Source organism: Isoptericola sp. NPDC057391, assembly GCF_042668085.1.
Lineage (GTDB): Bacteria > Actinomycetota > Actinomycetes > Actinomycetales > Cellulomonadaceae > Isoptericola.
The window spans coordinates 1-54,073 of sequence record NZ_JBHVBO010000009.1 but is presented as its reverse complement, the minus strand read 5'-3'; the positions used below and the strand labels follow the sequence as shown (position 1 = coordinate 54,073).

Here is a 54,073-nt window from a genome sequence, read left to right as displayed (position 1 = left end):
CCTCCCGCCGTGCCGGCGGGAGGGACGCCGCGGCGGTCAGACGGCGGTGTAGCCGCCGTCGATCAGCCAGTAGGCGCCCGTGACGAACGACGCGTCGTCCGACAGCAGGAAGCGCACGACGCGCGCGACCTCCTCGGGCTCGCCGAGCCGGCCGAGCGGGTGCTTGGCGACGAGCGCCTCGCGCGCCTCGGGCGGCAGGCTCGACTCGACCAGCGGCGTCTTGATGTACGCGGGGCCGACCGCGTTGATGCGCAGCCCCTGCGGGCCGTACTCCGCGGCGGCGTTCTTCGTGATACCGACGACGCCGTGCTTGGCGGCCGTGTAGGCGCCGTTGCCGAGCGCCGCGACCGTGCCGTGGATGGACGCCATGTTGACGATCGCGCTCTCGCCGGCGCCCCGCTCGAGCATCGCGGGGATCTGCGCCCGCATGCCGTAGAGCACCCCGTTGAGGTTGATGTCGATGACGCGGTCCCAGTCGTCCAGGTCGGTCTCCCCGGCCGGCGCCTGCTTGCCGCCGACGCCCGCGTTGTTCACGGCGTAGTTGAGCCCGCCGAACGTGGCCTTCGCGAACTCGACCGCCTGGGCCGCGTCCTCCTTCGAGGCGGTGTCCTGCTCGAACGCCGCGGCCTCGCCCCCGGCAGCGGCGATCTCGTCGGCCACGCGCTGCGCGGCGTCCAGCCGGATGTCGGTGACGACGACCTTGGCGCCGTGCGCCGCGAGCTCCTTGCTCACCGCCTCGCCGATGCCCGACCCGCCGCCCGTCACGAGCGCCACCCGACCCGCGAGACCGTTGCCTGCCGCCATGTCCGTACTCCTTCGCACCACGTCCCGGGCGGGCGTGACGCACGGTTGCGGGTCGACGGCCCGGCGGGACGAACGACCGCCCCGTCGCCCTCGTGGGGGAAGGGGCGCTGACCCTTCGACCGTAAGCCCGCACGCCGGGCGCCGGGCCCCGGTCGGGCCAGAAAGTGACGCACTAGACGCCCGAGTCAGCACCCCTTGTCGCCCGGCGCGAGTCGTCCCCGACGACGGCGACGACGGCGGCCTCCTCGGCCGCGGTCAGGCCGGTCACGTGCGCGTCGGGCGTCGCGCGCAGCCACGCCAGCGTGTCGCGCGCCGTCTCCTCGACCGGTCGCGGGGCCAGGCCCGCCTCCCTCGCGGGTCCGGCGTCGTGCGCGGGCATGCCCGCGTACTCGGGCCGCGGCAGCCACAGCGGCAGCGACCGCTCCCCCGACCACGGTCGGACGTCGGCCGCCGCCAGCGCGGCGTCGTCCGCCCACACCCAGCGCGGCGCGGCGCCGACGCCGCGAGCCACCGCCGCGAGCAGCTCCCCGATCGGCGTGACCGGCCCGACGCCGTCGAACACCCCCGCCGCCCGCCGCTCGGCGAGGTCGACGACCCACGCCGCGAGGTCGCGCACGTCGATCACCTGCACCGGGTCCGCCGGGTCGCCGGGGGCCAGCACGTCGACGGCACCGTCGAGCGCGCGCCCCAGCCGCGCCGGCCAGTACGCGAACCTCCCGCTCGGGTCGCCCGGGCCCACGATCAGCCCGGGGCGCACGACCGCCGCCGTCACCGCCCCGTCGAGGACGACGTCCTCGCACGCGACCTTCATCGCACCGTAGGCGTCAGGGTTCTCCGCGCCGTCCACGTCGTCGGGCTCCGGGTCGCGCAGCCGACCGACCCCGGGCCCGCCCGGGTCGGCGTCGTCCGCGTACACGTTGATCGTCGACACGAACACCCAGTGCGCGCCTGGCAGCGCGGCCACCGCGCGCCGCACGTGCGACGGGGTGCGCGACACGTCCACGACGGCGTCGAAGCCCTCCGCGGCCAGGGCGTCCGGGAACGGGTCGGCACGGTCCAGCGGCACGTGCCGCACGCCGTCCGGCACCGGGCCCGACCGGCCACGGTTGGCGGCCACCACCTCGTGGCCTCGCGCCGCGGCGTCCGCCGCGACCGCCCTCGACAGGAACACCGATCCACCCAGCACCAGCAGCCTCATGACTCCACCCTGTCGCACCCCGGCCCGCACGTCCCGGACATACGCGTGGAGCAGAAGCACGGGAAGCCGGCGCCGACCTGCCGGCGCGCTCGCTGCCGGCATGGCGCCGACCTCGGTTGTCCACAGGTTTCCCGCAGCGGCTAGAACACGTGTTCGAACATCGCTAGGCTCGGGGTATGACGACGACGCTCCCCGACCCCGCGACCGGCACCGATGCCGGCACGCCCGGTGAAATGGGCGGTGACGTGGGCGATTGCGTGGGCGGTGGCGTGGGCGCTTCGGTGGGCCTGCGCGCGGAGGCGGACCGGCTCGCAGCGATGCCCCGGTCGTGGACGGCGTCGATCAGCGCACTGCTCGAGGAGGAGTCCCGGCGCCAGGACGATCGCCCGGCGACCGGCACCACGCCACCCGCACCGAGGCCGGCAGCCCGCCCGTCGCTGGCGGACCTGGACCGTGTGCTGGACGCGCTCGCCACCAACGACGCCCACCTGGCCACCCTGCACGCCGAGCGTGCGGTCCTGCTCGCGGACGCGATCCGCCTGGCCGAGACGTTGGAGGCGGATCTGCTCGACCCCGAGGACCCCACCGCCCGGCGCGCACCCTCCGCCCGCAGGCTCGAGCTCGCCCACCGCGCCGTCACCGCCGAGATCGCCACCACCCTCCACCTCGGCGAGCACGCCACCGGCACCCTGACCGACCACGCCCTCACCCTGACCGGCAAGGCTCCCGCGACCCTGGCCGCCCTGCGCGCCGGCCGCCTGACCTGGGCGCACGTCACCGCGATCACCACCCACCTGGCCGACCTGACACCCCAGGAAGCCGCCGCCGTCGAACGGTCCGTCCTGACCGCCGTGATCAGCCCTGACGGCCCTGATGCCACCACGGGCACGGTCACGTGCACCCCCACACAGGTCGCCCGGCGCGCACGCTGCGCCCGCGAGACCGCCCACCCGGTCCCCGCCGACGTCCGCCACACCGAAGCCACCCAGCACCGCGCCGTCTTCCTCGACGACGGCCGAGACGGCATGGCCTGGCTCGTCGCCCACCTGCCCGCACCCCTCGCCCACGCCGCCTACGACCGCCTCACCCGCACCGCCCGCCACCTCGTGGCGCACGACGGCAAGAGCGACGCAGGGCACCGGCGCACCCTCGCCCAGGCCCGCGCCGACACCCTCACCGCCCTCCTCCTCGACGACGGCACCCTCGACATCACGGCGGCGCCAGCCACCAACGGAACTCCCCAGGACGACGGCGCCGGACACGGCGCACAAGACGCGGCAGACGACCACCGTCCGGCGCCGGTACCGGTACCGGATCAGACGACACTCGCGATCCTCGCCCGCTCCATCCGCCCGCAGGTCACCGTCACCGTCCCCGTCCTGACCCTGCTCGGCATCACCGACGCCCCCGCCACGATGGACGGTCACGTCCCCATCGACCCGCACACCGCCCGCACGCTGACCGCCCTCGCCCCGTCGCTGCGGCGCATCCTCACCGATCCGGAATCGGGCACCGTCCTGTCCGTCGGACGCACCACCTACACCGTCCCCGCCGACCTCAAAGCCATCATCCGCGCACGCGACACCACCTGCCGCTTCCCCGGCTGCACCCACCCCGCCACCAGTGCCGACCTCGACCACACCCAGGCATGGGCAAACGGCGGCACCACCAGCGCCACCAACCTCGCCACACTCTGCCGGCACCATCACGTGATCAAGCACCAATCGACCTGGCACGTCAGACAGATCGACATCACCGGCAACGACAACCAGCCGGCCGGCTGGGGCGGCACCCTCGAATGGACCTCCCCCACCGGACGCCGATACATCACCCGAGCCGAACCCCTCGACACCACCCGGCACCGGGCAACGCCCCGCGGCCCCGAGATCCCCGACCACGGCCCGCCGTTCTGACCCGAGGGCCCGCGCCGTGCTGCCCGAGGGGCCCGCCGTTCTGACCCGCGCAGGACGCGCTCACCAACGCTGCGCGACGTCCTCCGCCCAGCCGTCGAGGCCCTCGACCTCGTGGCGCTCGCCGTCGTCGGTCGTGACCCAGCCCGACCACGTGCCGAAGCACTGGTGGGTGGACGAGGCGAGGACGCCGAGCTGCGTCCGGCTCACCCGGTCGTGCGCCGGCACGAACGTCAGGTCCAGCCGCGCGCCGCGCACCCGCCACGGCTCTGTGTACGCGCCGGGGTCGAAGGTCCAGTCGAGCTCGTCGTGGACCTTGTGCAGCCGCCCGTCCACGAGGACGCCGTTCTCCGTCGTCGGGCCCTGGCGCGTCCACGTGCCGCCGAGCTGCACCGCCACCTCGTGCCGCGTGCCGTCGGCGTCCACGCCATGGCCGAACCCCACGCCCCACTGCCAGGCGGCCCGGTAGGGCCACCGACCTCGCCCGTGGTCCAGCACGGCCCACGACCCCGCGGGCACCGGCACGTCGACGCCGTCGACCCGGAGCGCGCCGGTCACCGGCAGCCCGACGTCCTTCACCGTGTACTGGAACCGCCCCCGCGACCACGGCACCACCACCGCGAGCAGGTCGCGCCCGGCGGGCCGGGCGACCGTCACGTCCAGCTCCACCCGCGCCGTCCGCGCACGCAGGCGCGTGCCGTCGGGCCCCTCGTCGACGGCGACCGCCACCGCGCGCGTGCGCGACCGGACCGGCCCGCCACCGAGGCGTCCGGGCAGCGCCGCCGACCGGTTCAGCGGCGCGATCGCGACGGCGTCGACCTCCTCGCCGGACGCCCGGTCCCACGCCCACACCTGGTGCAGCGCGGCGTAGTCCAGCGCGGACGTCGTGAGCGCGACCACGTGGTCCGGCGTCACGACGGCCCAGTACTCCCACCGCTTGTTCCGGCCGAGCCCGCGCACGCCCCGGCCGATGCCGGACGTGTCGTGCAAGGGCTTGCGCGACCAGCCGACCGCGTCGGGGTTCAGGCGCCCGTCGGGGAGGCACAGGCCCACGTCGGCGGTGATCTCACGCTCGGTCTCGTGCTCGGTCACAGCGTGAGGCTAGCGGCGGCTGCTAGCGTCCGGGCGTGCCCGACTCCCCCGCCGTCACCTTCCGCCTCGCGACCCGCGACGACCTGCCGCGCGTCGTCGAGCTCATCGCCGACGACGCCGTCGCCGCGGCCCGTACCGGCGCGTTCGGCCCCGCGCACGTCGCGGGCTTCGAGGCGATCGAGGCGAGCCCGAACGACGAGCTGGTCGTCGCCGAGCTGGACGGTGCGGTGGTGGGCGTCATGCAGCTGACGTTCGTGCCCGGCATCTCGCGCAACGGCGCCACGCGCCTCCTCGTCGAGGCGGTGCGCGTCGACGCCGCCCTGCGCGGACGGGGGCTCGGCCGCGCCCTGATGGAGCACGCTCACGAGCGGGGCCGCGAGCGCGGCTGTGCGCTGGCCCAGCTCACGTCGGACAAGCAGCGCCCCGACGCGCACCGCTTCTACCGGTCGCTCGGGTACGCGCAGTCGCACGAGGGCTTCAAGCTGCCCCTGTGACCTCGGGGCCCGGCGCGCCCTCCGCGGGCACCGGACGACGCACGTCGCGGATGCCGACCATGCTCACGAGGCCGCCGAGGACGAGCAGCCCGGCGGTGACCAGCAACGCGCGGTGGAAGGACGCCACGTCGAGCACCCCTCCGAGGATGACGCCTGCGAACGCGACGGTCAGGAGACCGGCCACGCGGGAGACGGCGTTGTTCACCGCGGAGGCGATGCCGGCGTCCGCGGGCGGGGCCGCGCCGAGGATCGCGGCCGTCAGGGGCGCGACGGTGATGGACAGGCCCAGGCCGAACACGAGGAGCCCGGGCAGCACCTGCGTCACGTAGTGGGCGCTCTCGTCCATCGTGAGGAGCAGCAGGTAGCCGGCGCCCGCGACGACGGGCCCGACGGTCATGAACCAGCGCGCCCCGTGCCGGGCAGCGAGGGTGCCGAACCGCGTCGACAGCGCGAGCATCGCGAGGGTCGACGGCAGCTGCGCCACCCCGGCGGCCGTGGCCGAGTAGCCCGCGACCTGCTGCAGGAACAGGCCCAGCACGAACCCGCCGAGCGACAGGGCGCCGTAGACGGCGAACGTCGCGACGTTGCCCCACGCGAAGTTGCGCGCGGCGAAGAGCCGCGGCGGCATCATCGGGTCGCGCGCCCGCCGCTCGTACCAGACCAACGCGACCAGCAGCACCGCCCCGACGGCGACGGCGGCCCACGTCCGCTCGATGAGCCCGTACACGCCCGCTGCGAGGCCGGTCGCGGCGAGCAGGGCGCCCGGCACGTCGAGGCGGCGGCCGGCGGCCTGCCGCACCTCCGGCACGGGACGCAGCAGCACCAGCGTCACGACGACGACCGGCAGGTTGATCCAGAACACCCAGCGCCACGACAGCAGGTCGACCAGCCCGCCGCCGACGAACGGGCCGACGATCATCGCCGTCCCGGTCCACGCCGTCCAGCGCCCGATGGCGCGACCCTGCGCCTCGCCGTCGAACGTCGAGATGATGAGCGCCAGGGAGCTCGGCACGAGCAGCGCGCCGGCCACGCCCTGCAGCAGCCGGGCACCCACCAGCACCGGACCGGTCGGCGCGACCGCGCACAGCACCGACGCCGCGGCGAAACCCAGGAGCCCGGCGACCAGCACGCGACGCCGCCCGTACAGGTCGGACAGCGAACCCGCGAGCAGGATGAACGAGCCGAGCGTGACCAGGTAGCCGTCCACGACCCACTGCTGCAGGCTGAGCCGCGCCTCGCCCGTGCCGCCGAGCTCGTCGCCGATGGCGGGCAACGCCACGTTGACGACTGTGCCGTCGAGGAACGACACGAACGACGCCAGGATCGCGACCACCAGGACGCGGCTGCGCAGCCGGGCCTGCGTCGCGTCTGGCTCGGACGGTGTGCTCACCGGATCACGGTACGGCGCAATGGCGGTGACGCGCCGGGCGCAGGGCGCTAGCGTCGCCGTCGTGAGCAGCGATGCGAGACCAGAGTTCCGGCGCAGCACCTTCGCCGACGTCCCCGCCGCCCGCCGCCTCGGCGCCGAGGCGTTCGGCGTCTCGCCCCACCCGTCCCCGGAGCCCGACCCCGACTCGTGGCCGTCGGCGAACACCCGGCCGTGGGTCGCGACCAGGGAGGGCGAGGTCGTGGCAGGGCTGGGCGTCCGGTCCTTCACGTCGTGGTTCCACGGCGCCCGCGTCCCGACGGCGGGCTTCGCCGGCGTCACGGTCGCGGCCGAGCACCGCGGCTCCGGCCTCCTGCGGCCGCTGATGGAGGCCGCGCTCGCCGAGGCCCGCGACCTGGGCGACGTCGTCTCCACGCTGTACCCGTCGTCGGCGGGCATCTACCGCGGGCTGGGCTACGAGACGGTGGGCGCGTTCGAGGACGTGCGGATCCCGACGGCGGCCCTCGCGGCAGTGCCGCCGCCCGCCGGGGACGTCCGCGCCCGGCGCGCCACCGCGGCCGACGTCCCAGCCGCGCGGCGGGTGTACGAGGCGTGGGCGTCCGCCCAGAACGGGCCGCTCTCCCGCGGAGAGGCGCCCTTCACGATGGAGCCCGACGAGATGGTCGGTCCCGACGCCGACTACACCGGCGTCAGCCTCGCGGTGCGGGGAGCGGGGGCGGACGAGGAGGTGCTCGGCTTCGCGAGCTGGTCGCGCGGCCCGGGCTACGACCGCACCAACACCATCGACGTCGACGACCTGGTCGCGCTCACCCCCGACGCCGCCCGCGTCCTGTGGCGGGTGCTCGCCTCGTTCGCGTCGGTCGCGGGCTGGGTGCAGGTCTGCACGTCGGGCGGCTGGTCCGGCGTCGACGTCTCGCGCCTGGTGCTGCCCGACCACGCGGCCACCCCGCAGCCGCGCCCGTACATGCTGCGCCTGCTCGACGTCCCCGGCGCGCTCGGCGCCGCCCGGGTGGCGCCGGTGGCGGCCCGCGTGCCGTTCGCCGTCGTCGACCGGCGGACTCCCGGCCTGGAGGGCGCGTGGACCCTCGAGGCCACCGACGGCGCGGTGCGCGTCACGCCCGACGACGCCACGGCCCCGGGCGACCGCCTGACGTTCACGTCCGCCGGGCTGGCGGTGACGTGGGCGGGCGCGCAGTCGACGACGAACGCCCGGCTCGCGGGCGGCGTCAGCGGACCCGCCGAGCACGACGCCGTGTGGGACGCCCTGTGGGGCGGCCGCCAGGTGCACGTGCGCGACTACTTCTGAGGCGCGACCGGATGCCCGGCCCTGCTCGGGTCCCCGCCGCCTGGTCCCGGGCGCTGGCGCCCCGGCTCGCGCTGCTGCTCCTCGCGCTCGTCGTCGCGCGCGTGGGGAGGCTGGCCGAGCACCGGCTGCCCGAGCCGTTCGGCGACCCGCTCGGGGACGTGCTGGCGGCGGCCCTCGTCGTGGTCCTCGTCCTGGTCGTCCGGCCGCGGACGCGGGTGCTCACGGCCGGGCTGGTCGGGTTCGCGCTCTGCGCGGCGGTCGAGCTGCTGCGGCTGACGCCGCTGCCGCTGGCCCTTGCCGAGCGGTGGCCCGCCCTCTCCCCGGCGCTCGGCGCGGCCTTCTCGCCGGCGGGACTGCTCTGGTCCGCGGTGGGTGCGGCCCTCGGCGCGGTCGCGGGGGCCGCCGTGGCGCGCGCCGTCTCGCCTCCCGGCCCACCCGGTCGGCGCGGTCGGCGTGCCGGGGGTAGCCACCATACCTAGAGGTAGGTATGGTGGTCGGCATGACCACCACGACCGACGCACGCGACCGGCTCGTCGCCGCCGCGCAGGAGATGTTCGCCGCACAGGGCGTAGGCGCCACCAGCCCGCGCCAGGTCCTCGCGGCCAGCGGGGTGGGGCAGGGCAGCCTGTACCACCACTTCCCCACGAAGCACGACCTCGCCGCCGCCGCGGTCGGCGCCACCGTCGACAGCGCGCTCACTGCCGCGCGGCACGACCTGGAGGGCTCGACGCCGGCTCTGGACCGCGTCGTCGCCTACCTCGAGCGACCCCGCGACGCGCTCGCGGGATGCAAGGTCGGGCGCCTCACCAGCGACCAGGCCGTGATGGACGACGACGGCCTGCGCGACGTCGTCACCGCCTATTTCGTCCGCCTGCTCGACGCGGTCGCCGCGACCCTTCGGGAGTCCGGGCTGCCGGACGACGCCGCCCGCGACCGCGCGCACGCCGCCGTCGCGATCGTGCAGGGCGGCTACGTGCTCGCCCGCGCCACCGGCGACCCCGACGCGATGCGGGCCGCGGTGCGCGGCTTCGTGACGCTGCTGACCGACGCCCCCGCCGCCACCGACCTCACCGAGGAGACCGCGTGACCTTGCGCGAGCGCCTGCGCGCCCTGCCGACCTTCTCGCCCGGGCTGCCGCCGTTCGGCGTCGACCTGGACGACCTCGCCACGGCCCCGGCCACGCCGCAGGAGCTCTTCGCGCAGTGGTTCGACGACGCGCTCGCCGCGGGCGTCGGCGCCCCGCACGCCGCCACCCTGTCGACGGCGGACGCGGCGGGCCGCGTGCACGCCCGCACGCTCGTGATCAAGGACGTCACCGCCGACGGGTGGTGGTTCGCGGGGCACGCGACCAGCCCCAAGGGCCGCGACCTGGCCGAGAACCCGCACGCGGCGCTGACCGTGTTCTGGCGCGACCTCGGCCGACAGGTGCGCGTCACCGGCCGAGCAACCTCCGCGGGCCCCGACGCGGGCGCGGCGGACTTCCGCGCCCGGCCGGACGGCTCGCGCGCCGCCGGGCTCGTCGGCCACCAGAGCGAGCCGCTCGGCTCGCCGCAGCAGTACCGGGACGCCTTCGCCGGCCGCCTCGACGAGGCGCGCGAGCACCCCGACGCCGTCGCGCCCGCCTGGACCGCCTGGGTGCTGACCCCCGACACCGTCGAGTTCTGGGCGGCGAGCGACGACAAGGGCCAGTCCCGCCTCCGCTACCGCACCGACCCGCGCCCGACCCACACCGACCCCCGGAACGACCCCGCCTGGACCAAGGAGCTGCTGTGGCCGTGACCACCCCGACCGACCCGCGCGACCCGCGCGATCTCGTCGCGCACGCCATCGCCGACGCGGACGCCGCGCTCGCCGGCCTGATCGACGTCGTGCGCACCCTGCCCGACGACGCGACCGCCGACCCGTCGCCCCTCGAGGGCTGGAGCCGCGGCCACGTGCTGTCGCACGTCGCGAACGTCGGAGCCGCGCTCGCCCGGCAGGCGGAGCACGCCGCCCGCGGCGCGAAGGTCGCCCCGTACGACGGCGGCCAGGCCGGCCGCGACGCCGCCATCGAGGCGGGCGCCGGCCGCACGGCGGCCGAGCACGCGGCGGCCCTCGAGGCCTCGCGCGCCCGCCTCGCCGCGGCCTGGCCCCGGCCGGGTGACGCCCTGTGGTCGGCACCGGTCGCCTACCGCGACGGGGTGCTGACGGACGCCCTGCTCGCCTGGTGGCGCGAGGCGCGCATCCACGCCGTCGACGCGACGGCGGGGCTCGGCGCCTCCGCCCTCGGGTACGACACGTGGGACGGCCCGTTCTGCGCGCACCTGCGGGACTTCCTCGCGGTGCGCCTGCCGGACGACGTCGACGGCGCGGAGCTCGTCGGCGACCCGCGCGACGTCGCCGCCTGGCTGGCGGGGCGGACGCCCTCGGGGCCGGTCTCGGCGCTCCGGGACGGCGCGCCCGCGCCGCTGCCGGAGCTCGGCCCGTGGCCGTCGTCGACGGCGCCGAGGCCCTGACCTGCGGCGCCGCTCAGCGTCCGGTGTGACCTGCGTCACTGCAGGTCAGAGCGCCGTGTGAAGTTGCTCTCATTCTTTGTGACAGTTTTCACGCGCGGCGTATGGTGGCTCGGTGACTTCGAGTGCTACGACTGCAGGGGCCCCCACCCGGGCCGACGTCGACGTCGTCCTCATCGGCGGCGGAATCATGAGCGCCACGCTCGGCACGCTGCTCCAGCAGCTCGAGCCGTCGTGGTCCATCCGCATCTACGAGCGTCTGGACGACGTGGCGCAGGAGTCCTCGAACCCGTGGAACAACGCGGGCACCGGGCACGCCGCGCTCTGCGAGCTCAACTACACGCCCGAGCGCAAGGACGGCTCGATCGACATCACCAAGGCGGTGGCGATCAACGAGCAGTTCGAGATCTCGCGCGAGCTCTGGCAGCACCTGCTCGCCACCGGCCGCCTCCAGGACGACTCGTTCCTCAGCAACACGCCGCACATGACGTTCGTGCGCGGCGAGAAGAACGTCGACTACCTGCGCCGCCGGTACGAGACGCTGCGCGTGCACCCCCTGTTCCGCGACCTCGAGTACAGCACCGACCGCGCCACCATCGGCCGCTGGGCGCCGCTGCTGACCACCGAGCGCGACGCCGACGAGCCGATCGCCGCCACCCGCGCGACCTCGGGCACCGACGTCGACTTCGGCAACCTCACGCGCCAGCTCGTCGCCGGCCTCGTCGCGCACGGCGCCGAGCTCAAGCTGCAGCACGAGGTCAAGAGCCTCAAGCGCACCAAGGACGGCCGGTGGCGCCTGCGCGTCAAGGACCGCTCGTGGAACGCACGGAACCGCACCAGCACCGTCACCGCGAAGTTCGTCTTCGTCGGCGCCGGCGGCGGCGCGCTCCCGCTGCTCCAGTCGGCCGGCATCCCGGAGATCAAGGGCTTCGGCGGCTTCCCCATCTCGGGCGAGTTCCTGCGCACGGACAACCCGGAGCTCGTCGCCCAGCACCAGGCCAAGGTGTACGGCAAGGCCGACGTCGGCGCCCCGCCGATGTCCGTCCCGCACCTGGACACCCGCGTGGTCGACGGCAAGACCTACCTCATGTTCGGCCCGTACGCCGGCTTCAGCCCCAAGTACCTCAAGAAGGGCAAGTACCTGGGCCTGATCACGTCGCTGCGCGCCAACAACGTGACGTCGATGCTCGGCGCCGGCCTCAAGAACCTCGACCTCACGCAGTACCTCGTCGGCCAGCTCATGGCGGCACCGGAGACCAAGTTCCAGGCGCTGCAGCAGTTCATGCCGACCGCGCACCCCAAGGACTGGGAGAAGCTCACCGCCGGGCAGCGCGTGCAGGTCATCAAGCGCGACGCCGACGGCAAGGGCGTGCTCCAGTTCGGGACCGAGATCGTCACGGGCGCCGAGGGCTCCATCGCCGGCCTCCTGGGCGCCTCCCCGGGCGCCTCGACCGCGGCCTCCGCGATGGTCGACCTGCTCGAGAAGTGCTTCCCGTTCCGGTTCACCAAGTGGCGCCCCGAGCTCGCCTCGGTCATGCCCAGCCTGGACGGCGTGCCCGCCGACGCCAGCACGATCGACGCGACCCCCGTCCCCGACTCCCCGTCGTACCTGCACGCCGACGGCGTCCTGGACGCCGCGGTCTACGAGTCGCAGGCGGACTCGCGGCTCTGATCCGCACAGCCATCAGCACAGCCTGAGCCGCGCGCTCGCCCTCCTCGGCGGCGTCAGAGAGCCTGGACGATCTTGTCCACCTGCTCCCTGGCGTCGCCGAAGAGCATCCGGGTGTTCTCCCGGAAGAACAGCGGGTTCTGCACGCCCGCGTAGCCGGTGGCCAGCGACCGCTTGAACACCACGACGTCGCGCGCCTTCCACGCCTCGATGACGGGCATGCCCGCGATGGGCGACGACGGGTCGTCCTGCGCCGCCGGGTTCACGGTGTCGTTCGCGCCGATGACGAGCACGACGTCGGTGCCGGGCAGGTCGGGGTTCACCTCGTCCATCCCGAGCACCACGTCGTAGGGCACGCGCGCCTCCGCCAGCAGCACGTTCATGTGCCCCGGCAGCCGCCCCGCCACCGGGTGCACCCCGAACCGCACGGTCACGCCGCGCGCCCGCAGGCGCTCGGCGAGGTCGGCCACCGGGTGCTGCGCCTTCGCCACGGCCATGCCGTACCCGGGCACGACGACGACCGACCGCGCCGCGGTGAGCAGCGCCGCCACCTCGTCCGGCGACGTCTCGTGCACCTCGCCCGCCTCGGCCGTCCCCCCGCCGGACGGACCGCCCGCGGCCCCCGCGCCGAAGCCGCCGAGCACGACCGACCAGAAGGACCGGTTCATCGCCCGGCACATGAGGTAGCTGAGGATCGCGCCGGAGGCGCCCACCAGCGCGCCGGTGATGATGAGCAGGTCGTTGCCGAGCGTGAATCCCGCCGCCGCCGCGGCCCAGCCGGAGTACGAGTTGAGCATCGACACCACGACCGGCATGTCGCCCCCGCCGATCGCGGCGACGAGGTGCCAGCCGAGCGCGAGCGCGACGAGCGTCATGAGCAGCAGCGGAAGGATCGCCGACCCGACGTCGTCGGCGGCGACGAACCAGGCCAGCAGGCCCGTGGACGCGACCAGCGCCAGGAGGTTGAGCGCGTGCCGGCCGGGCAGCGTGAGCGGCGCCGACGGCAGCCGCCCGGACAGCTTGCCGAACGCCACGACCGAACCGGTGAAGGTCACCGCGCCGATGAGCACGCCGAGGAAGACCTCGACGCGGTGCACCGTGTCCCCGCCCGCCGCCGCGGAGCCCGCGGGCTCCGCGAGGAACGAGCCGTAGCCCACCAGCACCGCGGACAGGCCGACGAACGAGTGCAGCAGGGCGATGAGCTCGGGCATCTGCGTCATCTCGACGCGCCGCGCCCGCCACGACCCCACGGCGGCGCCCACGACCAGCACCAGCAGGATCAGGCCCGCCGTCACGGGCCACGGGCGCTGCGATCGGTCGAGCGCCAGCGCGACCGTGGCCACGATCGCCAGCCCCATCCCGAGCATGCCGAGCACCGTGCCGCGCCGCGCGGACTCCTGAGCGGACAGGCCCGCCAGCGACAGCACGAACAGCAGCCCCGCGATCACGTACGCGGCCTGCGCGACCGACGTCACCGTCATGGCGCCTCCCTGCCCGGGGTGTCACGGCGGAACATGCCCAGCATCCGGCGCGTCACGAGGAACCCGCCGAACACGTTGACGCTCGCGAGCGCGGCAGCCACGACGGCGAGCGCCGTGACCAGCGGCGACGCGTCGCCGATCTGCAGCAGCGCGCCGACCATGATGATGCCGCTGATGGCGTTGGTCTGGGCCATGAGCGGCGTGTGCAGCGCGTGCGTGACGTTCGAGATGACGTAGAAGCCCACGACGACCGCCAGCGCGAACACCGTGAGGTGACCGACGGCGTCCGGCGGGGACGCGGCGATCAGCAGGCCCGCGGCGACGGCGCCGAGCGCGCCCAGCACCGTGCGGCGCGTCGCGCGGCGACGGCGCTCGGACTCGGGGTCGACGGCGGCCGGCACGGGCGCGGGTGTGGGGGCCGCCGGCGGCGCCGCCGACACCGCGACGGCCGGGGGCGGCCACGTCACCGCGCCCTCGTGCGCCACCGTCATGCCGCGAACCACCGGGTCGTCGAGGTCGAGCACCACGCGCCCGTCCTTGGCGGGCGTGAGCAGCGTGAGCAGGTTGACGACCACCGTGCCGAGCAGGCGGGAGCTGTGCTGCGGCAGCCGGGCGGCCAGGTCGGTGTACCCGAGCACGACGACGCCACGGTCGGTGACCACCCGCTCCCCCGGCACCGTCGCCTCGCAGTTGCCGCCGCCGGGCGCGGCCAGGTCCACGACCACCGAACCGGGACGCATCGCGTCGAGCATCGCCGTCGTGATCGTCGTCGGCGCCGTGCCGCGCACCAGCGCGGTCGTGACGACGACGTCCGCCTGCGCCGACTGCTCTGCGTAGGCGCGCAGGGCGGCGGCCTCCTGGTCGGCGCTCTGCGCGCTCGCGTACCCGTCGGCGCTGACCTGCTGGACGGCGTCGTCCGCCCGCACCACGCGGGCGCCGAGCGACTCGATCTGCTCGGCGGCCTCGGGCCGCACGTCGAACGCGTGCACCTCGGCGCCCAGGCTCACGGCCGTGCCGATCGCGGCGAGGCCGGCCACCCCCGCGCCGATGACGAAGACCCGTGCGGGCGGGGTGCTGCCCGCGGCGGTCACCTGGCCGGTGAACATGCCGCCGAACTCCTCGGCCGCCTCGACCACCGCGCGGTAGCCGGCCACGTTGGACAGCGCGGACAGCACGTCGAGGGCCTGCGCGCGCGAGATGCGCGGCACCGCGTCGAGGGCCAGCGCCGTCACTCCCCGCGCCGCGAGCGCGGCCAGCAGGTCCCGGCTCGTCGCCGGGGCGAGCTGGGCGACCAGAGTCGCCCCCGCCCGCATGAGGTCGAGCTCCGCGAGGCCCGGCGGGTAGAGGGTGACCACGACGTCGGCGGCCCACACGTCGGCACGGTCCGCGACGCGGGCGCCCGCCGCGACGTAGTCGTGGGCGGGGAGACGCGCGCCGTCGCCGACCCCGGGCTCGACGACGACGTCGTGGCCGAGGTCGACGAGGCGGCGCACCGCGTCGGGGGTGAGGGCGACGAGCCGCGGGTCCGCCCCGGCGGTGCGGGGGGCTCCGATGCGCATGACCGCCTCCCTCAGCGGGCGTCGCGCAGGCTGCCCCACGCCGTCCAGCGGTCGACCTCGACCACCGCCGTGACGCGAGCGCGGTCCCGCACCCCGTACGGGTCGCCGGTGTAGTGGCGCGCGATGCGGTCGGTGTCGGCGAGGTCGACGTCGTCGCGCCACGCCGTGACGCGGCCGAGAAGCGTGGCGTGCGTGTACCAGTCGTCGTCCAGCACCGTGAGGCTCACGTGCGGGTTCGCGCGCAGGTGCTGGACCCGCTTGCGCGTCGCGTCGAGGTTCACCAGCACGTGCCAGCCGCCCGCGCCGTCGTCCTCGAGCAGGTACCACGTGGCCGCGGTCACGGGACTGCCGTCCGGCCGGACGACACCGATCACGGCGGGCTGGGGGCGGCGCAGCAGGTCGAGCACGGGGGCCGGGAACGGCGGACGGGGCATCGCTGACTCCTCGCTGACGTCGTGACGCTGACTTCGTGACCCTGACTTCGTGACGCACGGCACTTTCGGTCGCTCGGCGCCGACGCTACGCCCTGGACGTGCGCGGACGCACGCGTTCTGGTCGTGTCGTGGCCCCGCTAGGGTGACCGGCAAGCGCTTCCCCGCATCCCGTCCGACCCTCCGGAGGACCGCATGGCCCGCACCGTCCATCTCGCCGGCGACTCGACCGCCGGTCCGAAGACCCGCACCGCCGCGCCCGAGACCGGCTGGGGCATGGCGCTGCCGTACTACCTCGACGAGTCGGTCGCCGTCGCCAACCACGCCCGCAACGGGCGCAGCACCCGCAGCTTCGTCGCCCAGGGCCGGCTCGACGCCGTGGCCCGCGACCTGCGGCCCGACGACGTCCTGGTGATCCAGTTCGGCCACAACGACGCGAAGATCGAGGACCCGGAGCGGCACACCGAGCCCTGGACGTCGTACACCGAGCACCTCGCCCGGTTCGTCGAGGTCGCGCGGGGCGCGGGCGCGCAGCCCGTGCTCGCGACGTCGGTCGAGCGGCGCCGGTTCGACGACGACGGGCGGGCCGTGCCCGCCCACGGCGAGTACCCCGACGCGGTGCGTGCCCTCGCCGCGCGCGAGGACGTGCCGCTCGTGGACGTCCAGCGCGACTCGCTCGCGCTGTGGCACGACCTCGGTCCGGAGCGGACCCTGCACTACTTCTTCCACGCCGACGACGGGCGACGCGACGACACGCACTTCAACCCGCCCGGCGCGGGGGCCGTCGCCCGGCTCGTCGCCACCGGCCTGCTCACCGCCGGCGTGCTCGGGAGCCACGAGGTGCGACGCCTGGACGAGGACGTTCCCGAGGAGTGGTTCTGCTGGCTCGACGAGGAGCCGGCCTGATCGGGTAGACTGAAACTCACTGGAACCGGTTCCAGGTTCCGACGCGAGCAAGCTGGGAGGTCCGTGTGGTCACGCTCCGCGACGTCGCGCGCGCGGCGGGCGTCTCGCTCGCCACCGCGTCGCGTGCCATGAGCGACGCGCCGCACGTCTCGGCGGCCAACCGCGCACAGGTGGCCCGGGCCGCAGAGCAGCTCGGCTACCGGCCCCACCCCGCGGCCCGCGCGCTCACCACCGGAAGCACCGGCACCGTCGGCCTGGTCGTGCCCGACCTCGCGAACCCGTTCTTCGCCGCGGTCGCCAAGGGCGTGCAGGCGCGGGCGCGGGAGACCGGCCGCGAGGTGCTCGTCGCCGACACCGACGAGGACGTCACCGTCGAGCCCGACGTCATCACGCGGCTCGCCGACCGCGTGGACGGCCTCGTGCTCTGCTCCCCCCGCCTGCCCGCCGACCGCCTCGCGCCGCTCCTGGCGACGACGGGCGGGCCGGTCGCGCTCGTCAACCGCGAGGCGCCCGACGCCCCCTCCGTCTCCTTCGACATCGCCGACGGGGTCCGGCAGGCGCTCGACCACCTGCGCGCCCTCGGGCACGACGTCGTCGCCTACGCCGGCGGCCCGCGCACCTCGTGGTCGGACGCCGAGCGCCGGACGGCGCTGGGCGCGCTGTCGACGGGCACGACCGGCGGCGCGGTGCTCGACCTCGGCAGCTTCCGGCCCACGCACGGCGGCGGCGTCCAGGCCGCGGACCTCGCGCTCGCGGCCGGCGCCACGGCGGTGCTGTGCTTCAACGACCTCGTCGCCCTCGGCGTCCTGGCCCGCCTGCACGCGCGCGGGGTGGCCACCCCCGCCGACGTGTCGGTCGTCGGGTTCGACGACGTCGCCGCCGCGTCCCTCGTGACCCCCGCCCTGACCACCGTCGCCGTGCCGCTGGCCCGGGCCGGACGGGTCGCCGTCGACCTGCTGGCCGGGGGGCCCCCTGCGCCCGAGCACCGCCGCCTGCCCGTCGGGCTCGTGGTGCGCGCGTCCACCGCCCCCGCCCCCACCCCCACCCTCCGCCCCACAGATCCCGAGGTCGCGATCCGATGAGCACCGCCCCGCACCACCCGCTGCTGCCGCTCGCGGCGGCCCCCGCACCCGGGGCGACGGCCGAGCCGCCGCTGCCGGGCGTCGTCGACCTCGCCGAGGTCGCCCTGCTGCTGCGACCCGCCGACGACGTCGCCGTGACGACGCGCCAGGTGCCGGCAGGCACCACGGTGCGTCTGCCCGACGGCGCCGAGGCGACCACCCGTTCGACGCTGCCGCGGGGCCACAAGCTCGCCGTCCGCGCCGTCGCGGCCGGCACGGAGGTGCGCAAGTACGGGCAGTCCATCGGGCGCGCGAAGAAGGACGTCGCGCCGGGCGACCACGTGCACACGCACAACCTGGGCTTCGACGATCACACCGACGGCGGCGCGCGCGAGTACGAGTTCGGCACCGCGCGCACCACGCTGCCCGCGCCCACGACGCGCCGGACGTTCCAGGGCTACCGCCGCTCCGACGGCCGCTGGGGCACCCGCAACTACGTCGGCATCCTCACGTCGGTGAACTGCTCGGCGTCCACCGCCCGGATGATCGCGGACCAGTTCCGCGGCCCGGTGCTCGACGCCTACCCCCACGTCGACGGCGTCGTCGCCCTGACCCACGACACGGGCTGCGGCCTGGTCCCGACGTCGGAGGGCGCGCAGGTCACCCTGCGCACGCTGCGCGGGTACGCCTCGCACGCCAACATGGCCGGCCTGCTCGTCGTCGGGCTCGGCTGTGAGATGCTGCCCGCCGCCTCCGTGCTCGACGGGCTGGAGCTGCGCGAGGACCTGCCCGTGCGCACGCTCACCATCCAGGACACCGGCGGCATCCGCGCCACCGTGCGCGCCGGCGTCGCCGCCATCACCGAGATGCTGCCCGCGATCGACGCGCTGCGCCGCGAGGAGGCGCCGGCGTCGGAGCTCGTGCTGGGGCTCAACTGCGGCGGCTCCGACGGGTTCTCCGGGATCACGGCCAACCCCGCGCTCGGCCACGCCTCCGACCTGCTCGTCGCACAGGGCGGCACGTCGATCCTCGCCGAGACGCCCGAGGTGTTCGGGGCCGAGCACCTCCTGCTGCGCCGTGCCGTGTCGCGCGAGGTCGGCCAGCGGCTGCTCGACCGCCTCGACTGGTGGCAGGGCTACGCGGCCGCCGGTGGGGGCACGCTCGACAACAACCCGTCGCCCGGCAACAAGGCCGGCGGCCTGACGACCATCCTCGAGAAGTCGCTCGGCGCCGTCGCCAAGGCCGGCACCGCCGACCTCGTCGCCGTGCACGAGTACGCGGAGCCCGTCACCGAGCGCGGCATGACGTTCATGGACACCCCCGGCTACGACCCGGTGTCCGTGACCGGGATCGTCGCGGGCGGCGCCACCGTCGTCGTCTTCACGACCGGCCGGGGCTCGGTGCTGGGCTGCAAGCCGTCTCCCTCGATCAAGGTCGCGACCAACTCCGACACCTACCGCCGCATGAGCGAGGACATGGACCTCGACGCCGGCCGGATCGTCGAGACCGGCCTGAGCGTCGAGGAGGTGGGCGAGGAGCTGTTCGAGAAGATCCTCGCCGTCGCGTCCGGCGAGCAGACCGTCTCGGAGGAGCTCGACCTGGGCGCCGACGAGTTCGTGCCCTGGCAGCTCGGCGCGGTCACCTGACACGCACCGAGCCCGGCTGAGCCACCGGACCTCACGCCTCGATCCCGCGCAGCAGGCGGCGCAGCGCCGCCCACGCCTGGTCGAGCGCGCGGTCACGGTCGGGCGAGGCGGCCACCCAGAGGGCCGCCTCGTTCATGGCCCCGGACAGCAGGGCGGACGTGGCGGGCACGTCGGCGGCGCGCACCCGCCCGGCGTCCGCGAGCTCGGCGAGCACCTCGTCCAGCAGCCGCCCCGAGCTGGCGGCGTCGTCCTCGCGCCACCGCGCCCAGCCGAGCACCGCGGGCCCGTCGACGAGGACGACCTGCCGGGCGTCGTCGGCGACGACGGCGGCCAGGAACGCGCGGCAGCCCGCCTCGAGGCTCTCCCACGGGTCGCTCAGCCCGTCGGTCGCGCGCTCGATCTCGGCGCCGACGGCCGCGGTCACGGCAGCGTGCACGGCGGCGAACAGCCCGGCACGGCTGCCGTAGTGGTGGTAGACGGCACCGCGCGTCACGCCGCACGCGGCGGCGACCTCCTCGACCGCCACGGCGGCGTACCCCCGCTCGGCGTACAGCCCGCGCGCGGCGGCGAGGATCGCGGCCGCCGTCGCCTCGCTCTCCGCCCTCGATCTCCTCGGCATGTTGACAGGTTACCGACACTGTGAATGTATAGATACGTACACGCCGTACGTATCGACGCCGGGAGCCCTCGTGATCACCAGCCTCTACCCCGTCCTCGCCGTCTCGGACGTCCCGAGCGCCGCGCGCTTCTACGCCGACCTGCTGGGCATGACGCCGACGTTCTCCTCGGACTGGTACGTCAGCCTGCGCTCCGGCACGGCGGAGCTCGCCGTCGTCGACGCGGACCATGCCACCATCCCCGAGCCCGCCCGCGGCGCCCGCGCGGCGGGCGTCCTCGTCACCGTCGAGGTGGACGACGTCGACGCCGTGCACGCCCGCGCCCTCGCCGCGGGCGGGCACGACGTGCTCCTGCCGCTGCGCGACGAGGAGTTCGGCCAGCGGCACTTCGTCGTCGCCGGGCCCGACGGCGCCCTCGTGGACGTCGTCACGCCGATCGAGCCGTCGGAGGAGTTCGCCGCGCTCTACGCGTGACCAGCCCCCGGAGGCCCGTCACTCGTAGAGGACCTCGGCGATCTCCGGGTCGTCCATCGTGTCCTTGTCGTACCAGAAGAAGCCCGAGTCGATCTCCGGCTCCACCTGCTCCCCGTCGATCGCGGCCACCGCGGCCTTCACCGTCTCGTACCCGATCCCCACCGGGTTCTGGGTGATGGCGCCCGCCATCGTGCCGTCCTTGATCGCGTCGAGCTGCGCCTTGCCGGAGTCGAACCCGATGACGGTGAGGTCGCCCGCCTTGCCGAGCTCCTGGACGGCCTTGACGACGCCGGTGGCCGCGCCCTCGTTGGTGCCGTAGATGCCCACCAGGTCGGGGTTGGCCTGCAGGATCGACTTCGCGGCGTCCGCCGACTTCAGCTGGTCGCCGCCCGCGTACTGCACGTCGACGATCTCGAGGCCCGGCGCCTCGGACTCGATGTAGTCCACGAACCCGCTGACCCGCTGCTGCCCGGTCTGGGACGTCTGGTCGTGGCCGAGCACGGCGATCTTGCCCTCCCCGCCGGTCAGCTCCGCCATGTGCTTGGCCGCCTCGGCCGCCGCCGCCACGTTGTCCGTGGACACGGTGGTGACCGGCACGTCGGACTCCACGCCGGAGTCGAAGGCGATCACCGGGATGCCGCGCGACTGCGCGTCCGTCATGAGCGGGATGGACGCCTCCGAGTCGAGGGCCGCGAAGCCGAGGGCGTCGGGACTCTTGTCCAGGGCGGTCTGCAGCATGGACAGCTGCTTGTCCACCTCGGTCTCCGTCTCCGGGCCCTCGAACGTGACCTCGACGTCCAGCTCGGCCGCGGCGTCGTCGGCGCCCTTCTTCACCGCCTGCCAGAACTGGTGCTGGAAGCCCTTGGAGACGAGCGCGACGTACGGCTTGTCGCCGCCCTCGCCGCCCCCGCCGCCGTCGTCGGAGCTGCACGCCCCGAGCGTGAGGAGCAGCGCGGCCGCCGCCGTCGCGGCGACGTACTGCGGGGCGGACTTGCGGAACCTCGGCTGGGAGAACATCGGGTGGCACTCCTTCGTGACGGTGTCGGCGCGGGGGGTCGGGCGGGTGGGCGCGGCGGTCAGGCGTCCTTGCCCCGCCGCAGGATGTCGGTGAACACGGCCAGCAGGATCACGACGCCCACCGCGACCTTCTGCCACTCCTGCGGGATCGACATGATCCGCAGCCCGTTCGTGAGCGTGCTCATGATGAGCGCCCCGATGACGGTGCCGAGGATGGTGCCCCGGCCGCCGCGGAGCGACGTGCCGCCGATGACGACGGCCGCGATCGCCTCGAGCTCGTAGCCGAGCCCCAGGCCCGGCTGGGCCGAGTTGAGGCGGGAGGCCATGACGACGCCCGCCAGCCCGGTGAACAGCCCCGCCAGCGTGTACACCGCGACCTTCCAGCGGCGCACCGGGATGCCGGAGATCGCGGTGGCCTCCTCGTTCGAGCCGATGGACAGCGCGTACCGGCCCAGCAGCGACTTGCTGAGGAGCGCGCCCGCCACGAGGGCCGCGACGAAGAAGATGAGGACCGCGTTGGGCAGCCCCGGCACGAGCTCGCCAAGGGCGATCTGCGAGAAGCCCGCGACGTCGGAGAAGTAGATCGGCTTGGTGCCGGAGATGATCAGCGACAGGCCCTGGGCCACCATCATCATGGCCAGCGTCGCGATGAACGGCGGGATCCGCAGGAACGACACGTTGAGCCCGTTGACCAGGCCCAGCAGCGCCCCGGTCGCGACGCCGCCCAGCACCCCGACCACGAGCGGCAGCCCGAGGTTGGTGAGGAAGACGCCCGTCATCACGGAGCACAGCGTCATGCCCGTGCCCACCGACAGGTCGATCCCGCCCGTGACGATGACGAACGTGGCGCCGAGCGCCATGATGCCCGTGACGGCGGTGGCGAGCAGGATGCCCTTGACGTTGGCCCATTCGAGGAAGTAGGGGCTCGCGACCGAGAAGAACGCGAAGATCACCACCAGCCCGCCGAAGGCGAGGATCTGCTGCAGCTGCTGGCGGTAGCGGGACCGGAGGCCACCGCGGGTCGCCGCGGGCGCGTCCGGGAAGGTGGTCGCTGTGGTCATCGGGCGTCTCCCGTCGGGGCGAGGGTGTGCGCGGCGCCGAACCGCGTCGCGAGCTCCATGAGGTGGTGCGGGGTGGCGTCCGCGTTGTCGACGACGCCGGTGACGCGACCCTCGCACATGACGACGATCCGCTCCGCGAGGCGCAGCACCTCGGGCAGCTCGGACGAGATCATGACGATGGACTTGCCCTGCGCGGCCAGGTCCTGCAGCAGGGCGTAGATCTCCTCCTTGGCGCCGACGTCGATGCCGCGCGTCGGCTCGTCGACGACCAGCACGTCGCAGTCGCGGGCCAGCCACTTGGCCAGCACGATCTTCTGCTGGTTGCCGCCGGACAGGTTCTTGGCCCGCTGCCGGATCGACGGCGTCTTGATGCCGAGCCGGCCCACCATCCCCGCGGCCGTGCGGCGGGCGGCGCCGTCACGGACGAAGCCGGCCCGTGTCTGGCTCCGCAGCGAGGAGAGCACGACGTTCCACGCCACGTCCTGGTCCAGCAGCAGCCCGTAGCGTTTGCGGTCCTCCGAGAGGTAGCCGATGCCGTGCCGGACGGCGTCCGCGGGGTTGCGGATCGTCACCGGCCGGCCGCGGACCTCGACGGTGCCCGTGCTCGGGTCCGCGCCCACCACGGCCCGCGCCACCTCGGTGCGCCCGGCACCCATCAGTCCGGCGAAGCCGAGGATCTCCCCCTCGTGCAGCTCGAACGACACGTCGCGCAGCAGCTTCTTGGTGGTCAGACCTTCGACCCGCAGCACGACCGGTCGGCCCGCCGGCGCGGGCGCCGGCCGGACGTCGGTCACGATCTGCCGGCCGACCATCCGGGCGATGACGTCGCGCGTGCTCGTGGCGGGCGTGTCGAGGGTGTCGATGTACCGCCCGTCGCGGAGTACGGTGATCCGGTCGGAGATCTCCTTGATCTCCTCCATGCGGTGCGAGATGTAGACGACGCCGGTGCGCGGCGAGACGAAGTCGCGCACCAGGCGGAACAGCGCCTGCACCTCGGCGTCGTTCAGGGCGGCGGTGGGCTCGTCCATGATGAGCACCCGCGTGTCGAACGAGAGCGCCTTGGCGATCTCGACCATCTGCTGCTCGGCCACGCTGAGCCCGGACACCCGCCGGCGCGGGTCGAGCGGGATGCCCAGGCGCTCCAGCAGCCCGGCCGCGCGCCGCACCAGCGCGCGGTCGTCGACGAAGCCGGCACGCCGCGGCTCCCGGCCCGCGAAGACGTTCTGCGCGACGGTGAGGTCGGGCATGAGGTGGAACTCCTGGTGGATCGTGCTGATCCCCAGCTCGTTGGCCGCGCGCGGGCCGCTCGGCGCGTACGGCTCCCCCTCGACCTCGAGGCTGCCGGCGTCGGCGGTCTCCAGGCCGGACAGGATCTTCATGAGGGTCGACTTGCCGGCCCCGTTCTCGCCGACGAGCGCCAGCACCTCGCCGTGCCGCAGCTCGAGGTGCACGTCCTCCAGCGCGCGGACGCCGGGGAAGCTCTTGCTGACGCCCGTGGCGCGCAGGAGCGGGGTCGCCTCGCGGCCCCGGTCGTCGCCCGGACGGTGCGGTGTCGTGCTCACGCGGAAGCCCCTTTGCCTCACGATGTGACCGGACCATGTCTAGCGCAAAGATCGGATGATTGCCTACCCCTGGGCCGGGCGCGTCCGGATCACTTGAAGCCCGCGTTCTTGATCGACTCCACGATCTGCCGCTGGAAGAAGAAGAAGATCAGCAGCGTGGGCAGTGCCGCGACGGTGGCCGCCGCGAGCACGTAGTTCCAGTCCCCCGCGTACTGCTGCTGGAACGTGGCGATGCCCAGCTGCACCACCCGCAGGTCCGGGTCGGAGGTGATCGTCAACGGCCACACGAACGAGTTCCAGTTCGCGAGGAAGAAGAACACGGCGAGCGCCGACAGGATCGGCTTCGACAGGGGAAGGATCACGCTGCGGTAGATCCGCCAGTAGCTCGCGCCGTCGACCAGCGCCGCCTCCTCCAGCTCGGCGGGCAGCGACACGTAGAACTGACGCAGCAGGAAGATGCCGAAGGCGTTGAAGATCGCCGGCACGATGAGCCCCGCGTAGCTGTCGACGAGGCCCAGGGTGCGCACCACGACGAACGTCGGGATGAGGATCACGGGCAGGCTGACGAGCAGGGTCGAGAAGATCAGCAGGAAGATCGTGTCCCGGCCCCTGAACTTCAGGCGCGCCAGCGCGTACGCCGCCATCGAGTGGAACCACAGGGCCAACACGGTCACCGTGGCCGACACGACGAGGCTGTTGAGCATGTACCGCAGGAACGGCACCTGGGTGAACACGTACCGGTAGTTCTCGAGCGTCGGGTCGGCGGGCAGCAACGCGGCGCTGTTCACCTCGGCGGCGGTCTTGAACGAGCCGGCGACCATCCACAGGAGCGGGAAGACGGTGAGCAGGCCCAGCACGACGCCCAGCACCATGAGCGCCACGCGGGGTCGCGTCCACCGGCTGTCCTGGCCGCGACGGCGCACCGTCCGGCCGTCCCCGGCGTCCTCCCGCGGCGGGGCGGGTGTCAGGGTCTCAGTCATTGTCGAACCGACCTCCTCGGGTCACCGCGAACATCAGGGCCGACCACGCGAGCATCACGAGCACCAGCACGGACCCGATCGCGGCGGCGTAGCCCAGCTCGCCGAACAGGAAGGCCTGCTCGTAGACGTAGAAGATGAGCAGCGTCGTCGCGCCCGCCGGGCCGCCCCCGGTGAGCACGAACACGAGGTCCAGCCCGCCGGTGATGACGCTGACGGTCGCCGTGACGACCACGAAGAAGCTGGTGGGGCGCAGCAGCGGCAGCGTGATGGTGCGGAACCGCTGCCAGGCGTTCGCCCCGTCGATCCGCGCGGCCTCGTAGTACTCCCCGGGGATGTCCTGCAGCCCGGCGAGGAAGATCACCATGTAGTAGCCCATCTGGAACCAGACGGTGATGACGACGACGGTCCCGAGCGCCAGGCTGGGCTCGCCGAGGAAGGCGACGTCGTCGACCCCGACGGCGCTCAGCAACCGGCTGACCACGCCCGTGCGCTCCGAGAGCATGAACTCCCACACCATCGCCACCACGACGAGGCTGATGACGTACGGCACGAACAGGGCGCTGCGGATGGCGCCGACGAACGGGATCCTCTGCTGCACCAGCAGGGCCAGGGCGAGCCCGACGACGAAGATGGCCGGCACCACGCCCACGAGGTACAGCAGCGTGATCCGCACGCTGCTCCAGAACTGCGGGTCGCCGGCCATGCGGACGTAGTTGCCGAGGCCGATGAACTGGAACGACCCGAAGCCGTCGATGCGGAAGAACCCGAGCACGACGGCGAGGACCATCGGCACGGCGACGAAGACGAACAGGCCGAGCGAGTCCGGCAGCAGGAACCAGAACGCGGCGCGGCGCTGGCGGCGCTCCTGGGCGGCCCTGCCGGTGGCACCGCCCCGGCCGCGAGCGCCCGTCGCGCTCGCCCCGGCGCCGACGCGGGCCCGGCCGGCCGTGCGTGAGACCACGGTGCTCATACCAGCGTCCCTCCCTCGTACGTCTCCAGATAGCTCTCGATCGCCGCCTGCGCGGTCTGCGCCTCCGCGAGCGGGTCGGCCCCGCCGAGCATCGCGTTCTGGATGGCGTTGGAGACGGCCTTGTAGATGACCGGCGGGTAGCGCGGCTCGCCGCGCCCGGTCGGCAGGATCTCGTCGCGGAACTGCTGCAGCACGGGGTTCTCGAAGGCCCCCGAGTTGCCGATGGCCTCCGTGACGGAGCGCCGCGCGGGGACGTTGCCCTTGGCCACGCCGTTCCACTGCACGGCGGTGTCGACCGACTCCTTCGACATCGACCCCATCACCTCGACGGTGAACCGGGCGGCGGACTCGGGGTCGCGGCCGCGGCTGTTCACCACCCAGGCCCAGCCGCCGAGGGCCGTGACGGACTCGCCGCCCGCCGGCGCCGGCAGCCGGAAGATGCCGTACGGGTGGTCGGGCGCGTTCTGGCGCATGGCCTCGACCTGCCAGACGCCGGTCTGCCACATCGCGGCGTACCCGTTGGTGAACGCGCCGACGAGGTCGCCGCCCGCGGGCAGCGTGCGTGCCGCGGCACCCGTGCGGACGGCGTCGCCGAACAACGAGAGGGCCTGGACGCCCGCCTCGGAGTCGAACACCGGCCGCTGCGTGCGCGGGTCGACGACGTCCCCGCCGCCCTGCCAGACCCACGGGTAGAACGTGAAGTTCTGGTAGTAGCTCGGCGTGGTGTCGAGGACGAGCCCCGTGCGCTGGCCGCCCGTGAGCCGCCGGCCCAGCTCGAGCATCTCCTCCCACGTCGTGGGCAGGTCGCCCTCGGCGAGGCCGGCCTCCTCGAACGCGGGCACGTCGTAGAAGATCGCCAGCGGCTCCTGCTCCATGGGCAGCCCGTACACCTTGCCGTCGACGGTCCGGGTCGCGAGGGCGTCCGGGTAGAAGTCGTCGATGGCCTCCTGGGTGAGGTACGGCGTGAGGTCGGTGAGGACGCCGCCGTTGTAGTAGCGCAGGAAGTCGCCCGGGGAGATGAGGAAGACGTCGGGCCCGTCTCCGGAGGCGAAGGCGGTGGTCAGGCGGGTGTTCGTCGGGTCGGTGTAGGCGGGGATGTAGACCATGTCCACCGGACGCTCGCCCGCCTCGGCCCAGCGCCGCGTCGCGTCGAGGAACCAGTCGCTCTGCGCGACCAGGTTGGGGTCCTGCTGCGGCGCGGGCGCGTACTGCTGCCAGAACTGCAACGGCCCCGGGCGGCCCCCGGCCGTCGGTGCGCAGCCCGCCGTCGCCCACGCGGCGGCGAGGGTGCCCGCACCGGCGGCGCCGAGCCGCAGCAGGTCCCGGCGGCTGATCTGTCGGCTGGTCATCGGAGGACCTCCCGGTCAGAGCACCTCGAGGGCGTCGGCGTCCGGGGCCTCCGGGCGCCGCGCGGTCGGGCGGTCGAGGTAGAAGAACGCGGTGGACGCGATGTCGTCGTGCAGGGGCAGGTACCGGTGGCCGGAGCGCCAGCCCAGCGCCTGGATGTCGACGGTGAGGTCGGTGGCGAAGTGGATCGGGTCGGGCACGTGCCAGCGATACATGCCGAACCGCTGCTGCGACCGGTACAGGCCGTCGGGCCGCAGCACCTGGTGCAGGCCCAGGTACGGGGTGGTGAACGCCGTGTAGCCCTGCCCCGGCACGTCGAAGTTCCAGGCGCCGCCGAAGTAGTCCTCCGTGCCGGTGCCGCAGACGGTCGGGAACCCGCCGCGCCCGTCCGGTCCCTCGTCGAGGTCGCCGTCCAGGTAGAACTTGATCTCCCCCTCGCCCCACCACCCGGAGCTGTTCACGCCCCAGGCCACGTAGGTGCCGACGTAGTGGCCCCGGCCCTCGACCCCGCTGAGGATCGGGTGGGTCGTGCGGTCGGGCAGCGGGTTGCTGCGGCGCCACTGCGCGTGCAGGTAGGCGGCGCCCTCCTCGGCGGCCTCCTCCCCCACCTCGTAGGTCACCTGGTAGTAGACGACGGCGGGCTCACTGCCGAGGTTCTCGATCGTCAGGTGCGCGGAGTCGCGGAACGGCATCGGCCAGTAGCTGTTGAACCCGCCGTGCGGGTTGACGGCCACGACCTGGGAGCTGAGCTGCGCGAACTCGCCCCAGCCCTGACCGAAGAAGTCGCCCACGGGGACCTCGACGGCGGGCTCGGCCGCGCCGTCCCAGAACGCCCGCAGCAGCAGCGAGCGCCAGTGGTCGGTGTGGGTGGTGAGCCAGACGTGCGTGATGCGGCCCGGCCCGTCGATCCGCGCGACGTCGAACGTCTCGCCGGGGGCGATCTCGACGCTGGGCGAGATCTTCCACCCCTGCCCGAGGTCGCGGGCGGGACCGGCGCCGGTGCCCTCGGTGGCCCGGCCGCCGCCTCCCTTCGCGCCGGTGAAGTTCTCGGGGCTGATGGAACGGGTGGCGACGGGCCGCAGCGCAGCGAGGTCGCGTCGGAACATGTCCGGTCTCCTTCGACAGGGACGACGATCAGATGCTGTAATCGATTTCACGGGATCGTAGGAGCGGGGCCCGGAGGGTGTCAACCACCCACGCGCCACCGCCCCGACCACGAACTCGAGCGGGGCTGCCATAGGGTGACCCCACGTCTGGGGAGGGCGCGATGACGAGGATCAAGGACGTGGCGGCGCTCGCCGGCGTGTCGACAGCGACCGTGTCGCGGGTGCTCAACGGCATGACGGTGAGCCCGGACCTCGCCGCGGCCGTGCAGCGGGCGGTGGACGAGCTGGGCTACACGCCCGACCGGACGGCGCGTTCGCTGCGCCGCCGGCACTCCGAGCTGATCGCGCTGGTGGTGCCGGACATCGAGAACCCGTTCTTCACCTCGCTCGCCCGCGGCGTCGAGGACGTCGCGCGCGAGGCCGGGCTCTCGGTCGTGCTGTGCAACACGGACGAGGAGGTCGACGCCCAGGAGCACTACCTGCGCATCGCGGCCGACGAGAACATGGCGGGGGTCGTCGTGGCGCCGGCGGGGCCGTCGCCCTGGCTCGCTCGCCTCGCGCAGCGCGACCGCGCGGTCGTGGTCGTGGACCGCCCGGTGCCCGACGACGTCGACCAGGTGGTCTTCGACAACGTCGACCTCGGCCGCCGCGCCGCTCGAGCCCTCGTCGAGCAGGGCCACCGCCGGATCGCCTGCGTCACCGGGCCGCGCGCCACGCCCACCGCGGTCGACCGCGCCCAGGGCTGGCGCGAGGCCCTCGAGGAGGCCGGGCTCCCCGTCCCCGACGACCTCCTGGTGCACGCCAGCTTCCGCGTCGACGGCGGCGAGAGCGCCACCCGCCGCCTGCTCGACCTCGCCGAGCCGCCCGACGCGGTGCTCGCCACCAACAACCTCGTCGGCGTCGGCGTGCTCCGCGTCCTGTCGGCCACGCACCACCGCGAGGTGGGGCTCGGCATCATCGGCGACCTGCCGTTCGTGACGTCCCGCGTGGACAGCACCGTGCTGCTGCAGCTGCGGCCGCGCGAGATGGGGCTCACCGCCGCGCGCATGCTCGTGGCGCGCATCCGCGGCGAGTCCGGTCCGGCCCGCCGGGTGGTCCAGCCGACGCGCCCCGTGCGCCTCGGCAGCCCCGCGCTCTGACCTGTCCGCCACGAGACCTCGTGCCCGCTCATTGCGCCTGTAATCGATTTCTGCCACAGTGGCGGCCATGCCCTCGTCGTCCGCCCCGTCCGCCTCGCCGGCCGCGCCCGTCCGCGGCTTCCTCGGCGTCGACGTGGGCACCTCGAGCACCAAGGGTGTGCTCGTCGGGCCGGACGGGGCGATCCTGCGCACCGCGGCGCGCACGCACGACGTCGCGCGCCCGTCGCCCGGCCACGTCGAGATGGACGCGGAGATCTGGTGGGCCGAGCTCCGGTCCCTCGCCGAGGAGCTGACCGCCGACCTCGCGCCCGGGGCCGCCCGCGGGGCCGACGTCCCCGCCGACCTCGAGGTCGCCGCCGTCGGCGTCTCGGGCATGGGGCCGTGCGTGCTCCTCACCGACGAGGAGGGCACCCCGCTGCGGCCGGCGATCCTGTACGGCGTCGACACCCGGGCCGGCGAGCAGGTCGCACGGCTCGACGCGGAGCTCGGGCGGGAGGCGATCCTCGACGCCTGCGGCTCCGCGCTGTCCTCGCAGGCGGCCGGGCCGAAGATCGCCTGGGTGCGGGAGCGCGAGCCCGACGTCTACGCCCGGTCCCGGCGGCTGCTCATGCCCGCCTCGTTCCTCGCGCTCCGCCTCACCGGCGAGTACGTTCTCGACCACCACTCCGCGTCCCAGTGCACCCCGCTGTACGACCCGGCCGGCCTGCGCTGGCACCCGGAGTGGGCCGCGCTCGTCGCGCCCGGGCTCGAGCTGCCGCCGCTGCGCTGGCCCGGGGACGCCGCGGGGGTGACCCGCGAGCCGCTCGCCGGGGTGCCCGCCGGCACTCCCGTCACGACGGGGACCATCGACGCCTGGTCGGAGGCCGTGAGCGTGGACGCCCAGCACGTGGGCGACCTCATGCTGATGTACGGGACCACGATGTTCCTCGTCGCCACGGTCCCCGAGCCGCTGCGCAGCCCCACCCTGTGGGGCACCGTCGGCGCCTACCCCGGCACGCACAGCCTCGCCGGCGGGATGGCGACCTCCGGGGCGATCACCTCCTGGCTGCGCGACCTCACCGGCGCCGACTACCCCGACCTCCTGGCGGAGGCGGAGGCCTCCGGCCCGGGGGCCGGCGGCCTGCTCGTGCTGCCGTACTTCGCCGGCGAGCGGACCCCCGTCCAGGACCCGGACGCCCGCGGCGCGGTCCTCGGCCTCACGCTCACGCACACCCGCGGCGACCTGTACCGCGCGGCGCTCGAGGCCACGGCCTACGGTGTCCGCCACAACGTCGAGACCATGCGCGACGCCGGGGCGACGATCGACCGGGTCGTCGCCGTCGGCGGCGGCACCCAGGGCGACCTGTGGACCCGGATCGTCTCCGACGTCACCGGCCTGCCGCAGATGATCCCGGCCCGCACCGTGGGCGCGGCGTACGGCGCCGCCGCCCTCGCCGCCGGGCTCGTCAGCCCCGACGGGCGGCCCGTCGACGTCGCCGCCTGGAACCCGCCCGTCGTCGTCAGGGAGCCCGACCCGGACCTCCGCGCGTTCTACGACGAGCGCTACCGCCTCTACCGCGACCTCTACCCGGCGACCCGCGACGTCGCGCACGCCCTGGCCCACCACCGACGCCCCGAAGGAGCAGCATCGTGACCACGTACGACCTTCCGACCCTCCCCGAGCCGCGCGTCGCGCCGCCGCAGACCGTCTACCTCGTCGCGTCGGGCGACCTGCGCGAGTCGGCCAACGTCGCCGGCTGGCCCACCCAGGTCGGGCTCGAGCGCCTCCTCACCGACGCCTTCGCCGCCCACGGCTGGAAGGTGGCGCGCGCCCACGACGTCGACCCCGCCACCGGGCACGGGTTCATCAGCAGCCAGCGCATGGGGCTCGAGGTCTTCCGCGACGTCCCGCCGGACGCCCCGCTCGTGGTGGCCGAGGCCGTGTGGCAGTACAGCCACCACGTGCTCGCGGGGCTGCGCACGCACCGCGGCCCGATCCTCACCGCCGCGAACTTCGCCGCCGACTGGCCGGGCCTGGTCGGGCTGCTCGGACTCAACGCGGGCCTGACCAAGATGGGCCGGGAGTACTCGAGCGTGTGGACCGTCGACGGCACCGACGACTGGTTCCGCGCCGCGATCGGCGAGTGGCTGGCCACCGGCACGATCACGCAGGACGCCTCCCACGTGCGGCCGCTTCCCGAGCTCCCCGCCTCGGCGGAGACCGAGCTCGGCCGGGCGCTCGGCGCCCAGCTCCTGCGCGACAAGGCGATCGTCGGCGTCTTCGACGAGGGCTGCATGGGCATGTACAACGCGATCTTCGACGACGAGCTCCTCAACGGGATCGGCATCTACAAGGAGCGGCTCTCGCAGTCCGCCCTGTGGGCCGAGATGCAGCGGGTCAGCGACGCCGACGCCGACGAGGTGCACGCGTGGCTCACCGACGCGGGCATGACGTTCCGCCTCGGCTCCGACGAGGCCACCGAGCTCACCCGCGCGCAGCTGCAGTGGCAGTACAAGATGTACATCGCCGCGCTCCGGATCGCCGACGACTTCGGGCTCGACGCCGCCGGCATCCAGTACCAGCAGGGGCTCAAGGACGTCTGCCCCGCCTCCGACCTCGCGGAGGGGCTGCTCAACAACGTGCAGCGCCCGCCCGCCCGGTCGCGCGACGGCGAGCGCGTGCTGTGGGACGGGCAGGCCTTCCCGCACTTCAACGAGGCGGACGAGGGCGTCGCCGTCGACGCGCTGGTGACGAACCGGCTCTGGCGCGCGATGGGCCTCGACCCCGCCACGACCCTGCACGACGTGCGCTGGGGCGAGGACTACGACGGGCAGTTCGTCTGGGTCTTCGAGATCTCCGGCTCCGTGCCCGCCTCGCACCTGGAGGGCGGCTACGCGGGCGCCGAGGGCTGGCGCCAGGACCCGGTGTTCTTCCCCGCCGGCGGCTCGACCATCAACGGCGTGTCCCGGCCCGGCGAGATCGTGTGGTCGCGCGTGTACATCGCGGACGGGCGCCTCCAGGTGGACCTCGGCCGCGGCTCCGCGGTCCGGCTCCCGGAGGAGGAGACCCGGCGGCGCAAGGAGGCCACCAACCCGGAGTGGCCGATCATGCACGCCGTCCTGCACGGCGTGACGCGCGACCAGTTCATGGCCCGGCACAAGGCGAACCACCTCAACGTCGCGTACGCGCCCGACGCCGCGACCGCGGACCGCGCGCTCGAGGCGAAGGCGGCGTTCTTTGACGCCCTCGGGCTGCCCGTGCACCTGTGCGGGGAGACGTCGCTGACCCGGTGACGGCGCGCCGCGTCCCCGCCGGGGCTCGGCACGGGGCGGGGACGCGGCCGGTTAGGCTCGACGGTGCCCACGACGCCGAAGAGCTGGAGGACTGCGCCCGTGTCGGGTTCGAGGAGTGACGGGGCGCGTGTGGCGTTCCTGGACGTGGACGGCACCTACGCGGACCACGGCACGGTGCCGCCCGCGCACGAGGAGGCCGTCCGCGCCGCCCGGCGCGCCGGTCACCGGGTGCTGCTGTGCACGGGCCGCCCGGAGTCGATGCTGCCACCGTCGCTGCTGGCGGCGGGCTTCGACGGCGTGGTGGCGACGGCGGGCGCGTTCGTCCGGCTCGACGGCGAGGTCGTGGCCGACCTCCGCTTCCCCGACGACCTCGCGACCCGCGTGCGGCACGTCCTCGACGCCCACGACGTCGCATACCTCCTGGAGGCGCCGGAGGCGGTCTACGGCCCCGTGGGCCTGGACGCGCGCCTCGAGCACCGTGGCGACGCGGCGCCCCGCGAGATCCTCGACGTGCTCCGGATGCCGGGCGACCTCGCGGACGTCCGCTACGCGAAGATCAGCTACTTCGACTCCCCCGTCCCCATCGCGGCGCTGCGCGCGGAGCTCGGCCCGGAGGTCGGCATCCTCCCCTCGTCCTACGCGGACACGGGCGACAACGCCGGCGAGATCCACCTGGCCGGGGTGCACAAGGCCGTCGGGATGGCGGCCGTGATGGAGCACCTGGGGCTCACCGCCGCGCAGGCGGTCGGCGTCGGCGACGGGTACAACGACGTCGAGATGCTCCAGTACGCGGGCTCGGCCGTCGCGGTCGAGGGCGCACCGCCCGCGGTCCTCGCCGAGGCGGACCTGGTCGTGCCCGGCCCCGCGCGCGGCGGCGTCGCCGAGGCGTTCGCCCGGCTGGGGATGATCGACGGCGATAGCATCCCGACCGACGGGTACTGACGCCCGCACCGCCGACGGACGGAGCCCCCATGGCCAACCTGGACGCCCGCACCATCCACCAGCTCGAGAAGGCCCGTGCGGCCGAGAACGGGCGCAGCGCCGAGATCGTGGTGCACGACGGCCCGCTGCGGCAGACGGTGATCGCCCTGGTCGCCGGCGTCGAGCTGGGCGAGCACAACTCCCCGCCCGCCGCCTCCATCCTCGTGCTGCACGGGCGGGTGCGCGTCACCGCGCTCGAGGGAGACGAGGAGGTGGGCGCCGGGCAGCTGCGCGTCCTGACGCACGAGCGGCACGCCGTCCTCGCGCTCGAGGACTCGGTGTTCCTGCTCACCACGGTGACGAGCATCCCCAGGCCCGAGGAGCCCTGACCCTCAGCCCCGGCGCGGGCCCACCCACACCTGCTGCACGTTGACGAACTCCTTGATGCCGTGCGGGCCGAGCTCGCGCCCGTAGCCGGAGCGCTTCACCCCGCCGCTGGGCAGCCGGGGGTCGGTCTTGACGATGCCGTTCACCGAGACCTGCCCGGCCGCGATGCGGCGGGCCATCGCCTCGCCGCGCTCCGGCGTCGTCCAGACGCTCGCCGCCAGGCCGTACTCGGTGCGGTTCGCCGTCTCGAGCGCCTCGTCGGCGTCGGCCGCCCGCAGCACCGCCATGACCGGCCCGAACGTCTCCTCGCACGCGGCGGTCATGTCGTCGGTGACGCCGTCGAGCAGGGTGGGCGGGTAGAAGTACCCGGGCCCGTCGGGCAGCTCGCCGCCGAGCAGGAGGCGCGCCCCCGCCCGCGCCGTCTGCGTGACCTGGCGGTGCAGGTTCTCGCGCAGGTCGGCGCGGGCGATCGGGCCGACCTGCGTGGCGGGGTCGCGCGGGTCGCCGACCTTGAGCGCGGCGAGCCGGTCCCGGAGCCGGTCGACCAGGGCGTCGTGCACGGCGTCCTCGACGACGATCCGCTTCGCGGCGATGCACGACTGGCCGGCGTTGATGATGCGCGACAGGGCGATGGTGTCGGCGGCGGCGTCCAGGTCGGCGTCGGCCAGCACCACGCAGGGGTCGGAGCCGCCCAGCTCCAGCACGGCGGGCTTGATCTCGGCGGCGGCGACGCTCGCCACGGCCGCGCCGCCGCGCGACGACCCGGTGAACGACACCGCCTGGATGCGCCGGTCCCGGATGACGGCGGCGACGTCCTCGGTCGCCAGCGGCAGGTTCCGGAACGCGCCGGCCGGCGCGCCCGACGCCGACAGGGCCCGCGCGAAGACGTCGCCGATCGCCTCCGCGCAGCCGGGCACGTGCGGGTCGTGCTTGAGCACGCCGGTGTTGCCCGCCATGAGCGCCGGCGCCGCGAAGCGCAGGGCCAGCCAGAAGGGCGCGTTCCACGGCAGGACGCCGAGCACCGTGCCGAGCGGCAGGTGCTGCACGTAGCTGCGCGTGGCGTCCGAGGCGATCTCCTCCGTCGCCAGGTACGCCGCGGCGTGCTCGGCGTAGTGCTCCGCGCACCAGGCCGCCTTCTCGACCTCCCCGAGCGCCTCGGTGTTCGGCTTGCCCATCTCCTGCGTCATGAGGGGTGCCAGCTCGTCGGCGCGGGCGCGCAGGTCGGCCGCCACCGCGTGCAGCACCGCGGCACGCCCGTCGAGCCCGAGGTCTCGCCACGGCGCGCGCGCCGCCTCGACGGCCGCCAGCGTCGCGTCCACCTCGCCCGGCGTCGCTGCCGGGACCTCGCGGACCACCTCGCCCGTGCTGGGGTCCGTCGCGATGAGCATCGTCATGCGGTCTCCTCGATCGTGTCCTCGACGAGCGTCAGGGCCTCGGGCTCCGCAGCGGCGTGCCCGGGCTTACAGGTGAAGTCCTCGTCCAGGGTGAAGAACGACTCGCAGCCGTCGGTGGTCACCCGGACCGTGTCGGAGATGCCGACGGTCTTGTCGCCGTCGACCCCCCACATCCACGGGATGATGTGGAACGTCATCCCCTCGCGCAGCACGCGCGGGTCGCCCTGGTTGAGGCTGACGATGTAGCCCTCGTCCCAGCTGGGCGGGAAGGCGATCCCGATGGAGTACCCCGAGCGGGTCACCAGCCGCGCCCCCACGCCGTTGTCCGAGATGATGTTCCGCACGATGGTGTCCGCGTCGGACACGGTGAGCCCGGGCCGGATGGCCTTCTTGACCTCCGCGAGCGCCAGCTTCATCCGCTCCTGGGCCACCAGCATGCTGCGCGACAGGTCGTCGAGCACCACGGTGCGCATCATCGCCGTGTGGTAGCGCCGGAAGCAGCCGCCCACCTCGAGGAAGACGTGCTCCCCCGGCTGCACGGTGCGGCCCTCCCAGGTCGCGTGGCCGATCATGCTCCGCGGCCCCGAGGTGACGTACGGCATCACCGCCGGGAACTCGCCGCCGGAGCGGAACATCGCCGACGCGATCTCGGCGGCGACGTCGTTCTCGGTCACGCCGGCGGCGACCGCCTCGATGCCCGCGGCCATCCCGACCTCCGTGGCGCGCGCGGCCCGCCGCATGACGGCGATCTCGGCGTCCGACTTGATCACCCGCCCCTCCTCCACGATGCCGAAGCAGTCGAGCAGGCGGCCGTCCTTGAACGAGTTGTGGATGTAGTCCTGGTGGTAGGCCGGGAAGTAGTAGCTGTTGCGCTCGTACCCGACGTCCTTCGTGTCGAGCCCGAACTCGCGCAGGGACTGCACGAGGCTCTGGATCGCGTCGCCGGTGTCCGGGTACGGCCGGGTCAGCTCCACCCAGGTGCGCGCGTGGACGTTCGACTCCTCCATGGCGCGCGTGATCATGAACGGCTCGTCCTCGAGCGGCACGACCAGCGCCTGGAAGAAGGAGTACCCCGTGGTCTGGTAGTCCGTGAGGTACATGAGGTTCTCGGGGTCCGTGATGACCACCGCGTCCAGCATCCGCTCCGCCATGCGGCGGCGCAGGTCTCCGAGGCGTCTCGCGTACTCCTCGAACGGGAACGTCATGTCGTCGCGCTGCCGCATGCCGGCCTCCTTCAGGTATCACGGACTGCACCGCGTCCCCGGCGGGGTTGCTCGAGGGCGCTAGAGGGTGTCGCGCACCGCCCCGGCGAGGGTCTCCAGGCCCTCGCCGAGGTCGTCGTCGGGGATGGTGAGCGGCGGGATGAGCTTGAGCACGCGCCCGCCGCTGCCGCACGGGCCGATCAGCATGCCGCGCGCGAAGCACTCGGCCGCGACCGCCTTGGCGAACGCCCCGTCGCCGACGTCGAGGCCCTGGATCATGCCGCGGCCGCGCACGGTGAAGCCGCGGTTCGCCTCCTGCGCGACGGCGCGCAGCGCGTCCGCCATGCGCTCGCCGTTCGCGCGCACCTCGGTCATCAGCGCGTCGTCGTCGAAGTAGGTCAGCGCCTCGCGCCCGGCCACGAACGACAGGCCCTGGCCGCGGAAGGTGCCGGTGTGCTCCCCGGGCGCCCACTGCGCGTCCAGCTCGGGCCGGTTGAGGTTCATGGCCAGGGGCGTCCCGTAGCCACCGATCCCCTTGGCGAGGCACACGACGTCGGGGTCGAGCCCCATGCCGTCGAAGCTGAAGTAGCTGCCCGTGCGGCCGCAGCCCACCTGGATCTCGTCGATGACGAAGAGCGCCCCGACGTCGCGGGCGAGCCGCTGCACGGCGTGCAGCCACTCGGCGCTCGCCACGTTGACGCCGCCCTCGGCCTGGATCGTCTCGACGACGAACGCGGCGGGGGGCAGCAGACCGCTCGACACGTCGGCGAGCTGCGCCCGGTAGGCCTCGAGCGACGCGAGACCGCCCCCGGGGGCGGTCTCGAACGGCAACCGGTGCACGTTCTCCAACGGCACCCCGGCGGCCCGCCGGAAGACGTCGTTGCCCGTGAGCGCGAGCGACCCGAGGGTCATACCGTGGAACCCGTGCGTGAAGGCGACCACCTCGCGCCGCCCGGTGACCTTGCGGGCGAGCTTGAGCGCCGCCTCGACGGCGTTGCTGCCCGTCGGCCCCATGAACTGCAGCCGCATCGTCATGCCGCGCGGCTCGAGCACCGTGGAGACGAACTTCGCGATGAAGTCCCGTTTCGTGGTGGTCGCCATGTCGAGGCTGTGCGCGACGCCGTCGGCCTCGAGGAACTCGATCATGGCGCGTTTCATGCGCGGGTTGTTGTGCCCGAAGTTCAGCACCCCCGCGCCGGCGAAGAAGTCGACGTAGCTACGTCCGGCCTCGTCCACCTGCCGCGCGTTCGACGCCGAGGCGAACACCGTGGGGTACGTGCGGCTGTACCCCCGGATCTCGGATTCCCACTTCTCGAAGACCTCCATCAACCAGATGTAGGTGCCCGAGGCCTGCCCCGTCAAGGAACTCGCGGGAGGACCTTCGAGACGATCCGAGGTCGCGGGCCGGGGCCGAAGGTCGCGCGGTAGGCGGCGGGCGACACGCCCAGCGCCCGCGCGAAGTGCTGCCGCAGCGACGCCCCGGTGCCGAAACCGGCGCGGCGGGCGACGGCGTCCACGGGGAGGTCTGTGCGTTCCAGCAGGTCACGTGCCCGCAGCAGGCGCTGCTGCAGCAGCCAGGCTCCGGGCGAGAGGCCGACCTCCCGCCGGAACCGGCGGGTGAAGGTCCGCGTGCTCATCGACGCGTGCCGGGCGAGGTCGTCGAGCGAGAGCGGCTCGTCGAGGTGCTCGAGCGCCCACGAGCGCGCGGGGCCGGTGTGGTCCCCGGCCGGCTCGGGTACCGGCACGTCCACGTACTGCGCCTGGCCGCCGTCGCGGAACGGCGGCACGACCGTCCGGCGCGCGACGTCGTTGGCGACCGCCGCGCCGTGGTCGGAGCGGACGAGGTGCAGGCACAGGTCGATGCCGGCCGCCTCGCCGGCCGAGGTGAAGACCCGGCCGTCCTCCGTGAACAGCACGTCCGGGTCCAGCTCCACCGCCGGGAACGCGCGCCGGAACCGGTCCGCCGACAGCCAGTGCGTCGTCGCCCGCCGTCCGTCGAGCAGGCCGGCACGCGCGAGCACGAACGCCCCGGTGCAGATGGACGCGACCCGCGCGTCCGGCCGGGCGGTCGCCAGCAGGTCCGGGGTGACGTCGTCGTCCACATCGTCGGCCTCGTCGACGTCGTCCAGGGCGTGCGACGCCGGCACCACGACCGTGTCGGCGCGCGCGAGGACCTCGGGCCCGTGCGGGACGTCGATCGTGAAGTCCGCGTCCGTCCGCACCGGCCCCGGCGCGGCGGCGCAGGTGCGCACGTCGTAGAGCCGCTCGCCGTCGGCCCCGCGCGCGACGCCGAAGAGCTGGTGCACCGCGCCGAGCTCGAGCGGCATCACGCCGTCGCGCACGAGCACCGCGACGAGGTGTCGACGGGGCGCGGCGGGAGGGGCAGGCATGGCTCGATCCTTGCACAGCATGGCTCTCCGGCCACTGGTCGCGCGGTGCGGTCCCCCGGCACCGTGAGGGGACGGGCGACCGACCGGCGCCCGCCCCCGGTAGGAAGGACGGTCCGATGCGGGTGCTGTGGGTGCTGGCCCATCCGGAACCGCGGTCGCTCACGGCGCGGCTGCGGGACGACGGGGTCCGCGCGCTGCGCGGCGCCGGGCACGAGGTGGTCCAGTCCGACCTGTACGCGATGGGCTGGAACCCCGTGGTGACGGCGGCCGACTTCGGCGACGCCGTCGGCGACGGCGAGCGGCTCGAGGTCGCGGCGGCCTCCGAGCGCGCGCTGCGCGGCGGCACCCTCGCCCCCGACATCCGGGCCGAGCACGACAAGCTCGCCCGCGCCGACACCGTCGTCGTGCAGTTCCCCCTGTGGTGGCACGGCGCGCCCACGATCCTCAAGGGCTGGCTCGACCGCGTCCTCGTGCAGGGCTACGCCTACGGCGTGCGCGACGCCGCGGGCCGCACGCGTCGCTACGGGGACGGCGGCCTCGCCGGACGGCGCGCCCTGGCCGTGGTCACGGTCGGGGCGGGCACCGGGCTCGGGCCGCGCGGGCTGCACGGCGACCTCACCGAGGTGCTGTTCCCGCTCCTGCACGGCACGCTCTGGTACACGGGCATGCAGGTGGCCGAGCCGGTCCTCGTGGCCGGGGCGAACCGCCTGGACGACGACGGATTCGCCGCCGCCGCGGCGGGCCTGCGGCGCCGGCTGCTCGCGCTCCCGGACGGGCCCTTCGTGCCCTACCGCCACCAGGACGGCGGGGACTACGACGCCCGCGGGGAGCTGTGCGAGGCGCTCGCGCCGGGCCGCAGGGGGCTCGGCGTGCACCTGCACGGATGAGGGCGCGCGGAGGTCAGCGCCGTCGGCGTACCAGGTTCGCGAGCGAGGAGTAGCGCGGCACCCAGCGCGCGAGCGCGGCCGCGGACGCGCCGCCCAGCGTGGCGGTGGCCCACACCCCGGCCGCGAGCGAGCCCAGCGCCGCCCCGGCCGACAGGATCAGCGGCCCGAGCGCGTCGCCCGTGTCCTGGAACAGCCGCCACACGCTGAGGAACGTGGGCCGCACGGCGGCGGGCGCGACGTCGGCGCCCAGCGTCATGACGATGCCCGAGCCCATGCCGTTCCCCACACCGAGCAGGGCGGCGACCACGGCGAGCGCGCCGGCGGTGTGCGCCAACGGCAGCACCGCCAGCCCCACCGCCATCGTGAGCATGGACGGCACGGCCACCCAGAGCCGGCCGAAACGGTCCATCACCTTGCCCGCCGGGTAGAACAGCAGCATGTCCAGGGCGCCGGAGACGCCGAAGACGAGCGACGTCACCTCGGCGTCGAGGCCCAGGTGCTCGCCCCACAGCGGGATGACCGTCTGCCGCGCGCCGCGCACGGCGCTCACGAGCAGGATGGCGACGCCGAGCGTCGCGAACAGCTGCCGGTGCTCGCGCGCCACCGCCGCGATGGACACGCGCGGGCCACCCGCGGGTCGTGGCAGCGGGGCGTCGGCCTGCGGCTCCGGCCGGACCAGGGCGATGACGAGCACGGCGACCAGCGCCGAGCCCGTGCCCAGCCAGAACGCGCCGTGCAGGGACGTCGCCGCGATCACCGCGGCCCCCGCGAACGGCCCCAGGAACAGCCCGATGCGGTGCACCCCGGCGAGGGTCGACAGCACGCGCGCCCGCCGCAGCGGCGGGGTGATCTCGGTGAGGTACGCCTGGCGGGCGAGGTTGAAGACGGCGTTCGCCGCGCCCAGCGCGAGCACCCCGGCGGCCAGGCCCCACAGCGCCGACGACAGCGCGATCGTCGTGAACGCCACGACGGCGACGCTGCCGGCGACCAGCATCGCCACCCGGTCGCCGAGGCGCTGCGAGAGCGCGCCGGCCGGCAGGTCGAACGCGATCTTCCCGAGCGGCAGCAGCGCGGCCACGAGCCCGGCGACCGTGAGGGTCGCGCCGCGGTCGGTGGCCGTGACCGCGACGACGGGCAGCAGCGCGCCGATGCCGATCTCCAGCACCAGCGTGGGGACGAACGCCCCGAGGACGACGCTGCGGAACGGGAACAGGGGCGGGGACGGCACGCCCCCTTCCTATCGCACCGGGCCCGTCCGGAGCCGGTCCGTTCACGGACGCCGCGTCACGCCCGCCGCGTCGTGAGGAGCAGCGCGGCCAGGCGCAGGTCCTCCCCCGCGGTGCGCGCGGCGATCTCGGCGTCCGAGACGGTCGTGCCCGTCCACGCCGGACCGGCGAACGCCGCGCGCAGCCCGTCGTCGGTCGTGCCCCAGCCCAGCCCGGCGTCCATGGACATGGCGAGCACGGCGACGAGCGCGTCGGGCGGGCAGATCGCCTCCAGCCCCGCCACGTAGGCCTCGCGGCCGGCGTCGTCCAGGCTGTGCAGCAGCCCCGAGTCGAGGACGGTCCGCGGACGCAGGTCCAGGCGGTCGAGCCGGCGGGCGTCCGCGACCTCGAAGCGCACCTCGCCCGGCGGCTCGACGATCGACTCCGCCGCCCGCTCCCGCGCGCGGGAGATCGCGTGCGCCGCGGCGTCCACGCCCACGACCCGGTGGCCCGCCCGGGCCACGGCGAGCGCCAGCGCGCCCGTGCCGCACCCGGCGTCGAGCACCGGGTCGGCGAGCACCGACCGCCGCACCAGCGCCAGGAGCACGGGCTGCGGACGCCCGATCTCCCACGGCGGCGGGACGTCGCCGGCGTACAGGGCGTCGAAGTCGTGCAGGGCGTCGAAGTCGTGCAGCTGGCGGGCCATGCGAGCACCTCCGACGCCCATTCTGCGCCCGGCGGTCCCCGCGCGGCGGCTATCGCACGACCAGAACGGCGAACGGCAGCGCCGCGACCAGCGCGCCGCCGGCGAGCACGACGGTGTCGGTGCGGGTCCACGGCGCCGGCTCGGCCCAGGTCCGGCCGTGGGCGGCGGCGAAGCCCCGGGCGTCCATCGCGACGGACATGGCGGTCGCGTCGCGCAGGGTGGCCGCCAGGACGGCGAACGTCACCGACGCCGCGTGGCGGGCCCGCGAGAGCAGCCCCGGGCCGGGCCCCACGCCGCGCGACCGGCGGGCTCGCGACGCCTGCTCCCACACCGCACCGAGCCGCTCGAAGCGCTGCAGCGCCGCAGCGACCCCGACGACGAAGCGGGCCGGCAGGCGCAGCCGCTGCCCCAGCTGGTCGGCGAGCCCGCTCGGGTCGACGAGCGGCGCGAGCGCCACGCCCGGAAGGGCGAGCACCGCGATGCGGGCCCCCGCGACGGCGGCCACCACCGGGTCGCGCCCGCCGAGCAGCCAGGTCGACCACGCCACCGACGCGACCGCGACGACCACCGCGAGGTACCGGGCGGGCGCGCCCGCCCCGCGCGGCAGGAGCACCAGCCCGAAGGCCAGGTAGGCGCCGAGCGCGACGGCGGCGCTCGCGACGTCCCGCACGCCGAGGGACGCGACCAGCCCGAGCAGCCCGAGGGCCACGAGCACGAGGGCGTTCACCCGGCCGAGCGCGCCGGTCATGCCGCCACCGCCTGTCGCTCGCGCTCCGCACCGTCGAGCCGCACCTGGTGCGCGGCGAGGGCGACGAGGTGCGCGTCGTGGGTGCTCGCCGCGACGGTGGCGCCGTGCCGGGCGGCGGCGGTGGCCCACCCGGCCACCGCGGCCCAGGTGCGCCGGTCCTGGCCGACGGTCGGCTCGTCGAGCAGCACGAGCCCCGGGCGGTGCGCGAGCGCGGCCGCCAGCGCGAGCCGGCGCTGCTCGCCGCCGGACAGCCGGAACGGGTGCGCGTCGGCGAGGTGGTCGAGCCGGAGCAGCGCGAGCACCTCGTCCACGTCCACCCGCACGCCGAGGCGCCGGCCGGTGAGCCCCACCTCGTCCCGCAGGCGCAGCGCGAGCAGGCCGTGCTCCGGGTGCTGCGGCACCCAGCCGCACCACCGCGCGAGGTCCCGCGAGCGGGCGCCGTGGCCGGGCGTGCCACGCACCTCGCCGGCCGCCGGCCGCAGGTGCCCCGCGAGGGTCGCGACGAGCGTCGACTTCCCCGCGCCCGACGGCCCCGTGACGGCGGTGAGCGCCCCCGCTGGCAGCCGCACGGACGCCCCGTCCAGGGCGCGTGTCGTGGTGCGTCCCCGCAGGCCGCGGGTGACGAGGTCGACGACGAGCCCGTCGGCCGCGACCTCCGGCCCGGTTCCGTCCGGCGCCACCAGGGCCCCGGGCACCTCCAGCGGCGCGGGCGCCGGCACGCCCGGCAGCCAGACCCCCGCGCGGGTCAGCTCGTCCCGCAGGCCGGTCGGGCCGTCCCGCAGCGCGGCGGGTGCGACGTCATGCGTCACCCGGCCGCCGGGCCCGAGCACCACGACGCGGTCGAGGCGCTCGAGCCACGGCCCGACGTGGTGGTCGACCACGACGAGGGACGTGTCCGTGCCCTCCAGGGCCCCGACGACGGCGGCGCGCACCTCGTCCGCGGCGGCGGGGTCGAGCATCGCGGTCGGCTCGTCCAGGAGCAGCAGGCCGGGTGCGCACGCCAGCGCCCCCGCGAGCGCGAGCCGCTGCAGCTCCCCGCCCGAGAGGGCCGACGTCGGCCGCTCGGGCGGGTACCGCAGCCCGACCCGGTCCAGGGCCTCACCGGCGCGGCGCCGGATCTCCGCCCGCGGTAGGCCGGCGTTCTCGGGGCCGAAGGCGACGTCCCGTCCGATCCGTGCCGCGACGACCGCGGATCCCGGGTCCTGCGGGACGAGGCCCACCCCGCCGTCCACGTGCACGGTGCCGGACAGCTCGCCGGGCAGCGGGTCACCCAGCACTCCGGCCAGGGCGTGCAGCACGGTCGACTTGCCCGTCCCGCTGGGGCCGACCAGCCCGACGCGCTCCCCCACGCCGACGGTGAGGTCGAGGCCCTCGATCGTCGGGGCCGCGCGCCCGGTGGGCCGCCAGCGCAGCCCCCGCACGCGCGCCCGGACGTCGTCGCGCGCCACGCCGTCAGGCCGGGGAGCGGTCGACGGCACGGTCGGCGAGGTCGCGCCCCGGCCCGAACGCGTCGAGCACGCCGGCCCGGGCGAGGGCGCGCACGAGCGCCGCTCCCCCGAGGCCGGCGAGCAGCGCGCCGGACAGCGCGAACAGGCCGAGGTACGCCAGCCGGAAGCTCCACTCCCAGTCCGGGTAGTACGCGAACCACTCGTAGACGGCGCCGCACGCGCCCGCCGCCGCGCCCGCCATGGCCGCGACTGCGGTGCCGAAGCGGCGGTAGAGGAACAGGGCGAGCACGAGCTCGGCGCCGACGCCCTGGACGACGCCGGAGACGATCGCCGAGAAGCCCCAGCCGGCACCGAGCAGGGCCTCGACGCTGGCGGCGACGACCTCGGTGAGCAGCGCCGCGCCGGGGCGGCGGACGATCAGCCCGCCCAGCACGCCGCCGAGCAGCCAGCCGCCGCCGAGCAGCCCGGTGGCCGGCGGGAACGCGACCGCCAGCCCGGCGGAGAGCAGGTGGTAGAGCTGGGTCCAGCCCCAGAAGACGACGCCGACGGCCACGCCGAGCATGGCCACCGTGACGAGGTCGACGGTGCGGTACCGCAGGGACGCGCGGAGGGTGCTGCGCACGGGGCGCGAAGCGGTTTCGGGCGCGGACATTCCAGGTAACTCCCTTCGCCGGTGCTAACCGGAGCAGGTTCCAAGGGTCTGCGGCTGTGCCCGCACTCTCAGCGCCCCTTCGACGGCGCTCCCCTGTCATGGGTGTCTTCAGATGTGACGGCCGACGACGCGACCGCAGGTCCGACCTTAGGCGACCACGGCGCCGGCGCAAGGGCGTCCCGCACCGTGAAACCCCTGGTCACGCAAGAAGGCCCGGAACCATGAGGTTCCGGGCCTTCTCGACGGGGTGGAGCTGAGGGGACTCGAACCCCTGACCCCCTGCATGCCATGCAGGTGCGCTACCAGCTGCGCCACAGCCCCGAGAACCGACTCTCGCGGCCGGCGGCGACCGGGCGATTCGTCTGATTCGGTGTGTTCCTCCGGGCTTGCGCCCCTCGGGAACGTCGATATCTTAGGCAGACTTCGGGCCAGGTTCCAAATTCCAGTCCGGCCCCGCCTGCCAGCGGTCCAGCGGGTAGCCCGCGCCCACGTTGTGCGCCACGAGGCGCCAGGCCGGCACGGCCCCCTCGCCCGCACGGTGCAGGTGCGACCAGTGCACGTTGTGCATGCCCGCGAGCCCGCGCCAGGTGGTCGGGTCGAGCCCGAGCAGCGCCGTGACCGCCAGCGAGATGGCGGCGCCGTGCGAGACCACGACGAGCGTCGCGTCGTCGTCCAGGTCCGCGGCGTGCCCGGCCACGGCCTCGGCCATGCGCTGCGCGACCGCCGCCTTCGTCTCGGCCCCCGCGCCCACGGGCTCGGCGCCCAGGCGCCAGGCCGCATACTCCTCGGGCCATCGCTCCTGCAGCTCCGCGCCGGTGAGGCCCTCCCAGGCGCCGAAACCGCGCTCGCGCAGTCGCTCGTCCGTGACGACGGGCGCCCCGCCGAGCGCCTCCGCGTACGCGGCCGCCGTCTCGACGGCGCGGCCCAGGTCGGACGACACGATGCGCGTCGCCCGGTGCGACGACGCGAGGGCGGAACCGCCCTCCGTCGCCTGCCAGCGCCCGACCTCGTCGAGCGGGATGTCGATCTGCCCCTGCAGCCGCAGCGACGCGTTGTAGGCGGTGCGGGCGTGCCGCAGCAGGACGACGGTGCCGGCCGTCACTCGTCGCCCGCGAGACGGATCGCGCCGTCGCCCTCGCCGTCGCCGTACTCGGCGGCGGCCGCCGCGCCGTCCCCGCCGCGCGCGTCCTCCGGCAGCTCGACGGCCGGGCAGTCCTTCCACAGGCGCTCGAGCGCGTAGTACACCCGGTCCTCGGCGTGCTGCACGTGCACGACGACCTCGCCGAAGTCCAGCAGCACCCACCGCGCCTGCGCCTTGCCCTCGCGGCGGATCGGCTTGGACCCCGCGAGGAACATCGCCTCCTCGACGGCGTCCACAATGGCCGAGACCTGCCGCTCGTTCGTGCCGGACGCGATGAGGAACACGTCCGTGAGCACCAGCTGGTCGCTCACGTCCAGCGCGATGATCTCCTGCGCCTTGCGGTCCGACGCGGCCCGGGCGGCGACGACCGCCAGCTCGACGGCGCGGGGGCTAGCGGTCATGCAGCGGCTCCGGGGTGCTCGTACGTGAGGGAGACGGCGGCCGCGGGCGCGGCGGCGTCGGTCTGGAAGTCGCTGTCGTCGGGCGCCTGGAGCAGCAGCTTCCAGACCAGGAGCCCCAGCACGAACGCGACGACCACGAGGACGATGTAGTGCAGCCAGGTGTACGACGCCTCGGGCTCGTCCCAGTCCTCGTCGTCGTCCTCGTCCTCCGGCGGCGCGGCCGAGCGCGCGCGGACGGGCTGCTCCGACGCGACCAGCGCGTCGAACGGCGACGCGGCGGGGCGCTCCGGCGCGGCCGACGGCTGCGCGGGCCCCGCCGCGGGGCGGGACGGCGGCACGGACGCGGGCCGCTCGGTGGTCGGGCTCGCCCAGGGCAGCGGGGGCGCCACCGACGTGGAGGCGGCCGGCGGCGTCGCGCTCGGGGCCGGTGCGGGGCCCGCCTGCGCGGGCGGCGCCGACGCCGACGCGGACGTGGTGCCGAACGGCGAGGAGGTGCCGGTCGTCCCGAACGGGGAACGGCGGGCGGGGCCGTCGGGGCGCGGCGCGACCGTGGCCGGCGGGCTGGCCGCCGGGGCCGCCGTGGACGGGGCGCTCGCCGGCGCCGCCAGCGGCGGCAGCCCGAGCCCGGTCGCGGCGCCCGTCGGGGCGGCGCCCTGGTCGCGGCGGGTCGAGGGGCGCGCGGGCGGCGCGGCCGGGGCGCCGGACGGCGCCGCGGGACGCACCGAGGGCGTCGGGGCGACGGCGCGGGACATCTCGCCGGTGGGCCGCTGGATCGGGGCCAGCCGGCCCGTCTCGTCCAGCCCGCGCACGCCGGCGGAGGTGGACGGCGGCCGCACCATCGGCGCGGGGGCCGGGGCGGGCGCCGGGCTCTGCTCGCGGAGCGAGCGGCGCGACGGCGCGCTGGTCGCCGGTGCGGGGAACCGCGGCGCGGGCGCCTGCGCGGGGGGCGGGGCGAACGGCGACCTCGCGGCGGGCGCGCCGTGCTCCGGCCCCGACGGCGCCGGCGGGCCGGCGCTCGCCTGCGCGGCGGCGGCCGCCTGCTCCCGCTCGCGGATCTCGCGGCGGGTCAGCGGGCGGGACGGGTTGTTGTCACTCATCGAGACCTCGATACAGACCGTGCTTGGCGATGTACTGGACCACGCCGTCCGGCACCAGGTACCACACCGGTTGGCCGGCCTGCGCCCGGCGACGGCAGTCGCTCGACGAGATCGCCAGCGCCGGGACCTCCAGCGTCGTGACCCCGTCGTGGGGCAGGCCGTCCACCATGAGCTGGTGCCCCGGCCGCGTGACAGCCACGAAGTGTGCCATCTCCCACAGGAGCGCGGCATCCTTCCAGGTCAGGATCTGCTCGATCGCGTCGGCGCCGCTGATGAAGAACAGGTCGGCGTCGGGTCTTTCCTCGTGCAGGTCCCGCAGCGTGTCCACGGTGTAGGTGAGACCCGGACGGTCGATGTCGACCCGGCTCACCGTGAACCGCGGGTTCGACGCCGTCGCGATCACCGTCATGAGGTAGCGGTGCTCGGCCGGGGACACGCGCTGGTGCTGCTTGAAGGTCGGCTTGCCCGTGGGGACGAAGACGACCTCGTCGAGGTCGAGCAGCGCCGCCGCCTCGCTGGCGGCGACCAGGTGGCCGTGGTGGATGGGGTCGAACGTGCCGCCCATCACGCCCAGGCGCGGACGGCGCGGCTGCGACGACGGCTCGTTCACGCTGACCGGAGGGGTGGCCGTCAGTGGTGGCGGTTGGACACGTTGCGGAAGGCGTACGTCACCACGAGCGCGGCGACCAGGCCACCGAACGCGAGGAGCCCCATCGCGATCGGGGAGATGGTCTCGGCGTGCTCGGCGGCCTCCTGGGCCACCTGGACGGCGGTGTGCAGCACGGGTTCCTCCTGTGCGTGGGTGTGCGACGGGTCGCGACGGGCAGGGTCGGGGGTCAGTCTCTCACGCGGGCCGGACGTGGCCGTCGCCGTGCACGACCCACTTGGTGGTCGTCAGCTCGGCCAGGCCCATCGGCCCGCGCGCGTGCAGCTTCTGCGTGGAGATGCCGATCTCGGCGCCCAGGCCCAGCTCGCCGCCGTCGGTGAAGCGCGTGGAGGCGTTCACCATCACGGCGGCCGAGTCGACCTCGGCGACGAAGCGCTCGGAGGCGGCCAGGTCCCGGGTGAGGATCGCCTCGGTGTGCCCCGACGACCAGGTGCGGATGTGCTCGATCGCGTCGTCCAACGAGTCGACGACCCGCACCGCGAGCTCCAGGGCGAGGTACTCCGTGGCCCAGTCGGCGTCGGTCGCCGGGAGCACCTCGACCGACTCGGGCGCCAGGGCGACCGTGCGCGCGTCGCCGTGCAGCACCACGCCCGCCCCGCCGAGCGCCGCGAGCGCCGCGGGGAGGAACGCCTCGGCGGCGTCCGCGTGCACCAGCAGCGTCTCGGCCGCGTTGCACACCCCGACCCGCTGCGTCTTGGCGTTCATGACGATCTCGACGGCGTTCGCGACGTCGGCCGTGGCGTCCACGTACACGTGCACGTTGCCGACGCCGGTCTCGATGACCGGCACGGTCGACGACTCGACGACCGTGCGGATGAGGTCGGCGCCGCCGCGCGGGACGAGCACGTCCACCAGCCCGCGCGCCTGCATGAGCGCGACACCGCCGGGGCGACCGTACGCGTCGATGGTCTGCACGAGGTCGGCGGGCAGCTCCTGGGCCTCCAGTGCACGGCGCAGCACGTCGACGATCACCGCGTTGGACGAGGCCGCCGCGCTGCCGCCGCGCAGGATCACGGCGTTGCCCGACTTCAGCGCGAGGCCCGCGGCGTCGACCGTGACGTTGGGGCGCGCCTCGTAGATCATCCCGACCACGCCCATCGGCACGCGCAGCTGGCGCAGGCGCAGGCCGTTCGGCAGCGTCTGGCCGCGCACCACCTCGCCGACCGGGTCGGGCAGGCCGGCCAGCTCGCGCAGCGCACCGGCGATGGCGCCGATCCGAACCGGCGTGAGCGCCAGCCGGTCGAGCAGCCCGTCGCTCAGGCCGCGGTCGCGCCCCCGGGCGAGGTCGTCGGCGTTCGCCGTCACGATCTCGCCGGCCGCGGCCTCCAGCGCGTCGGCCAGCGCGTGCAGCGCGGCGTCCTTGGTGGCCCTGGTGGCGGTCGCGAGCGTCCGCGACGCGACCTGGGACCGCCGGGCGACGTCGCGGACGGCGGCCGCGACGTCGTCACCCGCGGTGCCGGCGCCCGAGCCACCCGCCGTCAGGTCCTCCGTGAGGGTCGTGGTCATCCCCCGAGGGTACGACGGCGGCGCGCGCGGCGGCAGACCCCTCTCACCAGGAGGGACGGGGTGCGCGGGGCGGCACGAACCGGGTGAACGCCGGGGCGTGGTCGAAGGTCTTCAGCGTGACGACCTCGAACGTGGCCCGGTACTCCGGCCCGAGCGAGTCGGCCGCCCGGTTCAGCGTCCGCGGCGCGAGGGAGGGCCACCGGCCGGTGTCGATGCGCCGCTCCAGCGTGCGCAGCGCCACGAGCTCCTCCGCGAGGCTCACGGACAGGTGCGCCCCGCGCTCGACGTACAGGCTGCGGAACCGCCCCGGGTCGCCCACCTCGCGCACGCGCTGCGCGAACGACCGCTCGGCCGACGGCGGCGCCCCGCCGTCTCCCGTGGTGTGCAGCGTGAGGACCGGGGACGGCGTCGTGCCCTCGGGACGGTGCGCGACCATCGCCGCGCGGGCGTCCGGGTCGGCCTCGATCGGCTCCACGTCCTCCAGCGTCGCCAGGTCGGCCCGCAGGTCGAGGCCGGCCCGCGCGTACGCCGCCACGACCTCGGGCGCGGCGCCCGAGCGGGCGAGACGGGCGCGCAGGTGGTCCAGGTCGGTGCTGCTCGGGTTGCCGCCGAGCTTCGCCTCGAGGTCGTCGCGCGCGGCGGGGCCGAGGCCGAGCGTGTACGCGCCGATCAGCCACTGCGCCTGGCCGCGGGCCCGGTCCTCCAGGGTGCGCGGCTCGGGCTCGTTCATCCAGTACCAGCCGCTCACGGTGCCGAGCGAGGCGATGAGGGCGATCCGCGCCCGTCCCTCGGGGGTCTCCTGGGCGGCGGCGAGCGCGGCCACGAGCGCGTCGCGACTGGCCTCGCCGTCGGCGGACTCGACCAGCTCGATGGGGTTCCCCTGGGCGTCGGTGCCGTCCGTGAGGAGGGCGCGGGTCGCGGCGTTGACGTCGAGGATCGCGTCGAGGTGGCCGACCCAGTCGAGGGCGCCGCCCACGGTGAGCACGCCGTCGATCCGCTCCGGCTCCGTCTCCGCGTGCTTGAGCGCGGTGACCGCGCCCATCGACTGCCCGTACGTGAGGGTGCGCTCCGGCTCGGCCACGTGCCCGGAGAACCAGTCGAGCAGCCGCGACTGGTCGGCCACCGCGGTCGGCACCGTGAAGTCGAGGCCCTCGCCCTGGAACAGCGAGGCCGCCACCGCGTACCCGTGGTCGGTGAGCATGTCCTCGCTGAGCTCCTGGTTGCCCAGGAGGTGCGGCACGGGGAAGCCGGCGAAGAACTCGGACGGGTAGTGGCCGTGGCTGAACAGGACCAGGGTGCCGTTCCAGTCGTCCGGGACCTGTACGCGGTAGCGGGCACCCGCCAGCTCGCCGCAGTACTCCGTCACGCCCGGGCCGGTCGGCGCGCACTCGGACGGCGCGGCCGACGACGGGGCAGCCGGCGGGGCCGATGGTGCGGCGGACGCCGACGGGCCGACGGCGAGCGCCGTGACCCCGGTGACGAGGGCGGTGACGAAGGCGGTGGTGACGGCGGTGACGTGGTGCGGACGGCGCATGCCGACCTCCTGGGTCCGGTGGCACGCTCCGGCGCGCGCCGCTGCACCTACGGACGGCGGCGGCCGGCCGAACTCATCGGGTCCAGCTCATCGGCGGTGCTCGAGCACCAGGTCGTCGCGGTGCACGACCTCCCGGTCGTACCCCTCCCCGAGCTCGGCCCGCAGGTCGAACGTCGAGCGGCCGAGCAGGCCCGGGAGCTCGCCCGAGTCGAACGCGACGAGCCCGCGCGCCACGACCGCGCCGTCGGGCGCGACCAGCTCCACCGGGTCGCCCGCCTCGAACGAGCCCTCGACGCGCGTGACGCCCGCGGGCAGCAGCGACGCGCGACCGCCGAGCACCGCGCGCGCCGCGCCGTCGTCGAGGTGGAGGCGGCCGTGGGCCTGGGCCGCGTGCGCGATCCACAGCCGCCGCGCCGTCGTGCGCCGGCCGGTCACCGCGAAGAACGTGCCCACGTCCTCGCCCGCCAGGGCGGCCGCGACGTTCCGCGCGCTGGTGAGCACGACCGGCACGCCGGCGCCGGTCGCGATCCGGGCCGACTCGAGCTTGGTGACCATGCCGCCCGTGCCGACCGCGCTCCCCCGCGCGGTGACCTCGACCCCGGACAGGTCCGCCAGGTCCGCCACGTGGGCGATGCGCCGGGCGCCGGGGCGCGACGGCGGCGCGTCGTGCAGGCCGTCGACGTCGGTGAGCAGCACCATGGCGTCGGCGCGCACGAGGTGCGACACGAGGGCCGCCAGCCGGTCGTTGTCGCCGAAGGTGAGCTCGTCGGTGGTCACGGCGTCGTTCTCGTTGACGACCGGCACGACCCCGAGCGCGAGCAGCCGCTCCAGGGAGCGCTGCGCGTTGCGGTACCGCGACCGCCGCACCGTGTCCTCCGCGGTGAGCAGCACCTGCCCGATCTGCAGCCCGTGCGCGGCGAACGCCTCGGTGTACCGGGCCACGAGCTGGCCCTGGCCCAGCATGGCGGCGGCCTGCATGGTCGCGACGTCGCGGGGGCGGGCGCTCAGCCCGAGCGGCCCGATGCCGGCCGCGATCGCGCCGGAGGACACGAGCACGACCTGGGCGCCGCCCGCCGCGCGCGCGGCCAGCACGTCCACGAGGGCGCGCAGCGCCGCCAGGTCCAGGTGACCGTCCGGGCCGGTGAGCGACGACGAGCCGATCTTGACGACGATCCGGTGTGCCGTGGGCAGGCTGGCGCGGGAGGTGGCGGCGTTCACCTGTGCATTCTCGCCGGATCGGCGCTCAGTCGTCGTCGGGGTCCGTCCAGTGGCCCGACTGCCGCTCGGTCCACAGCTCGCGGCGCGCCTCCGTCTTGGCGTCCATGCGCTCCTGGTGCTCGCGGCGCTTGTCGCCGCGCGTCGGCCGGGCGCTCTCGTCGAGCCGCAGGTCCGTGCCGCGCGCGCCCAGCAGCTCCGGGCCGGTGGTGAGCGTGGGCTCCCAGTCGAAGACGACGGCGTTGCGCGGGTCCCCGATGCGGACCTCGTCGCCCGCGACGGCGCCGGCCTTGAGGAGCCGGTCCTCGACGCCCAGCTTGGCGAGGCGGTCGGCGAGGAAGCCGACGGCCTCGTCGTTGTTGAAGTCGGTCTGCCGCACCCAGCGCTCGGGCTTGGAGCCGCGCACCTCGTAGTAGACGCCCTCGTGGTCCTTCTTCGCCGTCACGGTGAAGCCGGACTCGTCGACGGCGCGCGGGCGCAGCACCATGCGCGTCGGCTCCGGCGCGGGCGCGGCGGCGCGGGCGCGCTCGACCAGCTCGCCGAGCGCGAAGGTGAGCGGCCGCAGCCCTTCGTGGCTGGCGGTCGAGACCTCGAACACCCGCAGGCCGCGCGCCTCGAGGTCGGGGCGCACCAGCTCCGCGAGCTCGCGCGCCTCGGGGACGTCGATCTTGTTGAGCACGACGAGCCGCGGGCGCTCGGTGAGCGGCACCCGGCCGCCCTCGATGCCGAGGTCGCCGGCGTACGCGGCCAGCTCGGCCTCGATCACGTCGAGGTCGCTCAGGGGGTCGCGCCCGGGCTCGAGGGTGGCGCAGTCGAGCACGTGCACCAGCACGGCGGTGCGCTCGACGTGGCGCAGGAACTCCAGGCCGAGCCCCTTGCCCTCGCTGGCGCCGGGGATGAGGCCCGGCACGTCGGCCACCGTGTACCGGGTCTCCCCCGCCTGCACGACGCCGAGGTTCGGCACCAGCGTCGTGAACGGGTAGTCCGCGATCTTGGGCCGCGCGGCGGAGATCGCCGCGACCAGCGACGACTTGCCCGCGCTCGGGTACCCGACCAGCGCGACGTCGGCGATCGTCTTCAGCTCGAGGACGACCTCGTGCTCCTCGCCCGGCTCGCCGAGGAGGGCGAAGCCGGGGGCCTTGCGCTTCGGGGAGGCGAGGGCGCGGTTGCCCAGGCCGCCGCGACCACCCTGCGCGACGACGTACTCCGCGCCGACGCCCACGAGGTCGGCCAGGACGTTGCCGTCGCGGTCCTTGACGACCGTGCCGTCCGGCACGCCCAGCAGGAGGTCGCCGCCGTTGGCGCCGTCCCGGTCGTCGCCCATGCCCTGCGTGCCGTTGGTGGCGCGGCGGTGCGGCGAGTGGTGGTACTCGAGCAGCGTCGTCACCTGCGGGTCCACGACGAGCTTCACGGTGCCGCCGTCGCCGCCGTTGCCGCCGTCGGGCCCCGCCAGGGGCTTGAACTTCTCGCGGCGGATCGACGCGACGCCGTGGCCGCCGTCACCGCCCACGGCGTGCAGCACCACGCGATCGACGAAGCTGGCCATGGTCAGATCCTCTCAGGCAAAAGCGACGAGGGGCGCACCGCGAC

50 protein-coding genes, 1 tRNA gene, 1 pseudogene and 1 riboswitch are annotated in these 54,073 nt (G+C 74.9%); of the genes and pseudogenes, 18 read left to right on the top strand and 34 right to left on the bottom strand.

Annotated features, from left to right (window positions below):
* Positions 1-36: 36 nt before the first annotated feature.
* Together ACFUVW_RS02765 and ACFUVW_RS02760 are read right to left on the bottom strand one after the other, a co-directional pair.
* On the bottom strand, positions 37-804 hold the full coding sequence (locus ACFUVW_RS02765; RefSeq protein ID WP_430569819.1) for an SDR family NAD(P)-dependent oxidoreductase: 768 nt from the start codon (positions 802-804) through the stop codon (positions 37-39).
* A gap of 172 nt (positions 805-976) precedes the next feature.
* Positions 977-2,002, bottom strand: coding sequence for an epimerase (locus ACFUVW_RS02760; RefSeq protein ID WP_430569818.1), 1,026 nt, complete (start codon positions 2,000-2,002; stop codon positions 977-979).
* A 176-nt stretch (positions 2,003-2,178) separates the two neighbouring features.
* On the opposite strand from ACFUVW_RS02760, the gene ACFUVW_RS02755 reads away from it, so the two are divergent.
* Entirely contained in the window at positions 2,179-3,915 is a 1,737-nt protein-coding gene (locus ACFUVW_RS02755; RefSeq protein ID WP_430569817.1) for a DUF222 domain-containing protein, read from the top strand.
* A 60-nt stretch (positions 3,916-3,975) separates the two neighbouring features.
* Here the strand turns inward: ACFUVW_RS02755 and ACFUVW_RS02750 are convergent, their stop codons facing one another.
* Complete coding sequence (locus ACFUVW_RS02750) at positions 3,976-5,004, bottom strand: DUF2804 domain-containing protein (RefSeq protein WP_430569816.1); 1,029 nt, start codon at positions 5,002-5,004, stop codon at positions 3,976-3,978.
* A 35-nt stretch (positions 5,005-5,039) separates the two neighbouring features.
* Here ACFUVW_RS02750 and ACFUVW_RS02745 point away from each other — a divergent pair, with 35 nt between their 5' ends.
* Entirely contained in the window at positions 5,040-5,498 is a 459-nt protein-coding gene (locus tag ACFUVW_RS02745) for a GNAT family N-acetyltransferase (protein ID WP_430569815.1), read from the top strand.
* Here ACFUVW_RS02745 and ACFUVW_RS02740 read toward each other — a convergent pair.
* A complete protein-coding gene (locus tag ACFUVW_RS02740) occupies positions 5,482-6,888 on the bottom strand; it encodes an MFS transporter (protein ID WP_430569814.1) in 1,407 nt (468 codons plus the stop codon). The genes ACFUVW_RS02745 and ACFUVW_RS02740 overlap by 17 nt on opposite strands.
* Before the next feature lie 61 nt (positions 6,889-6,949).
* Between ACFUVW_RS02740 and eis the strand changes: the two genes are divergently transcribed.
* The 6 genes and pseudogenes from eis to mqo all read left to right on the top strand — a co-directional run.
* On the top strand, positions 6,950-8,191 hold the full coding sequence (gene eis, locus ACFUVW_RS02735) for an enhanced intracellular survival protein Eis (RefSeq protein ID WP_430569813.1): 1,242 nt from the start codon (positions 6,950-6,952) through the stop codon (positions 8,189-8,191).
* Positions 8,192-8,202: 11 nt separating this feature from the next.
* Entirely contained in the window at positions 8,203-8,670 is a 468-nt protein-coding gene (locus ACFUVW_RS02730; protein WP_430569812.1) for a DUF2809 domain-containing protein, read from the top strand.
* 20 nt (positions 8,671-8,690) lie between these two features.
* Positions 8,691-9,278: a TetR/AcrR family transcriptional regulator gene (locus tag ACFUVW_RS02725; protein WP_430569811.1), complete on the top strand. Its 588-nt coding sequence runs from the start codon at positions 8,691-8,693 to the stop codon at positions 9,276-9,278.
* Positions 9,275-9,970: a pyridoxal 5'-phosphate synthase gene (locus ACFUVW_RS02720; RefSeq protein ID WP_430569810.1), complete on the top strand. Its 696-nt coding sequence runs from the start codon at positions 9,275-9,277 to the stop codon at positions 9,968-9,970. The genes ACFUVW_RS02725 and ACFUVW_RS02720 overlap by 4 nt, the downstream gene beginning before the upstream one ends.
* Entirely contained in the window at positions 9,967-10,686 is a 720-nt protein-coding gene (locus ACFUVW_RS02715; protein ID WP_430569809.1) for a maleylpyruvate isomerase family mycothiol-dependent enzyme, read from the top strand. Before ACFUVW_RS02720 ends, ACFUVW_RS02715 begins: the two co-directional genes overlap by 4 nt.
* Positions 10,687-10,792: 106 nt before the next feature.
* Positions 10,793-12,355 (top strand): annotated as a pseudogene (mqo, locus tag ACFUVW_RS02710) (malate dehydrogenase (quinone)); the annotation flags it as partial.
* A gap of 53 nt (positions 12,356-12,408) precedes the next feature.
* On the opposite strand, the gene pntB reads toward mqo, so the two are convergent.
* Genes pntB through ACFUVW_RS02695 form a run of 3 tightly spaced genes read right to left on the bottom strand, consistent with a single transcriptional unit; the run spans position 12,409 to position 15,826 of the window.
* Positions 12,409-13,833: a Re/Si-specific NAD(P)(+) transhydrogenase subunit beta gene (gene pntB / locus ACFUVW_RS02705; RefSeq protein WP_430569808.1), complete on the bottom strand. Its 1,425-nt coding sequence runs from the start codon at positions 13,831-13,833 to the stop codon at positions 12,409-12,411.
* Positions 13,830-15,392, bottom strand: a complete 1,563-nt coding sequence (locus ACFUVW_RS02700) for a Re/Si-specific NAD(P)(+) transhydrogenase subunit alpha (RefSeq protein WP_430569807.1) — start codon at positions 15,390-15,392, stop codon at positions 13,830-13,832. Before ACFUVW_RS02700 ends, pntB begins: the two co-directional genes overlap by 4 nt.
* A gap of 11 nt (positions 15,393-15,403) precedes the next feature.
* Positions 15,404-15,826, bottom strand: a complete 423-nt coding sequence (locus tag ACFUVW_RS02695) for a pyridoxamine 5'-phosphate oxidase family protein (RefSeq protein WP_430569806.1) — start codon at positions 15,824-15,826, stop codon at positions 15,404-15,406.
* A 192-nt stretch (positions 15,827-16,018) separates the two neighbouring features.
* Between ACFUVW_RS02695 and ACFUVW_RS02690 the strand changes: the two genes are divergently transcribed.
* From ACFUVW_RS02690 to ACFUVW_RS02680, 3 genes are all read left to right on the top strand, one after another.
* Positions 16,019-16,729 (top strand): rhamnogalacturonan acetylesterase, encoded by a 711-nt coding sequence (locus ACFUVW_RS02690; protein WP_430569805.1) that lies wholly within the window; start codon positions 16,019-16,021, stop codon positions 16,727-16,729.
* A 65-nt stretch (positions 16,730-16,794) separates the two neighbouring features.
* The gene (locus ACFUVW_RS02685; protein ID WP_430569804.1) at positions 16,795-17,811 is read left to right on the top strand and encodes a LacI family DNA-binding transcriptional regulator; all 1,017 of its coding nucleotides are present in this window, start codon (positions 16,795-16,797) and stop codon (positions 17,809-17,811) included.
* Entirely contained in the window at positions 17,808-19,436 is a 1,629-nt protein-coding gene (locus ACFUVW_RS02680; RefSeq protein ID WP_430569803.1) for a UxaA family hydrolase, read from the top strand. The genes ACFUVW_RS02685 and ACFUVW_RS02680 overlap by 4 nt, the downstream gene beginning before the upstream one ends.
* Positions 19,437-19,467: 31 nt before the next feature.
* On the opposite strand, the gene ACFUVW_RS02675 is transcribed toward ACFUVW_RS02680, so the two are convergent.
* The gene (locus ACFUVW_RS02675; RefSeq protein ID WP_430569802.1) at positions 19,468-20,055 is read right to left on the bottom strand and encodes a TetR/AcrR family transcriptional regulator; all 588 of its coding nucleotides are present in this window, start codon (positions 20,053-20,055) and stop codon (positions 19,468-19,470) included.
* 70 nt (positions 20,056-20,125) lie between these two features.
* On the opposite strand from ACFUVW_RS02675, the gene ACFUVW_RS02670 reads away from it, so the two are divergent.
* A complete protein-coding gene (locus ACFUVW_RS02670; RefSeq protein ID WP_430569801.1) occupies positions 20,126-20,527 on the top strand; it encodes a VOC family protein in 402 nt (133 codons plus the stop codon).
* An 18-nt stretch (positions 20,528-20,545) separates the two neighbouring features.
* Here the strand turns inward: ACFUVW_RS02670 and ACFUVW_RS02665 are convergent, their stop codons facing one another.
* From ACFUVW_RS02665 to ACFUVW_RS02635, 7 genes are all read right to left on the bottom strand, one after another.
* Positions 20,546-21,544 (bottom strand): ABC transporter substrate-binding protein, encoded by a 999-nt coding sequence (locus ACFUVW_RS02665; RefSeq protein WP_430569800.1) that lies wholly within the window; start codon positions 21,542-21,544, stop codon positions 20,546-20,548.
* Between the two features lie 59 nt (positions 21,545-21,603).
* A complete protein-coding gene (locus tag ACFUVW_RS02660; protein ID WP_430569799.1) occupies positions 21,604-22,605 on the bottom strand; it encodes an ABC transporter permease in 1,002 nt (333 codons plus the stop codon).
* Positions 22,602-24,167, bottom strand: a complete 1,566-nt coding sequence (locus ACFUVW_RS02655) for a sugar ABC transporter ATP-binding protein (RefSeq protein ID WP_430569798.1) — start codon at positions 24,165-24,167, stop codon at positions 22,602-22,604. Before ACFUVW_RS02655 ends, ACFUVW_RS02660 begins: the two co-directional genes overlap by 4 nt.
* A gap of 89 nt (positions 24,168-24,256) precedes the next feature.
* Positions 24,257-25,147, bottom strand: coding sequence for a carbohydrate ABC transporter permease (locus ACFUVW_RS02650; RefSeq protein ID WP_430569797.1), 891 nt, complete (start codon positions 25,145-25,147; stop codon positions 24,257-24,259).
* A complete protein-coding gene (locus tag ACFUVW_RS02645; protein ID WP_430569796.1) occupies positions 25,140-26,117 on the bottom strand; it encodes a carbohydrate ABC transporter permease in 978 nt (325 codons plus the stop codon). The genes ACFUVW_RS02650 and ACFUVW_RS02645 overlap by 8 nt, the downstream gene beginning before the upstream one ends.
* Positions 26,114-27,466, bottom strand: a complete 1,353-nt coding sequence (locus ACFUVW_RS02640) for an ABC transporter substrate-binding protein (protein WP_430569795.1) — start codon at positions 27,464-27,466, stop codon at positions 26,114-26,116. The genes ACFUVW_RS02645 and ACFUVW_RS02640 overlap by 4 nt, the downstream gene beginning before the upstream one ends.
* A gap of 15 nt (positions 27,467-27,481) precedes the next feature.
* Complete coding sequence (locus tag ACFUVW_RS02635) at positions 27,482-28,570, bottom strand: glycoside hydrolase family 172 protein (protein ID WP_430569794.1); 1,089 nt, start codon at positions 28,568-28,570, stop codon at positions 27,482-27,484.
* Positions 28,571-28,731: 161 nt separating this feature from the next.
* Here ACFUVW_RS02635 and ACFUVW_RS02630 point away from each other — a divergent pair, with 161 nt between their 5' ends.
* The 5 genes from ACFUVW_RS02630 to ACFUVW_RS02610 all read left to right on the top strand — a co-directional run bounded on the left by ACFUVW_RS02630 (position 28,732) and on the right by ACFUVW_RS02610 (position 34,292).
* The gene (locus ACFUVW_RS02630) at positions 28,732-29,709 is read left to right on the top strand and encodes a LacI family DNA-binding transcriptional regulator (protein WP_430569793.1); all 978 of its coding nucleotides are present in this window, start codon (positions 28,732-28,734) and stop codon (positions 29,707-29,709) included.
* Positions 29,710-29,776: 67 nt separating this feature from the next.
* Positions 29,777-31,342: an FGGY-family carbohydrate kinase gene (locus ACFUVW_RS02625; protein WP_430569792.1), complete on the top strand. Its 1,566-nt coding sequence runs from the start codon at positions 29,777-29,779 to the stop codon at positions 31,340-31,342.
* Positions 31,339-32,982: a fucose isomerase gene (locus ACFUVW_RS02620; protein WP_430569791.1), complete on the top strand. Its 1,644-nt coding sequence runs from the start codon at positions 31,339-31,341 to the stop codon at positions 32,980-32,982. The genes ACFUVW_RS02625 and ACFUVW_RS02620 overlap by 4 nt, the downstream gene beginning before the upstream one ends.
* 129 nt (positions 32,983-33,111) lie before the next feature.
* Positions 33,112-33,924: an HAD hydrolase family protein gene (locus ACFUVW_RS02615; protein WP_430569790.1), complete on the top strand. Its 813-nt coding sequence runs from the start codon at positions 33,112-33,114 to the stop codon at positions 33,922-33,924.
* Between the two features lie 29 nt (positions 33,925-33,953).
* Positions 33,954-34,292 carry a cupin gene (locus ACFUVW_RS02610; RefSeq protein ID WP_430569789.1) on the top strand — a complete coding sequence of 113 codons (339 nt, stop codon included), beginning with the start codon at positions 33,954-33,956 and terminating at the stop codon, positions 34,290-34,292.
* A 3-nt stretch (positions 34,293-34,295) separates the two neighbouring features.
* Here the strand turns inward: ACFUVW_RS02610 and ACFUVW_RS02605 are convergent, their stop codons facing one another.
* Genes ACFUVW_RS02605 through ACFUVW_RS02590 form a run of 4 tightly spaced genes read right to left on the bottom strand, consistent with a single transcriptional unit; the run spans position 34,296 to position 39,276 of the window.
* Positions 34,296-35,684, bottom strand: coding sequence for an aldehyde dehydrogenase family protein (locus tag ACFUVW_RS02605; RefSeq protein ID WP_430569788.1), 1,389 nt, complete (start codon positions 35,682-35,684; stop codon positions 34,296-34,298).
* Positions 35,681-36,907 carry an ectoine hydrolase gene (doeA, locus tag ACFUVW_RS02600; RefSeq protein WP_430569787.1) on the bottom strand — a complete coding sequence of 409 codons (1,227 nt, stop codon included), beginning with the start codon at positions 36,905-36,907 and terminating at the stop codon, positions 35,681-35,683. The genes ACFUVW_RS02605 and doeA overlap by 4 nt, the downstream gene beginning before the upstream one ends.
* Before the next feature lie 60 nt (positions 36,908-36,967).
* A complete protein-coding gene (locus ACFUVW_RS02595; protein ID WP_430569786.1) occupies positions 36,968-38,212 on the bottom strand; it encodes an aspartate aminotransferase family protein in 1,245 nt (414 codons plus the stop codon).
* Positions 38,213-38,244: 32 nt separating this feature from the next.
* A complete protein-coding gene (locus tag ACFUVW_RS02590) occupies positions 38,245-39,276 on the bottom strand; it encodes a GlxA family transcriptional regulator (RefSeq protein ID WP_430569785.1) in 1,032 nt (343 codons plus the stop codon).
* 116 nt (positions 39,277-39,392) lie between these two features.
* Between ACFUVW_RS02590 and ACFUVW_RS02585 the strand changes: the two genes are divergently transcribed.
* The gene (locus ACFUVW_RS02585) at positions 39,393-40,163 is read left to right on the top strand and encodes an NAD(P)H-dependent oxidoreductase (protein ID WP_430569784.1); all 771 of its coding nucleotides are present in this window, start codon (positions 39,393-39,395) and stop codon (positions 40,161-40,163) included.
* A gap of 13 nt (positions 40,164-40,176) precedes the next feature.
* Here ACFUVW_RS02585 and ACFUVW_RS02580 read toward each other — a convergent pair whose 3' ends face one another.
* The 15 genes from ACFUVW_RS02580 to obgE form a co-directional block, all read right to left on the bottom strand.
* Positions 40,177-41,391: an MFS transporter gene (locus tag ACFUVW_RS02580; protein WP_430569783.1), complete on the bottom strand. Its 1,215-nt coding sequence runs from the start codon at positions 41,389-41,391 to the stop codon at positions 40,177-40,179.
* A 56-nt stretch (positions 41,392-41,447) separates the two neighbouring features.
* Positions 41,448-42,074, bottom strand: a complete 627-nt coding sequence (locus ACFUVW_RS02575; RefSeq protein ID WP_430569782.1) for a class I SAM-dependent methyltransferase — start codon at positions 42,072-42,074, stop codon at positions 41,448-41,450.
* Positions 42,075-42,123: 49 nt separating this feature from the next.
* Complete coding sequence (locus ACFUVW_RS02570) at positions 42,124-42,822, bottom strand: energy-coupling factor transporter transmembrane component T family protein (RefSeq protein ID WP_430569781.1); 699 nt, start codon at positions 42,820-42,822, stop codon at positions 42,124-42,126.
* Positions 42,819-44,270 (bottom strand): ABC transporter ATP-binding protein, encoded by a 1,452-nt coding sequence (locus ACFUVW_RS02565; protein WP_430569780.1) that lies wholly within the window; start codon positions 44,268-44,270, stop codon positions 42,819-42,821. The genes ACFUVW_RS02570 and ACFUVW_RS02565 overlap by 4 nt, the downstream gene beginning before the upstream one ends.
* A gap of 4 nt (positions 44,271-44,274) precedes the next feature.
* Entirely contained in the window at positions 44,275-44,892 is a 618-nt protein-coding gene (locus ACFUVW_RS02560; RefSeq protein ID WP_430569779.1) for an ECF transporter S component, read from the bottom strand.
* A gap of 23 nt (positions 44,893-44,915) precedes the next feature.
* Positions 44,916-45,027, bottom strand: a riboswitch (TPP riboswitch).
* A gap of 143 nt (positions 45,028-45,170) precedes the next feature.
* Positions 45,171-45,243, bottom strand: a tRNA-Ala gene (locus tag ACFUVW_RS02555).
* 91 nt (positions 45,244-45,334) lie between these two features.
* Positions 45,335-46,024: a histidine phosphatase family protein gene (locus tag ACFUVW_RS02550; RefSeq protein ID WP_430569778.1), complete on the bottom strand. Its 690-nt coding sequence runs from the start codon at positions 46,022-46,024 to the stop codon at positions 45,335-45,337.
* Positions 46,021-46,464: a ribosome silencing factor gene (gene rsfS / locus ACFUVW_RS02545; protein ID WP_430569777.1), complete on the bottom strand. Its 444-nt coding sequence runs from the start codon at positions 46,462-46,464 to the stop codon at positions 46,021-46,023. The genes ACFUVW_RS02550 and rsfS overlap by 4 nt, the downstream gene beginning before the upstream one ends.
* Positions 46,461-47,561: a hypothetical protein gene (locus ACFUVW_RS02540; protein ID WP_430569776.1), complete on the bottom strand. Its 1,101-nt coding sequence runs from the start codon at positions 47,559-47,561 to the stop codon at positions 46,461-46,463. Before ACFUVW_RS02540 ends, rsfS begins: the two co-directional genes overlap by 4 nt.
* Positions 47,554-48,126, bottom strand: coding sequence for a nicotinate-nucleotide adenylyltransferase (gene nadD / locus ACFUVW_RS02535; protein WP_430569820.1), 573 nt, complete (start codon positions 48,124-48,126; stop codon positions 47,554-47,556). The genes ACFUVW_RS02540 and nadD overlap by 8 nt, the downstream gene beginning before the upstream one ends.
* 65 nt (positions 48,127-48,191) lie before the next feature.
* Positions 48,192-48,344 carry a hypothetical protein gene (locus ACFUVW_RS02530; protein WP_429764031.1) on the bottom strand — a complete coding sequence of 51 codons (153 nt, stop codon included), beginning with the start codon at positions 48,342-48,344 and terminating at the stop codon, positions 48,192-48,194.
* Positions 48,345-48,405: 61 nt separating this feature from the next.
* Positions 48,406-49,734 (bottom strand): glutamate-5-semialdehyde dehydrogenase, encoded by a 1,329-nt coding sequence (locus ACFUVW_RS02525; RefSeq protein ID WP_430569775.1) that lies wholly within the window; start codon positions 49,732-49,734, stop codon positions 48,406-48,408.
* 43 nt (positions 49,735-49,777) lie between these two features.
* Positions 49,778-51,268, bottom strand: coding sequence for an alpha/beta hydrolase family protein (locus tag ACFUVW_RS02520; RefSeq protein WP_430569774.1), 1,491 nt, complete (start codon positions 51,266-51,268; stop codon positions 49,778-49,780).
* Positions 51,269-51,355: 87 nt separating this feature from the next.
* Positions 51,356-52,486 (bottom strand): glutamate 5-kinase, encoded by a 1,131-nt coding sequence (gene proB / locus ACFUVW_RS02515; RefSeq protein WP_430569773.1) that lies wholly within the window; start codon positions 52,484-52,486, stop codon positions 51,356-51,358.
* A gap of 25 nt (positions 52,487-52,511) precedes the next feature.
* The gene (obgE, locus tag ACFUVW_RS02510) at positions 52,512-54,029 is read right to left on the bottom strand and encodes a GTPase ObgE (RefSeq protein WP_430569772.1); all 1,518 of its coding nucleotides are present in this window, start codon (positions 54,027-54,029) and stop codon (positions 52,512-52,514) included.
* Between the last annotated feature and the right edge of the window lie 44 nt (positions 54,030-54,073).

Coding starts and splice junctions, on each gene's coding strand:
- ACFUVW_RS02680 (WP_430569803.1), top strand. CDS start 17,808: ATGAGCACCGCCCCGCACCACCCGCTGCTGCCGCTCGCGGCGGCCCCC.
- ACFUVW_RS02595 (WP_430569786.1), bottom strand. CDS start 38,212: ATGGAGGTCTTCGAGAAGTGGGAATCCGAGATCCGGGGGTACAGCCGC.
- nadD (WP_430569820.1), bottom strand. CDS start 48,126: ATGGGCGGCACGTTCGACCCCATCCACCACGGCCACCTGGTCGCCGCC.
- ACFUVW_RS02625 (WP_430569792.1), top strand. CDS start 29,777: ATGCCCTCGTCGTCCGCCCCGTCCGCCTCGCCGGCCGCGCCCGTCCGC.
- ACFUVW_RS02650 (WP_430569797.1), bottom strand. CDS start 25,147: ATGACTGAGACCCTGACACCCGCCCCGCCGCGGGAGGACGCCGGGGAC.
- ACFUVW_RS02610 (WP_430569789.1), top strand. CDS start 33,954: ATGGCCAACCTGGACGCCCGCACCATCCACCAGCTCGAGAAGGCCCGT.
- ACFUVW_RS02765 (WP_430569819.1), bottom strand. CDS start 804: ATGGCGGCAGGCAACGGTCTCGCGGGTCGGGTGGCGCTCGTGACGGGC.
- ACFUVW_RS02635 (WP_430569794.1), bottom strand. CDS start 28,570: ATGTTCCGACGCGACCTCGCTGCGCTGCGGCCCGTCGCCACCCGTTCC.
- ACFUVW_RS02725 (WP_430569811.1), top strand. CDS start 8,691: ATGACCACCACGACCGACGCACGCGACCGGCTCGTCGCCGCCGCGCAG.
- ACFUVW_RS02520 (WP_430569774.1), bottom strand. CDS start 51,268: ATGCGCCGTCCGCACCACGTCACCGCCGTCACCACCGCCTTCGTCACC.
- ACFUVW_RS02585 (WP_430569784.1), top strand. CDS start 39,393: ATGCGGGTGCTGTGGGTGCTGGCCCATCCGGAACCGCGGTCGCTCACG.
- ACFUVW_RS02605 (WP_430569788.1), bottom strand. CDS start 35,684: ATGACGATGCTCATCGCGACGGACCCCAGCACGGGCGAGGTGGTCCGC.
- doeA (WP_430569787.1), bottom strand. CDS start 36,907: ATGCGGCAGCGCGACGACATGACGTTCCCGTTCGAGGAGTACGCGAGA.
- ACFUVW_RS02590 (WP_430569785.1), bottom strand. CDS start 39,276: ATGCCTGCCCCTCCCGCCGCGCCCCGTCGACACCTCGTCGCGGTGCTC.
- ACFUVW_RS02695 (WP_430569806.1), bottom strand. CDS start 15,826: ATGCCCCGTCCGCCGTTCCCGGCCCCCGTGCTCGACCTGCTGCGCCGC.
- ACFUVW_RS02525 (WP_430569775.1), bottom strand. CDS start 49,734: ATGACCACGACCCTCACGGAGGACCTGACGGCGGGTGGCTCGGGCGCC.
- ACFUVW_RS02660 (WP_430569799.1), bottom strand. CDS start 22,605: ATGACCACAGCGACCACCTTCCCGGACGCGCCCGCGGCGACCCGCGGT.
- ACFUVW_RS02630 (WP_430569793.1), top strand. CDS start 28,732: ATGACGAGGATCAAGGACGTGGCGGCGCTCGCCGGCGTGTCGACAGCG.
- ACFUVW_RS02540 (WP_430569776.1), bottom strand. CDS start 47,561: ATGAGTGACAACAACCCGTCCCGCCCGCTGACCCGCCGCGAGATCCGC.
- rsfS (WP_430569777.1), bottom strand. CDS start 46,464: ATGACCGCTAGCCCCCGCGCCGTCGAGCTGGCGGTCGTCGCCGCCCGG.
- ACFUVW_RS02675 (WP_430569802.1), bottom strand. CDS start 20,055: ATGCCGAGGAGATCGAGGGCGGAGAGCGAGGCGACGGCGGCCGCGATC.
- ACFUVW_RS02730 (WP_430569812.1), top strand. CDS start 8,203: ATGCCCGGCCCTGCTCGGGTCCCCGCCGCCTGGTCCCGGGCGCTGGCG.
- ACFUVW_RS02570 (WP_430569781.1), bottom strand. CDS start 42,822: ATGACCGGCGCGCTCGGCCGGGTGAACGCCCTCGTGCTCGTGGCCCTC.
- ACFUVW_RS02575 (WP_430569782.1), bottom strand. CDS start 42,074: ATGGCCCGCCAGCTGCACGACTTCGACGCCCTGCACGACTTCGACGCC.
- ACFUVW_RS02665 (WP_430569800.1), bottom strand. CDS start 21,544: ATGTTCTCCCAGCCGAGGTTCCGCAAGTCCGCCCCGCAGTACGTCGCC.
- ACFUVW_RS02760 (WP_430569818.1), bottom strand. CDS start 2,002: ATGAGGCTGCTGGTGCTGGGTGGATCGGTGTTCCTGTCGAGGGCGGTC.
- ACFUVW_RS02755 (WP_430569817.1), top strand. CDS start 2,179: ATGACGACGACGCTCCCCGACCCCGCGACCGGCACCGATGCCGGCACG.
- obgE (WP_430569772.1), bottom strand. CDS start 54,029: ATGGCCAGCTTCGTCGATCGCGTGGTGCTGCACGCCGTGGGCGGTGAC.
- ACFUVW_RS02640 (WP_430569795.1), bottom strand. CDS start 27,466: ATGACCAGCCGACAGATCAGCCGCCGGGACCTGCTGCGGCTCGGCGCC.
- pntB (WP_430569808.1), bottom strand. CDS start 13,833: ATGACGGTGACGTCGGTCGCGCAGGCCGCGTACGTGATCGCGGGGCTG.
- ACFUVW_RS02645 (WP_430569796.1), bottom strand. CDS start 26,117: ATGAGCACCGTGGTCTCACGCACGGCCGGCCGGGCCCGCGTCGGCGCC.
- ACFUVW_RS02700 (WP_430569807.1), bottom strand. CDS start 15,392: ATGCGCATCGGAGCCCCCCGCACCGCCGGGGCGGACCCGCGGCTCGTC.
- ACFUVW_RS02690 (WP_430569805.1), top strand. CDS start 16,019: ATGGCCCGCACCGTCCATCTCGCCGGCGACTCGACCGCCGGTCCGAAG.